The sequence below is a fragment of the Curtobacterium sp. MCBA15_016 genome (genome assembly GCF_001865105.1).
Taxonomy (GTDB): domain Bacteria; phylum Actinomycetota; class Actinomycetes; order Actinomycetales; family Microbacteriaceae; genus Curtobacterium.
The window spans coordinates 28,846-83,872 of the sequence record NZ_MJGR01000001.1 but is presented as its reverse complement, the minus strand read 5'-3'; the positions used below and the strand labels follow the sequence as shown (position 1 = coordinate 83,872).

Here is a 55,027-nt window from a genome sequence, read left to right as displayed (position 1 = left end):
GCGGTGATCACGGTCTCCCACTGCGCCTGGACGTTCAGCTCGACGGTGGCCGGGGTCGCGATCTTCACCCCGGTCGGACTCGTGAGGGAGAGGGTCAGGTTGACCTTGCCGTTCGCGACCGACTGGACCGGCACCGTCGTGCGGGTGGAGGAGTCCGGCTGGATCTTCACCTCGATGTCGTTCCGCACCACCCGCAGCGCGGAGTTGGACGGCTGCACGGACAACAGCACCGTGACCGGGAAGTCGGAGCGGTTCCGGATCGAGATCGGCAGCGAGGAGCGGTCGCCGAGCAGGGTGAGGCTGCTCGAGTCGGGGATGCTGATCTGCGAGGTCTTGCCCGCCCAGTTCGCGACCTGGGCGTCGACGGCGGTCGCGAGGCCGTCCGTGTCGATGCGCCAGGCGTTCGAGGCCAGGGCAAGCAGCCGGAGTCGGGCGGGCGCGGTCAGGTCGGTCGGGGTGTCCAGCGCGGACGCGAACCCGGCGAGGTCCTGTTCGCCGTCCACCAGTCGCTGCAGCTGGTCGATGCGAGCGTCGCCGTTCGTCCCGGCGGACAGCGTGAGGGAGCCGGCCGTCGCGGAGGCCGCGGTGGAGAGGTCCGCCGGGGCGACCCAGGCGGTGTCCTCGAGTGCGTCGAGGGCCTGGCTCAGCCGCGCGGAGTTCGTCGGCCAGTCGCGACCGAGGGTGAGCAGGATCGGTGCCTCGGCCGTGCCCGCCCGGGCGGAGGTCGCGAGCGTCGCGGTGAGCTCGGACATGGCCGTCGACCACTCCTGCTGGCTCGACGCGGTCGCCGCGGTGCGGAGCAGGGCGGACATCGACTGGTCGGACACGAGGACGTGTTGCCCGGCGATCTGCTCGGACGCGGCGATCGTCGTGTCCGCGTCGGCCGACGTGTTGCCGCTCGACACGATCGTCGTCTTCGAGCCGGCCTTCGCGAGCGCCGGCAGGTCCGCCGCGGTGACGGTGCCGTCGGACGGCCAGGCGATCCCGTCCATCGAGTAGGGGAAGTCGAGCAGGGAATCGGTGGTGGGCAGCGTCGCGGGTGCCTCGTCGTCCGTCCCTGGGTCCGCGGTGGCGTCGTCGGTCGGTGACGTCGAGGCGGAGGGGTCGGCCGTCGGGCTCTGCGGATCCGACGTCGGGGTCGGGGTCGGGGTGGACGCGCCGGGGAAGTTCTGCTGCTTGATCTCCTGGTCGAGGGAGATCGGCGAGAGGACCCCGTCGGCTCCCGCCTGCCGGAGGCCGGTGACGTCGGCGTCGGCGTACGGGAGCGCGAAGGTCTCGTTGCGGAGTGACTCGAGCCGGTCCAGCCACGCGGTCGCCGACGACGGAGCGTTCTCACCGAGGATCCGGATGGACGCGATGATCCGCGGGTCGATCGCGACGGCGACGTTGTGGTCCTCGGCGGCGTCGAGCTGCTGGGTGAGCGTGCCGTCGACGGCGGTCGCTGAGGCCAGGACGCCGGCCGTCAGGACGCCCTGGTTCGTCGCCGGGACGGTGATGGGCATCGCGACCGAGACGCTCACCGGCGTCTGGTCCGTCTCGGGGTACCAGGTGATCGCGGACCGCGCCACGGCGTAGGTGTCACCGGCCGTGTACTCGGCGGCGATGCGTCGCGCGCCGAACGACGAGTACCCGCCGAGGGCGACGTTGCCCGAGACGATCTTCACCGAGCCGAGCGTGACGGATCGGTGTGCAGGGACCGCCGGGACGTCCACGGAGTCCATCGGGGCGCCGAGGTAACCGGTCGTGCTGGTGTCGGCGAGCCAGTCGGAGAGGACGTCGCGCGTGCTCACGGAGCGGAAGATGTCGAGCTCCGCGGTGCCGGCGGGGACGTCCGCGTCGGTGTCGTTCGTGACCGTGACGGAGAGCTCGAGGTCCTCGTCGCGCTGGACGATCCCGCGGTTCGCCGGCGCGATCGTGATCGTCGTCCGGCCCTGCTCGGCAGCCGCCGGGTGTGCGGCGTGCGTCGTGGTCGTGGAGGCCGTCGTGGCGAGTGCACCGTCGGCCGCAGCGGGCGCGACGACGAGGCCGAGCGCGACGAGGGCCGACGCGGCGGCGGCGAGCGTGGTGCGGAAGATCTGCATGCGGGAGGGGCCACGGGGTCGGTTCGGGCCGTCCACGAGTGTATGAGGCCCGACCATGAACGCTCCCGTGCGCGCGCACGTTGTGGAGAACTCAGGCCTGCGATCTGGGAGGATGAGGACCGTCATGCAGTCCGTTGCCCAGGCCGTCGAGCGACTCGACGCACTCGCCGCCACCGAGCCCGTCGCCATCCTCGCTCGGGCCTTCGCCGACGCCGGACACGAACTGGCCCTCGTCGGTGGGCCCGTCCGCGACGCCTTCCTCGGGCGTGCGGTCACCGACCTCGACTTCACCACCGACGCCCGTCCGGACGACATCCTGCGGATCGTCGGACCGATCGCGAGCAACACCTGGGACGTCGGTCGGCAGTTCGGCACCATCGCCGCGCGGGTGGCCGGCGAGCAGGTCGAGATCACCACGTACCGCAGCGACGTCTACGACGGCGAGACCCGCAAGCCCGAGGTCGCGTTCGGCGACACCATCGAGGACGACCTGCTCCGCCGCGACTTCACCGTCAACGCGATGGCGCTCCGTCTGCCCGCGCGGGAGCTCGTCGACGTGCACGGCGGCGTCGAGGACCTCCTCGCCGAGCGCCTGCACACGCCTCAGGCCGCCCGGGTCTCCTTCCGCGACGACCCCCTGCGGATGATGCGCGCCGCCCGGTTCACCGCGCAGCTCGGCTTCACGGTCTCGGACGAGGTGCGCGAGGCCATGACGGACCTGGTCGACTCGATCGACATCGTCTCCGCCGAGCGGGTCCGCGACGAACTGGTCAAGCTCCTGAACACGGACGAACCGGTGGACGGCGTGCGACTGCTCGTCGACACCGGGCTCGCCGAGCGCTTCCTCCCCGAACTGCCGGCGATGCGGCTCGAGATCGACGAGCACCACCACCACAAGGACGTCTACGAGCACTCCCTCACGGTCCTGACGCAGGCGATCGGCTACGAGGCCGAGCGGCACCCCGGCGAGGCCCCCGACACGGTGCTCCGACTCGCCGCGCTCCTGCACGACATCGGGAAGCCGGCGACCCGCAAGCTCGAGCCCGGCGGCGCCGTGAGCTTCCACCACCACGACCTCGTCGGCTCGAAGCTCGCGAAGAAGCGGCTCCGTGCCCTGCGCTTCGACAACGACACCATCGCCGCCGTCAGCCGCCTGATCGAGCTGCACCTCCGCTTCTTCGGCTACACGGACGGCGCGTGGACCGACTCCGCCGTCCGTCGCTACGTCCGGGACGCCGGCGACCAGCTCGAACGCCTGCACGAGCTCACCCGCTCCGACGTCACCACCCGGAACCGCCGCAAGGCCGACCGGCTCGCCTTCGCGTACGACGACCTCGAGGACCGGATCCGGGAACTCTCCGAGCAGGAGAAGCTCGACTCGATCCGTCCCGACCTCTCCGGCGACGACATCATGCGCATCCTCGACATCCCGCCGGGGCGTGCCGTGGGCGAGGCCTACCGCTTCCTCCTCGAGGTGCGGATGGACGAGGGCCCCCTCGGGTCCGACGATGCCGAAGCGCGCCTGCGGGACTGGTGGGCCGCCCGCGACGCGACCGCCTGACGGACGCGATCGGTTCTGCACCGCCGGTGGCGCGCCTCCAGGCCGTCCGCTAAGCTTGCCGGGTTGTCCGCACGCACTTTGCGTGGCGGGACACATGCATCAACCCTCCTGCCCCGAGAACTGCTCGGGGCCGCTGAGACCAGAGGAGGTGGGTTCCGCATGCACCAGTACGAACTGATGGCGATCCTCGACCCCGAGATCGACGAGCGCACCGTCGCTCCCAGCCTGGACAAGTTCCTCGCTGTGATCCGCAACGACGGTGGCACCGTCGACAACGTGGACGTCTGGGGCCGTCGTCGTCTCGCCTACGAGATCGCGAAGAAGTCCGAGGGCATCTACGCCGTCGTGGACTTCACGTCCACCCCCGAGGCCGCCAAGGAGCTGGACCGTCAGCTCGGCCTCTCCGAGGCCGTGCTCCGCACGAAGGTCCTCCGCGCCGAAGAGGGCATCGCGCAGGTCGCCGCCCAGAAGCAGCGCGACGAGGCCCGCGCGGCCCGCAAGGCCGCCAACGCAACCGCGACCGCGAGCGCCGAGTAACCCGTGGCCGGCGAAACCGTCATCACGGTGGTGGGCAACCTCACCGCGGACCCGGAGCTGCGGTACACGCAGAACGGGCTCGCCGTGGCGAACTTCACCATCGCGTCGACTCCTCGCACGTTCGACCGTCAGGCGAACGAGTGGAAGGACGGCGACGCGCTGTTCCTCCGTGCGAGCGTCTGGCGCGAGTTCGCCGAGCACGTGGCGGGCTCGCTGACGAAGGGCTCGCGCGTCATCGCGCAGGGTCGTCTCCGTCAGCGCTCGTACCAGGACCGTGAGGGCCAGCAGCGCACGAGCATCGAGCTCGAGGTCGACGAGATCGGCCCGTCGCTCCGCTACGCGACCGCGCAGATCACCCGTGCTGCGGGTGGCTCCGGCGGCGGTCGTGGCCAGGTCGGTGGCGGCAACGCCCCGGCGGGCAACGGCGGCAACGGCGGCGGCTGGAACAACAACGGCGGCGGTCAGTCGGACGCGCCCTGGTCCACCCAGGGTGGCCAGCAGGGCGGCAACGCACAGTCGAACGACGTGTGGAGCACCCCGGGCGGCACGTACGACGACGAGACCCCGTTCTGATCCTCCGCGGTTCAACGGACACAACTTCCACTTCTTAAGGACAAACAATGGCTGGAAAGAGCACCGGCGATCGCCGGAAGCCTCGCGGTAAGGGCGGCAAGAACGCCGCTCCCGCGAAGTCGATCAAGGTCGGCGTCATCGACTACAAGGACGTCGCGACCCTTCGCAAGTTCATCTCGGAGCGTGGCAAGATCCGCGCCCGTCGCATCACCGGCGTCTCCGTCCAGGAGCAGCGCCTCATCGCCCGTGCCGTGAAGAACGCCCGTGAGATGGCGCTCCTCCCCTACGCCGGCTCCGGCCGCTGATCGGAGGTCGACACATGTCGAAGCTCATCCTCACCCACGAGGTCTCCGGCCTCGGTTCCGCCGGTGACGTCGTCGACGTCAAGAACGGCTACGCCCGCAACTACCTGATCCCGCAGGGCTTCGCTGTCGCGTGGTCCAAGGGCGGCGAGAAGCAGGTCGAGTCGATCCGTGCGGCACGTGCCGCTCGCGAGCTCGCCACCATCGAAGAGGCACAGGACCTCAAGATGAAGCTCGAGAACGCGACCATCAAGCTGACCGTCAAGGCCGGCAAGGACGGTCGTCTGTTCGGCTCCGTCCGTCCGGGCGACGTCGCTGACGCCGTCCAGGCGCAGGGCGTCGGCTCGCTCGACAAGCGCAAGGTCGAGGTCCCCGCGACCATCAAGACCGTCGGTGACCACGAGGCCACCGTGCGTCTGCGCGAGGACATCACTGCCGTGATCTCGCTCCAGGTCGTCGCCGCCAAGTAACACTGGCTGCGGTCTTCCGCTCACGACGGGCGGGTCTCCTCCGGGAGGCCCGCCCGTCGTCGCGTTCCGGGGTCGTCGGTGGCGGTTCCGACCCAGGAGGCGCGGCTCGTCCCGCGCTGACCGGTTACTTCTCAGACAGGGTCGCGCTTGCTGGGAACGGCTTGGGAAAGTTGTCCTCAGGTTTCTGTTTGTCAACTGTTTTTACACAGGCGAAACGGGCGGATCGGCAACCTTCAATGCGTACTTGAACCCCACTTCTCCACACATGGTGTGGAACATGAAACCCCAGGTCAAGCGGTCGAAATTGTGTTCCCCAGGCCACTTGTCCACACCCCTGTCCACAGTTGTCCACACAGCATCCCGGCGTGTTCCGCAGGCTCTCCACAGAGTTATCCACAGGGCCGTTTGCTGGGGATAACTCTGTCCCCGTAGCTTGGCCCAGCGACTCGGCGATGTCGGTCGCCCGGGGTAGAACAGGGACGGTCGGTTCGTGACGGCCGCCGTCGGGCGGACCCGTCGCAGCCACTGGACGAGCCGCCACTGAACAAAGAGGAGCAAGTGTGTCGATCGCGCATCTCGAACCCGCGCCGCAGGACTACGCGGATCGTGGTGGCGCGGAACGCACTCCCCCGCACGACATGCTCGCCGAGCAGTCGACGATCGGCGGCATGCTCCTGTCGAAGGACGCCGTGGCCGACGTCATCGAGACCGCACGTGGCGTGGACTTCTACATCCCCAAGCACGAGGTCATCTTCGACGCGATCCTGTCCCTCTACTCGCACGGTGAGCCGACCGACGTCATCGCCGTCACCGACGAGCTGACGAAGACCGGCCTGCTGTCCCGCGCCGGCGGCGCCGAGTACCTGCACAGCGTGACGAGCATGGTGCCCACCGCAGCGAACGCCGGGTACTACGCGGCGATCGTGGCGGAGAAGGCCGTGCTGCGCCGCCTGGTCGACGCGGGCACCCGCATCGTGCAGATGGGCTACGCGTCCGAGGGTGAGGTCACCGACCTTGTCAACAGCGCCCAGGCCGAGGTCTACAACGTCGCCGGTGGTGTCCAGACCGAGGACTACGTCCCCCTCACCGACGCCATCTCCGCCGCCCTCGACGAGATCGAGGCTGCGAAGGGGCGCGACGGGCAAATGACCGGCGTCCCGACCGGCTTCGCCCAGCTCGACGGCCTCACGAACGGTTTCCACCCCGGGCAGCTCATCATCATCGCCGCCCGACCGGCCCTCGGGAAGTCGACGCTCGCGCTCGACCTCTGCCGTGCGGCCGCCATCAAGCACAACGAGACCGCCGCCTTCTTCTCGCTCGAGATGGGTCGCGCCGAGATCGCGATGCGTCTGCTCTCCGCCGAGTCCAGCGTGCCGCTGCAGAACATGCGCAAGGGCACCGTCGACTCCCGCGACTGGACGACCATCGCGCAGACCCGTGGGCGGATCAACGACGCGCCGTTCTTCATCGACGACTCCCCCAACATGACGCTCGTCGAGATCCGGGCGAAGTGCCGGCGCCTCAAGCAGCAGCACAACCTCCGCATGGTCGTCATCGACTACCTGCAGCTCATGACCTCCGGCAAGAAGGTCGAGTCCCGCCAGCAAGAGGTCTCCGAGTTCTCGCGTGCACTGAAGCTCATGGCGAAGGAGCTCCAGGTCCCCGTCGTCGCACTGTCGCAGCTGAACCGTGGTCCCGAGCAGCGTGCCGACAAGAAGCCCCAGATCTCCGACCTGCGTGAGTCCGGCTCGATCGAGCAGGACGCCGACATGGTCATCCTGCTGCACCGTGAGTCGGCGTACGAGAAGGACAACCCGCGGCAGGGCGAGGCGGACCTCATCGTGGCGAAGCACCGCAACGGGCCGACGGACACGATCACGGTGGCGTTCCACGGGATGTTCTCGAGGTTCGTGGACATGCCGCAGTAACGCGTTTGTTGTCGTCTGCTGTGAAGTGAAGGACAAGTTGTCGTTTCGAAACACAAGTTGTCGCCGACGGGGACCAAGTTGTCGCGCCAATGGCGTCGAACCTGCCCTTCATGGGCGGGCTGGTCTGGAAGGGAATGCGCAGGTGCAGACGCTCCATGGTCATCGGTGGCTCCCTGACGATCCGGACCCCCGGCCGCGAACCCGGACGATCTCGAACCGTGGCGAGGTCATTCTCCGGTCGCGAGAGCACCGACGTAGAGACACACAGGCCCTCGATTGGAGAGACCGTCCGTGACGATCTGTAGTGGGGAAGTGCTCGATGAGATTCGCGCGGAAGCCTCACGGGTCGAGGAGAACGCCACCTTTGGCCAGCAGGGCAACCTGGAGGCTTCAAAGGGGTGGAGTGTCCTCGGTTGGGTCCTCGGTAGTGTCATCGCCGCCGGCAGTGCGGTCGGTGGCGTGATGACCTTCGCTTCCGGTGACCTGCAGTACGTAGGTGCGGTGCTTGCGCTCGTGGCAGCCGCGACGACGGGCGTTCACGGAACACTGCGTCCGGCCCGGCGGTCAGAGCGCGCGAGGGTCGCGGCCGTCCAGTTCGGTTCCGTCCGTGATCGAGCGCGTCGGCTACGAACGGTCGACGTAGTCAGCGGTGATGACGTCGGTGCCCTTCGGCAACGCTTGGACGTGGTGGGTGAGGAGCTCACGGCAGCGAGCCGCGCGGCGGACCCCACACCACGGTGGGCGTACTTACGGGCGAAGCGCAACATCGAGGTCGAGCACGGCCAGACCCACCGGATCGACCGATGACATCGCCAAGCGTCTACTTAGATGAGCAGATCCGCACAATGACGCCATCGGGACTGCTGCAGGTTTGGTTGACTCCTGAGAGGTAGGGGCATGGGCTCCTGCTGGAAGGATGTGCGCCATGGTGAAGGCGTATCCGGAAGAGTTCCGCCGCGATGTGATCGCGGTCGCCCGGAAGGGTGAGACGTCGGTGCGGCAGGTCGCGAAGGACTTCGGTGTGTCCGAGTCCTGCCTGGCCCGCTGGTTGCGTCTCGCGGACCGCGATGACGGCGTCCCTGCTGCTGCGTCGCCATCCGTGAAGGCGATTGAGCAGGCCGAGCTGCGGGACGCGCAGAAACGGATCCGGCTGCTCGAGCAGGAGAACGAGATCCTCCGCCGGGCAGCGGCGTACTTCGCCCAGTCGCAACTCCCAAAATGATTTACCCGCTGGTCCTCGAACTCGCCGCCGATGGTGTCCCCGTCGCGGTGACCTGCCGGGTGCTGGGTTTCTCGAAACAGGCCTTCTATCGGTGGCGCGCCGACCCGGTTTCTCAGCGGGACTGGGAGGACGCGCACCTGACCAACGCAGCGATCGATGCGCACAGGGACGATCCGACGTTCGGGTACCGGTTCATCGCCGATGACCTTCATGCTGCCGGCCATCGGGTGTCCGAGCGGCAGGTGTGGCGGTTGTGCTCGCAGCAGCGGCTGTGGTCGTTGCATGCGAAGAAGCGTGGCCTGAATCGGAAGGCCGGGCCGCCGGTGCACGACGACCGGGTCCGCCGTTCGTTCACGGCGCCAGATATCGACAAGCTCTGGCTGACCGATATCACCGAGCACAACACGGCAGAGGGCAAGCTGTACCTCTGCGCGGTCAAGGACGCCTGCTCGCGGCGCATCGTCGGCTACTCGATCAGTGACCGGATGCGGTCCTCGCTCGCCGTCGCGGCCCTGCGGATGGCGGTGCACCGCCGGAACCCGGCCAAGACGGTTGTGCACTCGGATCGGGGCAGCCAGGCCGTATTCAACCGGTCGTCGCAACAGTGGGTTGTTGGCTCGAGCGTAGTTGGTCGGCGAAGACCTCAGCAGGAGTGCGCCAGCCAAGGATGCCCCGTGGTCGGTTGTTGATCGCATCGGCAATGGCGGCGATTTCCGCAGCGCTCCAGCGAGACAGGTCGGTGCCTTTCGGGAAGTACTGCCGCAGCAGACCGTTGAGGTGCTCGTTGCTGCCGCGCTGCCAGGGGCTCTTCGCGTCGGCGAAGTAGACCGGCATCCCGATCTGTGCGGTCAGGAGTGTGTGCGCGGACATCTCTTTCCCGCGGTCCCAGGTCAACGAGCGACGCAATGATGCGGGCAGTGCGTCGAAAGTGGCGACGAGCGCGTTCTTCATGGTCACAGCCCCGTAGCCAGCCAAGGCCGGCCCGTTCTTCCGCGGCGGTATGAGCCCGTAGCCGACCTGCCTCGGCAGGTGCACCAGCATCGCGAACCGTGTGCTCCGATCGATCAGCGTTCCGATCGCGGATCGCTTGAGCCCGATGATGAGGTCCCCTTCCCAGTGCCCAGCGACGTCACGGCCGTCCGCTTCCGCGGGCCGCTGCTTCAGCGTCGTGCTGGCCGTGACGTGCGCCCACGCCTGCATCCGGGTCCGTGCTCGAGGTTTGCGCTTCGTCCGCCCGCGCCGCAGATGCCACGACTGCTCCCTCGTCAGGCCGCCTCGATCAGGGATGTAGAGGGCTTGGTAGATCGCTTCGTGCGAGATCCGCATGGACGGGTCGTGCGGGAACTCGACCGGGAGTCGTCTCGCGATCTGCTGCGGGCTCCACGCAGCAACCCACTCTCGGTCCTCGCGGTGTGGCTTGCTCTTCCCGTCCCACGCCGGTCCTTCCGGACCGATCCGGTTCCCAGCACTGTCGTGGAGGCGGCCGCTGAGCTTATCGGCGACATAGTCGCGAAGCCGCTGGTTCGTGCGTAGCTTCGCCACCTTCGGTCGGCGCGCTCGACGTTCCGCGTGCCACTGCGCCGTCGAGGCCTTGTAGTTCAGCCGGTAGGTGCGTGTTGATGCGTTTCGTCGCAGCTCGCGGGAGATCGTCGACGGCGCACGGCCAAGGCTGGCCGCGATCTCGCGCACGCCGTCACCGCGCGCCCGCATCAACGCGATGTCCTCACGCTCGTGCGACGACAGATACCTTCCTGACAGCGTCGGAGCGAGGTTGGGGTTCACGCCGCCAGCGTGCCGGAACCATCGATGCGCGACGGGCTCGGACACGCCCGCGGCGACACCGGCCTCTCGCGTCTTCACACCCGCCGCGATCGCAGCCCAGAACGCGACCCGATCCTCCCGCCACGCCACCGTCGGTCTGCCCGGCGACGGAATCTGCCCCCGATACGCCTGGACTTGTCGCTGACGATCTCGAACCCGCATCGAACACCTCCGGTATAAGGTGTTGCGACGACCGGTTGAATACGGCCAGTTCCGTTCGAAGAAGCTCGTCCGGGCGCTATCGGACGCCGGGCTGCTCGGATCGATGGGCCGAGTCGGCGCGTGCGCGGACAACGCTGCAATGGAATCGTTCTTCGCGCTCCTGCAGAAGAACGTCCTGAACCGGAAACGTTGGGCGACCAGGGAAGAGCTCCGGCTCGCGATCATCACCTGGATCGAAGCGACCTATCACCGGAAACGACGGCAACGAGGTCTGGGGAAGTTGACCCCGATCGAGTACGAGACGATCATCAACCCACAGGTCGCACTCGCGGCCTAAACGAACGAGTCAACCAATCCTGCAGCAGTCCCCTTCTTCTGGGTCGCGATGATGCTCGCTGCCGAAGGAGCGGGGGCGCCGTTCCTGGTCATCCTGGCCCCGCTCGGACTGGGAGTGCTTGTGTTCGGCCTCTCCCTGTTCGTCCAGACGAGTGCCGCCCGGTAGGTGATCGGCTCCACAGACGGATGGTTCCTGCGTTGCGGCCCAGCGATACGGGAGCGGCCTCCCCAGTGATGCAGGGGCGCGTCGCGGCGTCAGCCCTGGACGGTCCAGGCAGCGGAGATGCTCCGGTCGACGACACGGCGCCACCCGTCCGGAGCGGCAGGGTCGTGGCTGGCCATCCCAGCCATCCACAGGACGGTCATCAGGTCATCGGGCGTGAAATCCGCGGCGAGAACGCCGGCGGTGTGTGCGTTGGCGACGAGTTCCGCTCCGAGCGCCATGGATCGTTCGCATGCGTTGATGAGGAGGACGGCGTCGGGGTAGCGCCGGAGCATCGCGTCGTTCATCGCCGGGTCGCTTCGCTGCAGGTCGATCATCTCAGCGATGAAGGTCTCCAACTGCGCGCGCGGAGTGTCCTGGGACAGTGTCCGTTCCCGCAGGGTGCGGAGCTTCGCGCCCGCGATGTCGGGCACGACGGCGTCGATGAGGTCTTCGCGCGATCCGATGCGGTTGTAGAGCGTCCCGATGCTCACCCCGGCCTCGCGCGCGATGTCCTCCAGTGGCGCAGAGAGCCCTCGCTTTGAGAAGACGGCGATCGCGGCAGCGCGGAGCTTCTCGACGTTCGCCTGCGCGTCTCGGCGCAGGCGGGGTGCGGTGCTCACAGCGACTCCGGAGGAAATTGAGGTCAGCCTCAACATAGGCTGCAGAGGTTTGAGGACGACCTCAACTTACCGCACCAGCTCGCACGGCCCGGCGGTGGGCCACGGAAGGACGCATCATGCCCCTCATCACCATCATCGGCGCAGGCCCTGGTCTGGGTCTCGAGATCGCGCGGGCCTTCGGGCAGAAGGGCTTCGACGTCGCGCTCGTGGCCCGCAGCCAGGCGAACGTGGACTCCCTGGCGGGTGAGCTCGTCGCGGAGGGCATCCAGGCTCGTGGTTTCACCGCCGACGTCAGCGAGCCCGACACGATCCGGAGTGCCCTCCGATCGATCCGGGAAGCGCTCGGGCCGATCGACGTCCTCGAGTTCTCCCCGGCTGACCGGACCCTGGAGTCGGTCGACGCGGTGGACGTGACGATGGAGAACCTGCAGCCACAGCTCGACTTCTACCTCGGCGGCGCGATCGCGGCCGTCGGGGAGGTCCTCCCGGGCATGATCGCGGCGGGCGCCGGCACGGTCCTCGTGACCACCGGTGGCGGTGCGCTCGCCCAGACGCCGGTCCGCGGGAACGTCAACATCGCAGCGGCGGGGCTCCGGAACTGGACGCTCAACCTCAATGCCGCTCTCGCTGACAAGGGTGTCTACGTCGGGTTCGTCGCCATCACCGCACTGATCGGCGGTGGGCGACCGGACGCTGAACCGGCGGTCATCGCGCAGTCCTACGTGAAGCTCCACGACGAGCGGCGGGATGCCGAGCTGCACTACGTCGCGTACGACGGCTGACGCGCCTCCCGCCCGGGCTGCTGGCCTGGGCGGGATCCGCCGGGCTGCTGGGACCCGGGTCCGCGCGGTTCAGTCGGCGCCAGCCGCTGCAGCCGCCGCGGCGAAGGTCCGGAGTGTCGCCACCTGCTCGGCCGTGCTCGGTGGCGCGTCGGCCATCTGCCACGTCGACACGAGCGCGATCATGCCGCCGATCGTGAAGGTCCGGGCGTCCCCGGTCAGAGCGATCTCCGGTCGATGGTGATCGGGATCGTGATCCGACTCCGACAGCCAGGTCGTCATCGCGGCTGCGAGCACCTCGGCGACGCGCTCGCCACGTGGAACGGCGCGGAGCTTGTCGAAGAAGCCGCGATCCGCACGACCCGCGGCGAGCAGCGGTTCGATCCCGCGCTCCCGAACGGCGTCGGTGAGGGCCTGTGGGAGGTTCGCAGCGGCCTCGTCGAGGGGGAGCCAGTCCTCGAGGAGGCGGCTGATCCAGAGGTCCGTCGCGAGGTCGCCGACGTTGCTGTAGTGGTTGTGGAGGGCCTGCCTGCTCAACCCGGCACGCTGTGCCACGGCGCTCATCGAGATCGTCTCGCCCTTCGGTGTCTCGGACACCAGGGCGGCCAACGCCCGGATCAGGGCAGCGCGGGTGCGGGTGACGCGCGGGTCCACCCGTTGGCTCGCGAGCGGCACCGTGCCTGTTCCGTCCGTCATGAGTCCATCTTGCCAGAGCGGGGACACTGATGTACGTTCGTCATCTACTGGACAACTGTAAAGAATATCATGACGCACGTGACCGAGCCCGCCAATGGCCGCGGAGACGGCCCGCAGCACCCCGAGTTCGAAGCGGCGGTCGCGGGCGGCGCGCTGGACTCCGAAGGGCCGGGATCAGCGCATCGCTACCGGAACCTGGTCCTCGGTGCGATCGCGATCCTGCTCCTGGCGATGGCGATGTTGACGACCTACTCGAGCGCGTTCGGCAACCCGACGCCGAACAACGTCCATCTCGCGGTCACCGGCGACGCTGACGCGATCGTCGCGCTCGAGCAGCAGGGGTCGCTGGATCTCACCGTCGTGGCTTCTGAGCAGCAGGCACGATCCGCCGTGCTCGACCGCGACGTCGACGGCGCCGTCATCCTGCCGGCGCCGGGCAAGGGCGCCGGCGTCACCACCTACACCGCCAGCGGCGGTGGCCGCGGGCTGGGCCAGGCGGTCTCCGGTATCGGCGACTCGATCGCGGCGAAGCTGCAGACCACCAACACGGCCACCGACCTCGCACCCCTGCCGAAGCAGGACCCGGTCGGGTCGATCGAGTTCTACGCGATCCTCTTCGCCGGCCTGGGGGCTGCCCTCGGTGCAACGGTGTTCGGACGCATCCTCGGCACGGTCGACACGGCCGCGAAGTTCGTCGAGCGCAGCATCGTCCTCGTGCTCTACGCCGGTCTCCTCGCCGGACTGATCACCCTGTGGATCGACTCCGCACTCGGGGCGGTGACCGTCGGTCCCTGGGCCGTGTTCGGGATCCTCTGGCTGACTGGAGTCGCCATCGGGGGAGGGGTCACGGGCGTCGCCGCACTGGGTGGGACCATCGCGGCTCTGGTGATGACGCTCGCCCTGGTGATCCTCGGGAACACGTCATCCGGTGGCCCGCTCGGGATCCACGTCCTCAACGACTTCTTCCAGACGCTCTACTACGTCTTCCCGCAGGGCGACGCGCTCGACCTGCTGCGGTCCGTCCAGTACTTCGACGGCGCTGCGGTCGCCGCCCCGATCATCCGGCTGAGCATCTGGGCAGTGGCAGGGATCCTGCTCACCCTGACGGCGATGCTCATCCGGAACCGACGCGAAGCCGCTGCTCGACCGAAGGGCGGACTCCGTCACGAGCAAGGTCCCCGCTCGGCAGCCGGCCCATCGGGCTCCCACCTCGAGTCCGCCGCAGGCACGCCGAACGCGGCCTTGCTGCCGTTGACCCCGACGCCCTGAACACCACAGGCCTGCTCGACGCCCGCAATCGGTCGAACCACTCCCGGTCCGACCGGCGGGAACCATCACGACAACCACTTCTGCACACAACCAGCCCTCATTGCTGAGGACGATCGGAGGACCGCACCATGCCAGGCAAGATCGATGTCCACCAGCACCTGCTCCCGCCCCGCTACTTCGAGGCAATGGCAGCGGCAGGATCGAAAGCGATGGGGGCCGGCGGCCCGGGGGATGCGCCGGCTGCGACCGGAGGGTCCGCGCAGTGGGACCCGTGGGGTGAGAGCGGCGGGACCGCACCGCGACGAGGGCCCCGGGCCATCGGCGGCTGGTTGATGCCGGAGTGGAGCCCCGAAGCGGCGATCGCGATGATGGACGAAGTGGGGATCGAGACCGGGATGCTCTCGATCAGCGCACCGGGCGTGCACTTCGGTGACGACGCCGCGGCGCGCCAACTCGCCCGCGAACTGAACGACTACCAGGCCAAGCTGGTCCGAGAGCGGCCCGACCGGTTCGGGCACTTCGCGGTGCTGCCGCTGCCGGACTTCGACGGCGCGGTCGCCGAAGCCGTGCGAGCACTCGACGAGCTCCACGCCGACGGTGTGCTCCTGCTGTCGAACGCGCAGGGACGGTACCTCGGCGACCCCGCGTACGAGCCGCTGTGGGCAGAACTGGCCGCCCGCTCAGCCGTGGTCTTCGTGCACCCCACCGCACCACCGATCACGCAGTTGCCGGGACTGCCCACCGCACTGCTGGACTTCCCGTTCGACACCACCCGCACCGCCGTGGATCTCGTCGCGCACGGCGTGTTCGACCGCTACCCGGAGCTGCGCGTGATCCTGTCCCACGCCGGCGGGTTCGTGCCCTACGCCGCTAGCCGGTTCAGCGCTGCCGCGATGTTCAACCCGGGCACCACGCCGGAGCGCATCCAAGCAGGCCTGCGCAAGTTCTACTTCGACACCGCCCTGTCCGCATCCCCCACGTCGCTGCCGTCACTGCTGGCGTTCGCGGAGCCCGGCCACATCCTCTACGGCAGTGACTTCCCCTACGCGCATCCCGACTGGACCGCGCGCTTCGACCATGACCTCAACGCCTACGACGGCCCTGGCGCAGAACGACTGCGTGACGTGCACCGGACAGCCGCCGAACAGCTCTTCCCCCGCTTGGCGAGCGAGAGCGTTCCGAGGCGTCAATGACCGTGGGGACTGTCGGGAGGATGAGCGCGTCGTGGTCGGCACACGACCTCGCGCGCCTCATCGGAGCATCCTTCTCCGACGACATCGCGGTGCCGCAGGCGCTACCGCTCATCGTTGCCACCGGTGGGCCGCGGCGTCCGATGAGCCGTGGTCGGCCTGACAGGGCATTCGCACGCACCGCCCTGCGCAGGCTCTGCGACGAGATCACGGCGCGGACGTCATCGCCGTTCACCAACACGCGGGGGCGTTCACGGTCGGCAAGAGCGAGCCGGCGGGGCTGACGGGCGACCCGGCACTCGCCTACGGTGCAGCGCTCGCGAGTGCCGGAGCGCGGGTGATCCTGCCGGACCTCGTCGGGTTCGAGGAGCGACGACGCGACTGGACCGACGACCCCGCCGCGGACGAACGGCTCGACGCATTGTTCCGGGTGTCGAACGGCAGCAGTCTGCAGGCGAAGCACACGCGCGACATCGCAACGGTGACGAGCTGGATGCAGGCCACGGGTGCGGTCGGTACCGACCTCGAGATCATCGGGCACTCGCTCGGCGGTCAGGTCGCGCTGTTCTGCCTCGCTGTCGACCCCCGCCTGACGCGGGGCGTCGTGAGCTGCGGCATCGGGACGCTGGCCTCGTTCGAGTCGGAACGCATTCGCCATAATCCCGCGTGGTTCGTCCCGGGGCTCACCGCGGCCGGCGACGTTCGGCTCGTCGCCTCCGCCGTCGATCAGCCCGTCTTCGTCGCCGCCGGACGTGACGACTGCCTCTTCCCGCTCCAGGGCGTGCGGCAGGTCCTCGAAGCGTTCCGCCCAGGCATCCTGACCACCGAGGTGTTCAACGGCGGACACGCGATGCCGGCGCACGTCCTGGACGCAGCCGTCCGGCATCTGCTCCGAGCGCGGAACGCAGACTGACCTCCTCGCCCGTCCGGTCGTCGATCGACCGGCCCTCCGTCACGCCCCCATCTGCACGACCCCGATCGCGGACAGCACGAACGCCACGATCGCCGCGCTCGACCGGACCACGTCGATCCGCTCCCACCGCACCACGACCCGCTTCCAGTCCGCCGGCGGGTCGAGCGGATCCCAGTCGTTGACCCCGATGTTGATCGGGACCGTACCGAGGAACGACGCGAGGACGAACACCCCGAGCGCCACTGCGGCTGCCACTCGCCACCTGAGACTGTCGCCCGCGCCGGCGACGACCAGGACGGCGAGGGTGGCGAGCACTGCCGGCACCATCAGCATCGGCACGACGACCTTGAGCGACTTGACGAGCGCGATCCGCGTGCGGAGGTGGGCATCGTCCGGCAGGGAGGCCATCGCGGGTTGGACGCCCCACCGCACGATGAACTCCTCACCGGCGAGGAGACCGACGAGGACGAGCTGCACGACCAGGACCACGTTCACGGACCACAGCCTCGTCCGAGCCACTCACACCACGCTGACGTGGCGCTCACACAGGTTCGACAGAGCCGTCATCGGTGCCTGGGAGCCGCGACGGCGCGCATTCGACCACGAAACGGAACAGGAGCGGCCCCGCTGCCTGCGGGGTCGCTCCTGTTGACCGTGGCTCTTACGACTGCGCGACGCAGACCTGCTTGACGCTCGTGACGTGGCCCGTCGAAGCGCCGATCTGGAACGTGTACGTGTGGTACCCGGAGTTGTAGCTGTACGAACCGCTCTTCGTGACCACGCGGATCAGGTTCGTTCCGGCCGAATTGCGGTCTGGTGAACCGAAGATGTGGACTTCACCCGTGCTCGTCCAGTTCAACTGGGCGGTCTTGTTCCCGCACCCGATGGTCAGGAGTGACCCGATCTTCTCGGCGTGTGCCGGACCTCCGGTGAACAGGGTGGCGGTGACGAAGGCCACGGCGACCAGCAGGAGAGCGCCGAATCGCTTTCGACCGGTAAAGGTCGACGTCGTTTCTCGGGAGATTTGGCTGGTGATGTTCATGTTGCCTCATTCACTTCCGCTCGGGGATTCCCCGAAATGCCTTCGGGATCCCGTTCGGACGCTAACACCGGCGAGATGCGGTCAACAGTCCGCTGTTCTGTGGACTGCAATTCCCGGAGCATTGCGTATAGGGTCTCCGCCACAGCCGCAGCAGTGTTCCTCGGGCACGCTGGAGCGGCACCGCTGACGATCGGGGGACCGTGCAACAACGCTGTGACCAGTGCCGACTGCCCATCCAAGGCGAACCGGTCCGGACGGCCACACGGACGCTGTGCGACGCGTGCGGGACGACCTTCCTCGGGCTAGCTGCCGGAACGATGGCCGGCAACGGCGACGTCGGGCAGTCGATCGCGACGGCCGGCTGGTTCGAGCGACTGCGCCGACGCAAGCTGGACTGAGCACCGCGACCGAGGTCACCGGACCGCTGCGAGCACCGCCGCCTCGTCGGCCGCCCCGAGCCCCGCCCGCCGCGGCCGCTCCAGCCCGCGATCCCGCTCGTCGTCGAGCACCCCAGCGAGGGTCTCCGTCAGCGGACGACTCCGACCCCCGGCATCGCGGAACTCCCGCGCAGACCGGTGCATCAGCGCCGCATCGGAGTGCGGAAGCCACAGCGGCAACGACCTCGGCCCCGCCCAGTACTGCACGTCGTGGGTGAGCAGCACGTCGTCCTCGACCTCGACGAGCTCGCCGTCGAACCCCGTGGCGTCGACGACCAGGCGGAAGAAGTCCCGCATCGGCACGACCTCGCCCACGGCGTTGACGACCCCGGTCTGGCCCGTCCGCCAAGCACGTCCGACCCACGCGGCCAGGTCCGCGACGTCGATGACCTGCACGGAGCGCCCTTCCGACGTGGGGACCAGCACCGGCCCGGGTCGGCTGAGTCGGGCGGGCCAGTACCCGAACCGGTCGCTCGGGTCGCCCGGGCCGACGATGAGGCCGGGTCGGGCGACGAGGAGCCGCGATCCGAGTCGGTCGGCGCTGCTCCGCTCGGCGGCGACCTTGGCGTCCGCGTACTGCGTCAGGTCGACGGGTTCGACGACCTCGGCGGTCTCGTCCGCGCCCGGTTCGTCGTTCCGGGCGTAGACGGAAACGGTGGACACGAGCGTCCAGTGCGCGGCGGAGTCCGCGAGCGCGTCGAGCGCGGGACGGACGAGGTCCGGATCGGACGAGAGTTCGACCACCTCGTCCCACGCGCCACGCACGGGTTCGTAGGCACCGTCCGCACGACGATCGGTGCGGACGAGTCGGGCGCCGTCCGGGACGTCACCCGTCGCACCGCGTGCGAGGCAGGTGACCTCGACGCCGTCCTCGAGGAGGTCCCGGACGATCGCACGTCCGAGCCACCCGGTCCCACCCAGCACCAGTGCCCGCATGGACCCATTCAACCGTGGTCGACCCCGAGCGTCCGGCTCGTCCACCCCGCCAGTGCGGCGGTCGCCGTCCTCGAGATCGTGGCGTCGGGGAGCATGCTCGTGAAGCCGTGGAAGGCTCCTGGCCACACGTGCAGCTCGGCGTCGACGCCCGCCGCCCAGAGTCCACTCGCGAAGGCCACGGTCTCGTCGCGGAAGACCTCGGCGCTGCCGCAGTCGATGTAGGTGCGCGGGAGTCCGGCGAGGTCCGTCGCCCGCGCGGGAGCGGCGTACACGGACACGTCGTCGGTGGCGCGCCGGCTGCCGAGGTAGGCGTCCCAGCCGAACCTGGTCAGCTGGCGGTCGGCGACGCCGACACCGTCGATCTGCACGGTGGAGACGGTCTCGTCGCGGTCGTCGAGCATCGGCGACACAAGGATCTGGGCCAGCAGCGACGGCCCGCGTCGGTCGCGGGCGAGCAGGGCCGTGCCCGCTGCGAGGCCGCCGCCGGCGCTCTGTCCGGCGATGACGATGCGGTCCGGGTCGATGCCGAGCTCCTCGGCGTGCTCGGACACCCACACGAGCCCGGCGTAGCAGTCCTCGACCGGGAACGGGTCCGGGTACTCGGGCGCGAGCCGGTAGTCCACGCTGACGAGCACGACGTCGTGGACCAGCAGCCAGTCGTCGTAGGAGTCGAGGTTCCCGAGGTGGTGGCCGAACACCATGCCGCCCCCGTGGATCGTGTACACCCCCGTGGTCGCTCCGGTGCGACCGATGCGCTGGATCACCGCGAGGTCGATCGGGTCGCCGCGGTGACCGGGGACTGTGATGCGTCGACGCTCGTACCCGCGTGCGTGCAGCCGTGCGTCGAGTTCGGCCTCGGTGACGTCGAGCTGCCGCATCTGCGGCAACACCTCGGGCGTGATGGTGACGGGACCGCGCGCTGCGAGGGCGTCGAGGAACGGCACGAGTTCGGGGTCGAACGGCGGGCGGGTGATGACTTCGGACACGGGTGCACTCCTTCGATGAAGAAGTGGCGACCCCCGTGAGCCGCGTGTGAGTACCCGGCAGCCGATGGGGCGCGGGCCTTTTCCCTCTGCGCCCGACGATAGCGCATCCCCGACGGGTGCCCACCCACGCCGATCAGGTCGGTCGGTGCTGCTCCGCGTACCGACGCGCACGACCGATCCGCCGTATCGAGAGCGGGATCGCCCAGGCGAGCACGACGACCATCGCGACCAGGAAGACCACGGGCAGCAGCCCCAGGTCGCCGCGGACCGCGGACGAGACGAACTGGAACGCGATGGCGATGTACAGCAGGCCCGTGAACACCAGCTGGAACTGCAGGGCGAGCGGGACGATCCGGGCGTACCGGACCGCTCCCGCGCGGTCGGCCTCGTCGAGGGGGAGCTCCTTGCCCCGCAGCACCACCTTCGCGTACCGCTGCAGGCGGCCGAGGTCCCGCCCACCGCTGTCGCGGAGCGCGCGGTTCAGCGGGAGCGCCACGACGATCGCGGCCATCGCCGTCGCGGTGAAGGTCAACTGGCCCCCGAGCAGGACGACCTGGAGGAGCGCGCCGCCCCGGTCCGAGAAGGCCGCAAGGAGCGTCACCCCGATCGTGCAGACCACCGCGGCGATGACGAAGGTCGTCGCGATCGAGCGGATCGCGCGTCGGACCAGCCCGACGCCGGGGACGTCGTCGCTCAGGTCGCTGATGGGCGCCTCGGTGCCGCGGAACAGCGCACCGAGCGGGCGGGCGACGGCGAGGAGCACCCCGGCCCCGACGACGAGCAGCACCGGCACCCAGAGGGGCGCCTGCGCCGACAGAGCCGCCAGCACGAAGACCACGGCGGCCACGACGTCGACGGCCGCGACGACCGCCGAGACCCGGAACAGGGAGCGCTGGCTCTCGGGGGACGAGCGGTGGTCGTAGTAGCCGGCCAAGGCCCCGACGAGGACCGGTCCCATGACGACGAGCGGCGTGCAGACGGCCGCGGCGACGAGCCAGCCGTGCGCCGCGCTCCCGAGCTCGAGCGCCACGAGCAGCCCGCCGCCGAGGGACAGCGCCGTCGCGACGACGATCGTGGCGATGTACAGCAGGACCCGGATCACACCGTCGCCTCGGTCCCCCGGATCCGCCCGACGACGACGTCGACGATCCCCGCGAGCAACGCCGCCGCGACGAACCCGAGCGCCACGCCCAGTCCGAGCGGCAACCCCTGCGCGTAGTCGCCCTTCGAGCTCGCGAGCGCCGAGTAGAACACGCTGCCGACGGCGGCGATCCCGATCGCGGACCCGACGCGCGCACCGACCTGGATGAGCCCACCGGCCGAGCCGCCCTGCTCCACCGGCACCTCGGACAGCGTGAGCGTCTGGTTCGGCGAGATCGTCAGTCCGGAGCCGACACCGGCGACGAGGAGCGGCACGACGAGCCACCACCCGAGGTCGGACCGGTAGTGGTTCGCGACGACCCAGATGACCCCACCGAGGCCGATCAGGACCAGCACGGTCCCGACGACGATGAGCTGCCGGCCGAACCGCGAGACGACGCGACCGCCGATCGTCGACGCGACCCCGGACCCGATCGCGAACGGCACGGACGACAGGCCGGCGAGCAGCGCGGAGTAGCCGAGGCCCGACTGCAGGGCCAGCGTCAGGACGAAGAACAGCGGCGTGAACCCGGCGAAGTACAGCGTCGCGAGTCCGACACCGAGCGAGAACGACCGGCGGCGGAAGAGCCCGAGGTCGATGACGGGCTCCTTCGACCGCGCGTACCGCCGCTCCCACAGGACGAACAGCGCGCCGAGCACGACGGCGGCGACCACGAGCCACCACTTCGCCGTGCCCTTCCACTCCTGCGACTGCACGAACGGCAGCAGCAGGGCGACCACCGCGGCGCCGAGCAGGACGATTCCGACCGGGTCGAAGTCGTGCTTCCGGCCGCGTTCCACCCGGCTCGCCGCCGGCAGGTAGCGGAAGGCCAGGAGGATCGTGACGAGTCCCACGGGCAGGTTCACGAAGAAGACGAACCGCCAGCCGTTCTCGGTGCCGAAGGCCGTGATGAGCAGACCACCGACGAGGGGGCCGATCGCCGTGGCGATGCCGACCGTGGCGCCGAACAGCCCGAAGGCGGTGCCGCGCTCCTTCCCGCGGAACAGCTGCTGGATGAGCGCCGTCACCTGGGGTGTGAGCAGACCACCGGCGAGGCCCTGCACCAGCCGCGCGACGACCAGCACGATCCCGTTCGGGGCGAAGCCGCAGAGCGCGCTCGCCAGGGTGAAAAGGCCGACCCCGATGACGAACATGCGCCGGCGGCCGGAGGCGTCGCCCAGTCGACCTCCGGGGACGAGCAGGAGTCCGAACGACAGTGCGTAGCCGGACAGGATCCACTGCACGGCCTCCGGGGTGGCCCCGGGGAGTCCGGACGAGATCGACTGCAGCGCGACGTTGACGATCGACACGTCGAGCAGGACGATGCCGCCGCCGAGCAGGCAGATGACGAGGGCCTTCCACCGGTTCGGGTCCGGCTGGTCGCCGGATCCGGCGTCGGAGTGCTCGGATCGCTCGGGGGGCGCGGCGGTGGCCGCGTGGTGCGCATCGTGGTGCGCGACGGTGGGAGCCGCGTCGGGCTCGGCGGGGAGTCGGTGTTCGGGTGCCATGACGCTCTCACGCTAGGCCGCAGCGGAGGCGCTGGTCCGGCGAGCACGGATCTTGTCCACACCTTCAGGAGGCGCGGTGCGGGTCCGGTACGCCGGCTGGCAGCATGGCCTGGTGACGACCGATCCGGACCCCGCCCTCGTCCCCGAGCTCCTCGTCGCCGACGTGGACGCGAGCATCGCCTTCTGGTCCGGCCTGTGCGGGTTCACCGTGGCCTACGCGCGTCCCGAGGAACGGTTCGCCTACCTGACCCTCGGGTCGGCGCACGTCATGCTCGAGCAGGCCGGAGTCGGTCGGAACTGGCTCACCGGGCCGCTCGATCGACCACTCGGTCGCGGGATCAACCTGCAGATCGGTGTCCCGGACGCGGACGTCGTCGCGGCGTCGCTCCGTGCCGGCGGTGTGGAGCTCTTCATGCCGCCGGAGACGCGCTGGTACCGCGTGGGCGACGAGGAAGCCGGGGTGCGGCAGTTCCTGGTCACCGATCCCGACGGCTACCTGCTGCGCTTCCAGTCGTCCACGGGGCGTCGACCGGTCGCGCCGTAGCGCGACTCACGCGTCGTCGCGCAGCGACCGCACCATGCTCCGCAGTGCTCGGAGCGCCGCGCCCTGCTCGTCGGCCGACATCCCGCCGAGCATCCGGACCTCGACCCCGCGGACGGCTGCCGAGGCCTCGGCGAGACGCTCCCGCCCGAGCGGGGTGAGCTGGACCGGCAGCGCCTTGCCCACCGGTGCCTCCGACGCGCGCGACACCGAGCCGTCCCGTTCGAGCGCCTGCAGCAGGACGTTCATCGACTGTCGTGTCACGAACGCCCCGCGAGCGAGGTCGGAGTTCGACGACCCAGGGCGCTGAGCGAGCAGCTCGAGGCACGAGTAGTGCGTGACGGTCATGCCGAGCGGGCGCAGGACCGACTCCATCGCGGTGCGGAGCGCGCTCGCGGCCTCCTTGAGCAGGTACCCGAGGGACGTGTCCAGGTCGATGCCGTGTCCGTCTTGACGCATGTCAGTAGTCTGACATAGGTTCTTTCGTGTCAGATAACTGACACCAACGAAGGAGACCCCATGCCCGTCACCGGCCCCGACTTCATCTCGCTGCAGACCCGCGATCTCGATGCATCCCAGGCGTTCTACGAGCAGTACCTCGGCCTCGTCCGGTCGCAGGCGGGTCCGCCGCACGCGGTGGTCTTCGAGACCACGCCGATCGCGTTCGCCCTGCGCGACCTCGTGCCCGGCACCGACCTCGACGCCGTGGCACAGCCGGGCATCGGCGCGGCGATCTGGCTGCACGCGACCGACGTCCAGGCGATCCACGACGCGTTGGTCGCCGACGGCCACCGGATCGTCTCGGCGCCGATCGACGGGCCGTTCGGTCGGACGTTCACCTTCGCCGACCCGGACGGGTACCAGGTGACGCTGCACGACCGCGCCTGACGCCCTGGCACGGGCGGACCGGACGGTCTACGGTGTCGCCATGAGCGACGACGCCGGGGACGAGCAGCTGTGGCGATCGATCGTCGGGCGGCCGGCGCTCTGGATGGCCGTGGCGTGGACCGCCCTGGGTGTGGTGTGGCTCGTGTTCGCCGCGGTCGAGGGCGGCGACGACGCGTGGCGGTGGATCATCGGTGCGGTCTGGATCGCGCTCGGTGTCGGCCGGATCGCCGTCGCGGTCTGGGACCGGCGGCACCGCCGTGGGCGGTACGCCGGGCGCTGACCCGGCGGCGCGGGCGGTACGCCGGGCGCTGACCCGGCGGCGCGGCTCGTGTCAGTCGTCGTCGGGGGCGGTCCGGCGACGGGCGACCAGCAGGACGGCGACGAGCGCGGCGGCGACCACGGCCGCTATCCCGCCGAGGACCCACGGCGTCGCCCCGGGCCCGGACGATCCGGCCGTGGCGCCGGTCGCACCGGGACCGGCACCGGCACCGGCTGTGGCGCTCGGCGTCGGGGTGCCCGCGCTCGGGCTCTGCGTCGGTCCCGTCGCCGTCGGGGTCGGGGTCGGGGTCGGGGTCGGCGCTCCGGTCGACGTGAACCGGTAGCTCCCCGAGATCGGGTGTCCGTCCACCGAGACGCTCCGCCAGGTCACCGTGTACGAGCCGGCAGCCGTGAGGTCGGCGGCCGTGCGCAGCGTGCTGCCGTCGACGTCGACACTCCCCGCGCCGACCTCGGCGCCGTCCGGGCCGGTCACGCTGACGACGATCCCGGACTCGAGCCCGGCCAGCGGCGGCTCGGAGAACGTGAGGGCGACCTGGTCGAGGTCACCTCCGACCGTCGCGTCCGCAGCGGGTGCGGTCGAGGCGAGGACGTCGTGGGCGGACGCGGGGGCCGCCGTGACGAGGACGAACGCCAGGGCGACGGCCGACGCGGCGGTGGCGAGGAGGGCACGGAAGGGCACGGTCCATTGTCGCCGATCCTGACCGGACGCACAGGACGTCGGCCCGGACGACGGACCCCGTGACGGCTCAGTCCATCGCGTCGTCGTAGACCCCGATCAGCCGGTCGAGGAAGGTCTGCACCGTCGCACGCTCCGCGGGGTCCAGGTCGTCGACGATGCCTTCGATGCCCTCGATGAGCGGCAGCACGAGGTCGTACGCACGGTCCGAAGACTGCTCCGCCGCCGTGACGACGAGCTTGCGTCCGTCGCTCGGGTGCCGTTCCCGTCGGACGTGCCCGGCGCCCTCGAGCCGGTTCAGGACGAGCGTCATCGCGGCCGTCGAGATCTCGAGCCGACGGGCGAGCTCGGTCGGGGTGGCCGGCCCGGTCGCGATGAGGTGGTCCATCGCCTCGAGTCCCGCCGCGTCGACCGACAGTGCCGCGGCGAGGTGCCGCTCGAAGCGCTGCTGCCGGACACTGACCTGCTGCACGCGGGACCGGATGTCGTCGTCGGGGAGTGATCGCCCGTCGCGTCGCGCCGTCGCCCGGTCGTGGCGGTCCTGCCGGTCGTCGGGTCGGTCGGTCGCTGGGTGCTGGTCGTCGTTCGGCACGTCCACCATGGTAGTCGTGTACATTGCCAATCTCATTGGTAATCAACGACGTGAGGGACCATGACCGATCACACCCGCGGACGCGTGCTCATCTCCGGCGCGAGCATCGCCGGCCCGGCGCTCGCCCACTGGCTCCACCGCTTCTCGTTCGAGACGGTCGTCGTCGAGCGGGCGCCGTCCCTCCGCACCGGCGGGCAGAACGTCGACGTGCGCGGAGCCGGGCGTGAGGTCGCGCGCCGGATGGGCATCGAGGACGACATCCGCGCTGCCACGACGGGCGAGGTCGGCACCCGGTTCATCGGTCCGAGCGGCCGGACGATCGCGGCGTTCCCGGCGGGGACCTCGGACTCCGGCGGGGCCACCGCCGAGCTCGAGGTCCTGCGCGGTGACCTCGCGCGGCTCCTCGTCGACGGGACGTCCGACGCCACCGAGTACCGCTACGGCGACCGGATCACCCGCATCGACCAGGACGACGACGGCGTGACCGTGGGGTTCGAGCACGGCCCGGACGACCGGTTCGACCTGGTGGTCGCGGCGGACGGCATCGGATCGAGCACCCGTCGGCTGGTGTTCGGCGACGAGCCGGAGATCCGGTCGCTCGGGCTCGAGACGACGTACGGCACGATCCCCCGGACCGCGGCGGACGACGACTGGTGGCGCTGGTACAACGCACCGGGTGGCCGGTCGATCACCCTCCGTCCCGACCAGCACGGGACCATCCGCGCGGCGATGTCGGTCGTGACGGACCGGAAGCGGGAGCGAGCCGGCTCCGAGCGCGGCGACCTCGATGCGGTGCGCCGCCGCCTGCACGCGGTGTTCGGCGACGCCGGGTGGGAGGCCGAGCGGGTCCTCGCGGGGTTCGACCACTCCGAGGACCTCTACTCCGAGGCGATCGGACAGGTCCACGCCCCGCGCTGGTCGGACGGCCGGGTGGTGCTCCTCGGGGACGCCGCGTACTGCGCCTCGCCGGTGAGCGGCATGGGCACGAGCCTCTCGCTCACCGGTGCCTACGTCCTCGCCGGGGAGCTCGCCGCCCACGTCCATCACCGCGACGCCCTGCGCGCGTACGAGCGCATCATGCGCCCGTACGTCGCGAAGGCGCAGCAGCTGCCGCCGGGCACGCCGCGGATCGCGAACCCGAGGTCCCGGCTCGGGATCGCGGCCTTCGGCACCGCCGTCCGCGTGGCGTCGCTGCCCCTCGTCGGGCGCCTCGGCGCCCGCTTCGCCACCCCACCGGCCGAGGCGATCGACCTGCCGGAGTACGCGCACCTCGAGTGAGCCGGTGGCGGACGGGAGGCGCGGTGCGGGCCCGCCACGCGCCTCCCGTCCGTCCCGTCCTCCCGTCCCGCAGCGATGTGCGCTACGGTCCGGTCATGATCGTCTGGATCAACGGGACGCACGGCGTCGGCAAGACGACCACCAGCAGGCTGGTGCAGCCGCTCCTGCCGGACGCTCGCGTGCTCGATCCGGAGAAGGTCGGCGAGACCCTCATGGACGTCCGGCCCCCGCTGCCCGACTCCGGCGACTTCCAGCACTGGGACCCCTGGCGACCGCTCGTCGTCGAGACCGCGCGGCAGGTCCTGGCCTTCGCGGGCGGCACGCTCGTGATGCCGCAGACGGTCCTCGTCGAGCGGTACTGGCGGGAGATCGCGGACGGGTTCGCGGCGCACGGGATCCCGGTCCGGCACTTCGTGCTGCACGCGCAGGAAGACACGCTGCGGGACCGGATCCAGAACGACGCCGTGATGGGGCCGTCCACGTTCCGGTACAGCCGCGTCGAGCCCTACGCCGAGGCGGCACGCACCTGGCTGCACGCCGCGGCCGAGGTCGTCGACACGACGGAGACCCCGCCCGAGCAGGTGGCACGGAACATCGCCGACGCGGTGCTGCAGGTCGCACGGTGAGCGCCTTCGTGCAGCGGTCGCAGTGGTCGGTCGTGACGTCCGAACCGGCGGACGCGGCGGAGCTCGTCACGCGCATCCCCGACGTCCGACGGGCCACGGTCGAGGGCGCGCCCTCGGGGTTCTCGTTCGAGGAGCGGCGACGTGGCTCCGAACTGCTCTCCCTCGTGTCGATGGCGAGCACCGGCGTCGTCGAGGGAACGGTCGAGGCCGAGTCGGCGATGGTCCTCTTCTGGCTGAAGTCCGGCAGCGGTGCGGTCGACGGCGACGGGGTGCCCACCGGCCGTCCGGTCCTGTTCCGCCACGACCCGCAGCAGGTCCGGTGGGACGGGTTCCAGCTCGACCTCATCCGCATCGACCGGACCACGGTGGAGCAGGTCGCTGCCGAACGCGGCGCCTGGCAGCCCGGGCCGATCGAGTTCCAGCCGCACCACATCCCCGAGGGGCCGACGCTCGCCGCCTGGTGGTTGATGGTGCGCGCGGTGGCGGCCGACGTGCTGCGCGGTCCGGAGGAGGTCACCGAGGAGCACGAGCGTGAACTGACCCGCTTCGCGGCGGGCGGCCTGCTCACCGCGGTCCCGCACTGGCCGGTCGGGCAGGACCAGCCCCGCACGGCTGCGGCGGCACGGTTCGCCCGGGCCGAGGCGTACCTGCTCGAGCACGCGACCGAGCAGATCACCGTCGAGGACGTCGCGGCGGCCGCGGGCCTGAGCATCCGCGGGCTGCAGGACGCGTTCCGGCGCCACCACGGCATCACGCCGACCACCTACCTCCGGCGCATCCGACTGCTGCTCGCCCGTGAGGGCCTGGAGTCCGGGGACGACCGGAGCGTCGGGGACGTGGCGCGGGACTCGGGCTTCGCGCACCTCGGACGGTTCGCCGGCAGCTACCGCGACGAGTTCGGGGTGCTGCCCCGCGAGACCTGGCAGGCCGCGCGCCGCCGCTGATCCGCGCGCCGCCGCTGATCCGCGCGCCGCCGCTGAACGCCGCGCCGGTCAGGCCGCCAGCGGCGGGTCCCGCAGCGCCGGGCAGTGCTCCGGTGTCGGGTGCTCGGTGATCGCGATGACCTCGTCGAGCCGGTCCCGAGCGGCCTCGAGCTCGGCGAGCTGCGCCGTGATCCGGTCCCGCTCGGCGACGAGGAGCGCGAACGACTCCGGCGTCGCCACCCCCGCGTCCACGCAGGGCAGCAGCTGCACGATGGTGCGGCTCGGCAGCCCGGCGGCGAAGAGCTGCTGGATGAGCTGGACCCGCTCGACGGCGGGCACGGCGTAGGAGCGCTGGCCGCTCGCCGTCCGTCCGGCCGGCAGCAGGCCCTGCTCCTCGTAGTACCGGAGCGACCGCACGCTCACGCCGGTCGCCGCAGCGAGGTCTCCGATGCGCACGATCTCCTCCTTGCACCTGACATCGATGTGAGGTCTTAGCGTAGCCGAGCCGCTGCGGGAGGTGCCCGCTCGGCAGGAGGAACACCATGGACATCGCTGGATCGGTCGCACTCGTCACGGGCTCGAACCGGGGCATCGGACGACGGTTCGTGCAGCAGCTGCTCGAGCGCGGCGCCGCCAAGGTCTACGCCACGGCCCGGCGCCCCGAACTGGTCGACATCGAGGGGGTCGAGGTGCTCCCGCTCGACATCACCGACCAGGAGTCCGTCGCGGCGGCAGCGGCTGCGGCGTCCGACGTGACCCTGCTCGTCAACAACGCCGGGATCACCACGCAGGGCTCGCTGCTCACGGACGACCTGACCGACGTGCGGCGGGAGATGGACACGCACTTCTGGGGCAACCTCGGGATGGTCCGGTCGTTCGCGCCGGTGATCGAACGCAACGGCGGGGGCGCGATCGTGAACGTCCTGTCGGCGCTGTCCTGGTTCGCGTACCCGGGCTCGGGCGGGTACGCCGCCGCCAAGGCCGCGGAGTGGAACATGACGAACGCCGTCCGCCTCGAGCTGACCGGCCGGGGCGTCAGCGTCCAGGGGCTGCACCTCGGAGCCGCCGACACCGACATGATGGCCGGGTACGAGGGGCCGAAGGTCGACCCGGCCGAGGTCGCGCGGCTCTCCCTCGACGGTGTGGAGCGGGGCGCGGCGGAGGTCGTCGTGGACGACTGGAGCGCCGGGGTCAAGGCGTCGCTCGCCGAGGCGCCCGAGCGGTTCTACGCGCAGTTCGCGTGATGCGGCCAGCGTGACCCGGGGGCGGACGGGAGGGACGGTGCGGGCCCGCACCGCGCCTCCCGTCCGCCGCTCCGACGTTCCGCGCGCTCGTCGCGTCCTCCGCGCTCGCCGCGTCAGGACCGCGCACGGGATCGGACCGACGGCGTCAGCGATCCGTCAGGACGCTGTCCGCACGGCCGCCCCCGCCGGATCGTGGAGTGGTGACCCTGACCGCGATCCTCCCGACGCTCCGCGCGTCCCTCCCCGACCCCGTGGACCCGACCCTCTGGCCCGCCCACACCGAACCCACGACCGGCGACGTCCTGGTCGCCGCCGTGTCGATGGTCCGGCTGGCCGAACTCGCCGGCACCCCGTGCGTGCACACCGCCGAACAGGCACCGCCCCGCTACCGACCCCGCACGTGGACGCCGGGCGAGGTGAGCGTCGCCGTGGCGTCGGTGCTGCGCGTGCGGCGCCCCCGGACCGGTGTCGTCCTCCTCGAACTCGACGCGGTGCTCCCCCGGTTCGCCGTCCTCGACCAGGTGCGGCTCATCGGCCGGGTGAGCACGGCGGCCCCGACCGGGACGTACGTCCTCACCCCGTGCGCCGGCGCGGAGGACGGTCCCTTCCACCGGCTCCCGGCCCCGTTGCCCGCGGACGTCCGCGAGGGCGACCTGCTCTGCTTCCCCTGCGTGACCGCGATCCGGCACCGCGACGTCGTGGTGCCGGTCCGCGCCGAGGTCGTCCGGTGAGCGCCGTCTCCGACCTGCGCACACGCGTGGTCGACGGCCCGCACGTGTGGGGCCGGTACTCCGTGCGCCCCGTCGACCGGACGATGTGGAGCACGAGGACCCTCGTCGTCTACCCGCCTGGCACGACCCGCCGCGAGCGTGCGGTGCTCCGCGCGTGGTCGGCGTGGCCGGCCGTCGGGGCCCTCCTGGCGATCGCCGTGATGGCCGCGCTCGCACCCCGCGCCGCCCTCGGGACCGTCGCCGCCGTCGGGGTGTACGCAGGCGGCTTCCTGGTGCTCGGGCGGGCCGCTCGTCGACTCCGTCCCGGCGTCCGGACGCTGATCGTGACGACCTTCCACGGCACCGGGCGACCCGAGGTGCACGGGGACGTCCGGTTGCTCGGCGCCTCGCTCGACGCGTTGACCGTGCCGGAGCGGGCGCTCCGTGCCGGTGCGATCCGACCGGTGGACTTCGAGTCGATCTGGGCCGACGTCTGGGACGACCTGCCGAGCGGCCCGCGGTCCCGGGTCAGTCGTGCAGGAACGCCTCGAGCTGCCGGGCCACGAGGTCCGGTCGGGTGATGAACGGATGGTGCCCCGTCGGGAGTTCGACCGACCGGGTGGCCCGCGCCGCGTGCTCCCGCTGGAGTGCGACGGTCGTCGAGCGGTCCTCGGCGCACACCACCGCGGTGGAGTCCACGCCGACCCACCCCTCGGCGCTCGTCGGGGTGCCGAACGCGCGGACGTCCTGCGAGGTGACCCGGTCCCACGCCGCCCGCTGCGTGGCGGCGTCGGCGTCCTGCAGGAACCGGGCGCCGAACGACCGCTCGTCGTACCCGTCGACGACGATCCGCACGTCGGCGTCCGGACGCACCGCGACGGGGTCCGGCTCGCCGGACATGATCGACCCCTGCGACGCCCCGACGGGCGGCAGGTAGCTCGACACGAGCAGCAGGTGCCGGACCGCGGGGTGCGGGCCCGCCTCGGCGATCACGGTCCCGCCGTAGGAGTGTCCGACGACGATGGCGTCGGGGACCTCGTCCAGGGCGCGGCGGAGCGCGGCGGCGTCCTCCTGCAGGCCGCCGCCGGTGTCGGTCTCCCCGCACGACGGCAGGGCCACGGCGCGGCTGACGATCCCGGTCCGTTCGCGCAGCAGGTCGCCGGTCGGAGCCCACCACCAGTCCCCGACACGGACGAGGGCGCCGTGCACGAAGAGGACCGTCGGGCTCGTCACTCCATCACCATCGCGGACATGCGCGTCATCAGGCCACGGGGGACGAAGCGGTGCGCGCTCGCCAGCATGGCGTTGCGCGCGCCGGAGACGACCGTGGGTCCGCCGGCACGGGAGAACGCCCGCAGACCGACGCGTGCGACCTCCTCCGCCGACTGCCGACCGCCCTCGAGGAACGACCCGCCGCCCGCGGCGTCGAAGAAGCCCGTCGCAGTGGGCCCGGGGCACAGGGCGAGCACCCGGACGCCCTGCCCGCGCGTCTCCTGCCAGAGGGCCTCGGTGAAGGACAGGACGAACGCCTTCGTCGCGCCGTAGAGCGCCATGTGCGGGGTGGGCTGGAACGCGGCGGTCGAGGCCACGGTCATCACGCCGCCGACGCCGCGGGCGAGCATGCCGGGCAGGAACGCCCGCGTCAGCCGGACCAGCGCGGTCTCGTTGAGCGCGATCTGCTGCACGATGCCGTCCTCGGGCTGCTCGGCGAAGGTGCCGTGCCACCCGACCCCGGCGTTCGCGATCAGGACGTCGACGCGGGTGCCGTCGAGCGCCGTGATCACCTCGTCGACGCCGGCGGCCGTCGCCAGGTCGGCCGGGAGCACCCGCACGCGCACACCGTGGCGTGCGTGGATGCCCGAGGCGACGGCGTCGAGCCTGTCGGCGGACCGGGCGACCAGGACGAGGTCGGCGCCACCCGCGGCGAGGCCCTCCGCCAGCGACTCGCCGATGCCGCCGCTCGCACCGGTCACGAGGGCCAGTCGGCCCCGGAACGGTTCGGGGTTCCGCGCCACGGCTCAGCCCGCCGTGCGGAGGAAGTCGGCGATCGGGGTGGAACCGGTGTTGAACCGGATCGTCCGGCCGATCGTCTCGTCGCCCTCGACCGCGTCGGCCACCACGTGCGCGACGTCGCCGCGCGGGACCTGCGTCGAGGAGCCGTCCCAGTCGACCGAACCCGTGGGCTCGTCGTCGGTGAGGGTGCTCGGCGCGACGACCGTCCAGCGGAGCCCCGAGTCGCGGAGGACGGCGTCGGCGATCATCTTCGACTGCGCGTACGCGAAGAAGTCGTCGTCCTGCGGCACCCCGTGGTCGAGGAGCGAGCCGGACCAGGAGACCATGACGTAGCGGTCGGCACCGGCCTTCGCGGCACCCTGCACGGACAGGATCGCCGCGTCGCGGTCGATCGCCCAGGTGCGGTCCGCCGATCCGCCGCCGGCACCGGCCGACCAGACCACGGCGTCGTGTCCGTGGATGAGCTCGGCGAAGTCGGTGAGGGTCTGCTGCTGGATGTCGGCGACGTGCGGCTGCCCGCCGTGGGCGCGGATCTCGTCGGCCTGGTCGGGGTCGCGGATGACCGAGGTGACGGTGTGGCCGCGGTCGGTGAGGATGCGGGTGGCGAGGAGTGCGACCTTGCCGTGGCCGCCGAGGACGATGACGTTGCTCATGCGTCGGACGCTACTCGCGGCGGCTCAGCGCGCGAGGTGCGCGAGGTGCGCACCAGCGGACGGGAGGCGCGGTGCGGGCCGGCACCGTCCCTCCCGTCCGGCGGTCCGTCGCGTCAGCCGACCCGCCGGCGCTGCACGAGGGTCGCGACGCCGAAGGCGGCCAGCAGGATGCCGACGCACCACGCGAGGGCCACCCACAGGTCCGCGTCGAGCGGCTGCCCGGCGAACAGGGCACGGATCGAGTCCACGATCGACGTCACCGGCTGGTGCTCCGCGAACCACCGGACCGGCCCGGGCATGGAGTCGGTCGGCACGAACGCCGAGCTGATGAAGGGCAGGAAGACGAGCGGGTACGAGAACGCACTCGCGCCGTCCACCGACGTCGCCGACAGCCCGGCGACGACCGCGATCCAGGTGAGCGCCAGCGTGAAGAGCACCAGGATCCCGAGCACCGCGAGCCACGCCCCGATGCCCGCGCTGCTGCGGAACCCCATGAGCAGGGCGACCCCGACGACCACGGTCACCGACACGGTGTTGGCGACGAGGGACGTGAGCACGTGCGCCCACAGCGACGCCGCCCGGACGATCGGCATCGACCGGAAGCGCTCGTCGATCCCCGCCTGCAGGTCGAGGAACAGCCGGTACGAGGTGTACGCCACCCCGGACGCCACCGTGATGAGGAGGATCCCCGGCAGCAGGTAGTCGATGTACGGCGTGCTCCCGGTGTCGATCGCGCCGCCGAAGACGTACACGAACAGCAGCAGGAAGGCGATCGGCATCACGGCGGTGGTGATGATCGTGTCCGGGCTCCGGAGCACGTGTCGCAGCGAGCGCCCGGTCAGGACGGCGGTGTCGTGGATCGGGTGGGCGGACATCAGGCCACCTCCTTCGTGGTGTCGGCCTTCGTGGTGTCGGCGTCGGGACGGTGTCCGATGACGGCGAGGAAGACGTCCTCGAGCGTGGGGCGCTTCTCGACGTACTCGACCGTCGCGGGCGGGAGCAGTCGCTGGAGTTCGGCGAGGGTGCCGTCGGCGATGATGCGGCCCTCGTGCAGGATGGCGATCCGGTCGGCGAGCTGCTCGGCCTCGTCCAGGTACTGCGTCGTGAGCAGGACCGTGGTACCGCCCGCGGCGAGGGCGCGGACGGCGTCCCAGACCTCGATGCGGGCCTCGGGGTCGAGGCCGGTCGTCGGCTCGTCGAGGAAGACCACCGACGGGTCGCCGATCAGGCTCATCGCGATGTCGAGCCGGCGGCGCATCCCGCCCGAGTACGTCCCCGCGCGGCGGGACCCGGCATCCGTGAGCGAGAACCGGTCGAGCAGCTCGTCGGCGATGCGCCCGGCGTGCCGGAGGTGCCGGAGCCGTGCGACGAGGACGAGGTTCTCGCGGCCGGTCAGCACCTCGTCCACGGCGGCGAACTGCCCGGTGAGGCTGATCGCCTCGCGGACCGCACCCGGATCGGCGGCCACGTCGTGCCCCGCGACCGACGCGGTGCCGGCGGTGGCCGTCGTCAGGGTCGCGAGGATGCGGATCGCGGTCGTCTTGCCCGCGCCGTTCGACCCGAGCAGGGCGACCACGGAGCCGGCCTCGACGTCGAGGTCGACCCCACGGAGGACGCGCAGGTCGCCGAAGGACTTCTCGAGCCCCCGGACCCGGATCGTCGCGGTCACGACGGCTCCCCGTCCGCATCGGCCGCCGCGATCGCGTCGACGAGGCGCTGCTGCTCCTTGCTGAGCCACGACCCGAGGCCGTAGTTCGCCTTGAAGTCCTCGGCGAAGGCGATCGGGTCGTCGCCGACCACCGCGCGGACGCTCGTTCCGTCGGCGGCGCTCTGCTCGAACAGGTCCGCGAGGTCGTCGAGCATGCGCATGAGCTGCTCGCCGTCGCTCGGGCCGGTGTACATCAGATACCGCTCGATGCCGTCGACGGCGGTGCGGTGGCTCGTCGGCAGCGCTGCCGTGCGGGCCTTGTACTGCTTCCAGCGCTTCTTGTCGCCGATGAGCTTGGTCGTGATGTCCGAGATCGAGATCCCCATGATCAGTCCTGTCCGTTCGTGCTGCTGGTGGTGTGCCGGAGGTGGTCGAGCCGCTCGGCGAGGAAGGTCCACGCCCGCCAGAAGTCGTCGAGCTGCTCCTGCCCGCGGGCGTTCAGCGTGAACACCTTGCGGGGCGGGCCCTTCTCCGACGGGACCTTCTCGACGTCGACGAGGCCGCGCTGCTCGATGCGGACGAGCAGGGCGTAGACGGTGCCCTCGGCGATGTCGGTGAACCCCTGCTCCCGGAGCGAGGCGGTGATGTCGTACCCGTGGGCCGGGCGGCCGGCGAGCACGGCGAGGACGATCCCCTCGAGGATGCCCTTGAGCATCTCGGTCTCCTGCTTGGGCATGCGTGCCTCCTGCGGTCGGTGCCGTGTGTCGTGGTGCGCTGTACTCAGTGTCGCTGACTACTGGTACATAGTAACGCTGAGTACCAGGAGCGCAAGAGTAGTTTCCGAACCGACACGACAGGAGCACCGATGAGCACGAAGAACGAGCAGCACACCCTGGTCCGCACCCTGGTCCTGGGCATCCTCAGCGGCGGCCGGAGCGCCACCCCGCTCGCCGTCATGGCACTGAACCACGACCGCTCCTCGCTGAAGGGCTCGTGGCAGGACTGGAAGGTCTTCAGCACGCCCCTCGGCCGTGGCGTCCTCGTCGCCTCGGCCGTCGGTGAGCTCATCGGCGACAAGCTGCCGGGGACGCCGAACCGGATCTCCCCCGCCGGCCTCGCCGGGCGCGTGGCGTCCGGAGCGCTCGTCGGGGCCGCGCTCGGCACGACGGGCAGGCGCGACCTGCGCATCGAGGGCGCGATCCTCGGCGGCGTCGGCGCGATCGTCGGCAGCTTCGTCGGCTGGGGTGCGCGCAAGCTCGTCGGCGCCACGACCCGCCTCCCCGACCCGGTCGTCGCGCTCGCCGAGGACGCCGCGACCATCGCCGGCTCCGTCAAGGTGATCACCACCTCGTGACGGCACCGCGTCGGGCCCTCGTCACCGGCGGCAGCATCGCCGGGCTCTCCGCCGCCTACTGGTTGGACCGGACGGGCTGGGACGTCACCGTCCTCGAGCGCTCGGCGGGCTTCCGCACCGGCGGCCAGAACGTCGACGTCCGGGGCGTCGCCCGCGAGGTCCTCGACCGCATGGGGCTGACCGAGGCGATCCGCTCGGCCAACACGGGCGAGACCGGCACGGTGATCGTCGACGAGCAGGGGGACACCATCGTCCGGCTGCCCGACGACGACTCCGGCGAGGGGGCGACGGCGGAGCTCGAGGTCCTGCGCGGCGACTTCGCGGACGCGATCCGGCAGGTCCTGCCGGACCGCGTGCGCCTGGTCTTCGACGATGCCGTGGTCGCGGTGGACGAGGACGGCTCGGACGGACGACCCGTCACCGTCCGCACCCGGAGTGGCGCGACGCTCCCGGCCGAGCTCCTCGTCGTCGCCGAGGGGGTCCGCTCGAGCACCCGCGACCTGCTCTTCACCGTCGAGCCCCGGCGGCTCGGCATCACGATGGAGTTCGGGACGATCCCACGGATCCCGTCCGACGACGACACCTGGCGCTGGTACAACGCCGTCGAGGGTCGACAGGTGCACCTGCGGCCCGACAACCACGGCTCGACGAGGGCGATGCTCGCGTACACCAACGACGACGGCGAGGTCCCCGACCGGCGCGACCGCTACGCCGGCGCCGGATGGCAGACCGGCCGGGTGCTCGACGGGTTCGAGCAGTCGGACGACGTCTACGTCGACGACCTCACGCAGATCCACGCCCCGACCTGGCACCGGGGTTCCGTCGTGCTGCTCGGCGACGCGGCCTGGTGCGTGACACCGATGGGCGGCGGCGGGAGTTCGCTGGCGCTCACCGGCGGGTACGTCCTCGCAGCGTCCCTCGCCGACGAGTCCGACACCACCGCGGCACTCGGGGCGTTCGAGGCCTGGATGCGGCCGCTCGTCGACCGGATCCAGACCATGCCGTCCGGGATCAAGCACTTCGCGTACCCGCAGACGAAGCTCGGTCTCGCGGCGCAGCGCGCCGCGCACCACGTCCTGACCTCGCGGCCGGTCGCGCCCCTCATGGCGCGACTGACGCACACGGCGGACTCGGACCAGCCGCTCCCGGCCCTGGAGCCGACCCGCTGACGGACGGGAGGCGCGGTGCGGGCCCGCACCATCCCTCCCGTCCGTACAGGGGTTCCGTCCGGGCCTGCCACGCCCAGTCGCGTGCGCCTAGCGTGACCGGCATGCGCATCGTCGTCATCGGAGCCACCGGCCACATCGGCACGTTCCTCGTCCCCCGTCTCGTCCGCGCCGGTCACGACGTCGTGACCGTCACCCGCGGCAGCAGCACCCCGTACGCCGACTCCCCCGAGTGGCAGCAGGTCGAACGGGTCGCCGCCGATCGCGAGCAGGAGGACCGCGACGGCACGTTCGGCGACCGGATCGCCGCACTCCGTGCCGACGCCGTCGTCGACCTCGTCTGCTTCACGACGTCGTCGGCCGAGGCCCTCGTCACGACCCTCCGCGGGAGCGGTGCGCACCTCGTGCACTGCGGGTCGATCTGGCGTGCCGGGGTCTCGCACGTGCTGCCCGTCACCGAGGAGAACACGACCGAGCCGTTCGGCGACTACGGCGTGCAGAAGGACGCGATCGCCCGGATGCTCAAGCGTGAAACTGCCGAAGGGGGTTTGGTCACGACCTCGTTGCACCCCGGCCACATCAGCGGTCCGGGATGGATGCCCATCGGTCCGCTCGGCAACCTCGACCCGACGGTGTGGACGAAGCTGTCCGCCGGCGAGCCCGTCGAGGTCCCCGGCCTCGGTGCCGAGACGATGGCGCACGTGCACGCCGACGACGTCGCGCAGGCCTTCCAGCTCGCGGTCGAGCACCGGGACGCCGCGGCCGGCGAGGACTTCTTCGTCACGGCCCCGACGGCGCTCACGGCACGCGGGTACGCGCACCTGGTCGCGTCGTGGTTCGGCCAGGAGGCGCGGCTCGAGCCCGTCTCGTGGGACCGGTTCCGCGAGACCACGGCTCCGGAGCACGCCGGTGCGAGCTGGGAGCACCTGTCGCGCAGCCAGGTGTTCAGCACCGAGAAGCCGCGGCGGCTGCTCGGCTACGAGCCAGCCTGGACGGCCGAGGCGACGGTCCTCGACGCGTTCCGCTGGCTGGTGGAGCACGGCGAGGTGGACGTCGCGCGCCCCCTCGTCGTCTGAGGTCAGGCGCGGGCGGTGACCACCAGCCCGCGGCGGCGGTGGACCGCCCAGACCGTCAGGGCGAACCCGACCAGGACCGCGCCGCCCACGGTGACCGCGGTCCACCCGCCGGCGTTCCAGAGCACCGAGGCGAGTGCCGAGCCGATCGCCCCGCCGATGAAGTTCGCGGTGACGAACGCGGTGTTGAGTCGGCTGCGCGCCGCCGGGTCGATCGCGAAGAGCCGGGTCTGGTTGAGGACGTTCGTCGCCTGCACACCGACGTCCAGCAGGACGACCGCGACGAGGACGACCACGATCGACCGCGCTCCGAGGCCCGCGACCACGAGTGAGACGAGCACGACGGCGATCGCCGCACCGGTCACGGGCACGGAGACCCCGCGGTCGTGCAGCCGACCGACCCGCTGCGCGGCGACCGCCCCGGCGAGCCCGGCCAGACCGACGAGCCCGATCGCGCTCGTGGAGTACCCGAACGGCTCGGCGCTGAGCAGGAACGTCAGCGCGGTCCAGAACATCGTGAAGACGGCGAACATCGCGGAGCTGATGACGAGGGTCACCCGCACGGCCCGGTGCGCGGCGACGGCACGGAACACCGAGGCGATGAGCGTCGGGTACCGCACCCGGTCGCGCCGGTCGAGCTCGGGGATCGCCCGCCGGAGCAGCACGGCGAACAGCAGGGCCGCGACGGCGGCGACGACGTAGATCGCGCGCCAACCGAACGCGTCCGCGACGAGCCCGCTGACCGTCCGCGACACGAGGATGCCGGTGAGGACCCCGGAGGCGATCGTGCCCACGACCCGCCCTCGGGACGAGGGATCGGCGAGGTCCCCGGCCAGCGGGATGAGCAGCTGCCCGGCGACGGTGGTGAGGCCGACGAGCGCGAGCGCCACCAGCAGCACGGCGAACGACGGGGCCACGGCGGCGAACAGCAGCGCGACCGCGGACGCGACGAGCACCCCGGGGATCAGGCGTCGTCGGTCGAGCACGTCGCCGAGCGGCACCACGAGCAGGATGCCCAGCGCGTACCCGACCTGGGTGAGCGTGACGAGCAGCCCGGCGACCGCGGCGGACGTCCCGAGCGAGGACGCGATGTCGTCGAGGAGCGGCTGCGCCCAGTAGAGGTTGCCGACGGCCGCGCCCCCGGCCACCGCGAACAGCAGCGTGCGCGCGGGCGTCATCCCCGCACCGGCGGTCACGGACGCCGCCGGAAGAGCTCCGCGAGGTGCCACGGCCCCGGTGCGAGTCGGACGGCCGCTTCGGCGCGGATGCGGTCCTCGCGCGCGCGGTCGCGCGTGAGTTCCTCGATCTCGCGCTCGGCACGCAGGCGGAACCGGACCCGCTCGAGGAACGTCAGCGGCTCCGCGGGGCGGGTGGTCCGGATCGAATCGGTCTCGCTCATGCGTCCTCCGTCTCCGGGACGGCGGCGACGGTGGTCGCCGCGAGGTTGGCGAGGAGCTGCAGGCGCTCCTTGGACGGCGAGCCGGGCTCCGCGCCGTAGACGATGAGCGTCAGCCCGGTGTCCGTGACGAGCTCCATCGTCTCGTACGTCAGGTCGAGGTCGCCGACCTCGGGGTGGTGCACGTGCTTGATGCCGGACCGGTGCCGCATCACGTCGTGCGCGGCCCAGCGCTGACGGAACTCCTCGCTGCGGGTGGAGAGTTCCCCGATGAGGTCCGTCAGCCCGCGGTCGTACGGGGACCGGGCCGCTTCGGCACGGAGCACGGCGACCATGTCCCCGGTCACGCTGTCCCAGTCGCGCCAGAACTCGCGACCACGGGGGTCGAGGAAGGCGAAGCGCGCGGTGTTCGGGGTACCGGACGGGTCGAGGAAGAGCGGCGCGTAGACCGCACGGGCGAGGGCGTTGCCGGCCAGGAAGTCCGACCGGCCGTTCCGCACCCACGCGGGAGCGGTCACCGAGTCGAGCACCCGCTGCACGTTCGGCCGGACCTTCGACGTCGGGGTCTTCCGACGCGTCGTCGCCGAGGCGTTCTGCGCACGGGCGAGGTCGAACAGGTGCGCGTGCTCGGCGTCGTCGAGCCGGAGCGCCCGGGACAACGATCCGAGGACGCTCTCGGACACCCCGGCGAGGTTCCCGCGCTCGAGGCGGATGTAGTAGTCGACGCTCATGCCCGCGATGAGGGCGAGTTCCTCGCGGCGAAGGCCCTTCACCCGTCGCGCGCCGCCGAAGTCGGGCAGCCCGACCTGCTGCGGCGTGACGCGCTCGCGGCGGGTGCGGAGGAAGTCGCGGACTTCGTCTCTCGTGTCCATGTCCTCCACGGTAGGTCCGATCGACGGGTCGGAGCAGGGGCTGCTGGTACCCGTCAGGCCGGTCCGGGCGGTCGTAGCGTCGTGGACATGGACACACTCACCCTCAACAACGGACTCGAGATCCCCGCGATCGGGTTCGGCGTCTTCCAGAGCGCGCCGGCCGAGACGGTCGACGCCGTGCGCACCGCGCTCGAGACCGGGTACCGCCACATCGACACCGCCGCCGCGTACGGCAACGAGCGCGAGGTCGGCGAGGGCATCCGTGCCTCGGGTGTCGACCGCGACGAGATCGTCGTCGAGACGAAGATCTGGGTCTCCGACTACGGCCTCGACGAGACCCTGCACGCGTTCGACAAGGCGACCGGCAAGCTCGGGTTCGACCACGTCGACGTCCTGATCCTGCACCAGCCCGCACCCGACCGCTTCGAGCGGACCATCGCGGCGTACCGGGCGCTCGAGCGGCTGTACGCCGAGGGCCGTGTCGGCGCGATCGGCGTGAGCAACTTCATGCCGCACCACCTCCGGTCGCTCCTGGACGCCACGGACGTGATCCCGGCGCTCAACCAGGTCGAGCTGCACCCGTACTTCACGCAGCCGGACGTGCAGCGCGCCGACGCCGAGCACGGCATCCTCGACCAGGCGTGGTCGCCGATCGGTGGCATCACCTTCTACCCGGGCTGGGGCGACGAGCGGGTCAGCGTGCTCGACGACCCGACGATCCGGACCATCGGCGAGGCGCACGGCAAGACCCCGGCGCAGGTGATGCTCCGGTGGCACGTGCAGCAGGGCCGCAACGCGATCCCGAAGTCCACGAACCCCGGGCGCATCGCCGAGAACTTCGACGTGTTCGACTTCGTGCTCTCCGACGACGAGCTCGCAGCGCTCGACGCCCTCGACACCGGTCGTCGCGGCGGGCCGGACCCGGACGGGACCGACACGAGCCGCTTCGAACGGGTGATCCCGGAGGCCTGACGCGACCCGGGTCCGTCGTTCGGGCTCAGCTCGTCGCGAGCGGCACCGACACGATCCGGTCGTCGCCGTCCGTCGGGTCGCCACGCCCATCGGTGTTGTTCGTGACGAACCACAGGGCACCCTCGGGGCCCTCGAGCACCGTGCGGATGCGGCCGAAGTCCCCCGCGAAGTACTCGGTCGACGTCGAGGGGGCGTCGGCCGGCACAGCCCTGACGACCTCGCCCTGGAGGTTCGCGATGAACACCGTGTCGTCGATCACCGCCAGGCCGCTCGGTGAGGCGTCGTCGGTGGCCCACTGCTGCACGGGGTCGACGAAGCCCTTGCTCGTGCCGCCGGTGCCCTCGACCTCGGGCCAGCCGTAGTCCCGGCCCTTCTCGATGACGTTGAGCTCGTCCCAGGTGTCCTGCCCGAACTCCGACGCGAACATCGTGCCGTCGGCCGTCCACCCCATGCCCTGCACGTTCCGGTGGCCGAGGCTCCACACCGGGGACCCGGGGAACGGGTTGCCGCCGGGGACCTGGCCGTCCGGGGTCAGCCGCAGGATCTTCCCCGCGAGCGAGTCCCGGTCCTGCGCGTCCGAGCCGGTACCGGCGTCGCCGACGCTTGCGTAGAGCATGCCGTCCGGGCCGAACGCGATCCGCCCGCCGTTGTGGAAGCTGTTCGACGGCAGTCCGTCGATCACGGTCGTGGCGTCCCCGAGCGCGTAGGACCCGGCGCTCCCGGACAGGTCGTAGCGCTGGATGCGGTTGCCGTCGTCGCCCGTCGAGTACACGAACAGGTCGCCCTCGTGCAGCGCGAGTCCGAGCAGACCGCCCTCACCGCCGTGCCGGACGCCCGCGATCGTGCCGACCTCGCGTGTCTTCCCGGCGCCGGTCAGTTCGAGCACCGTCGCCGAGTCCCGCTCGCTGATCAGGGCGTCGCCGCCGTCACCGGTGCGGACCACCGACCACGGGGCGTCCAGTCCGGTGGCGATGTCGGTCGTCTCGCCCCCGGGTTCGAGCTGTCCGGCGGCGCTCGCCGCGGGGGTCGTGGCGCTCGAGGAGGGGCTGCTCGTGGCGGTCGCCCGACCCTCGAGCGTGCGGGCGTCGTCGTCGTCGGTGCAGGCCGCGAGGACGAGGGCCGCGGCGGCGAAGGCGCCGAGGGCGGACAGGGCGCGGCGGGTGCGAGCGGTGGTGTGCACGGTGGTCCTCCCGGGTCGTGGGTCGATTGCACACGCGGCGGTCGGGAATCCCCTGGGTGGCCCTGGCATCCCCTCCCTCGGGTGCGCGGAGCGGCCTACGGTCGGGTCCACGCCCCACGGAAGGACCACCTCATGACCACCATCGCCATCGTCGGAGCCGGCAAGGGCCTCGGCCTCGCCGTCGCCGAGCGTTTCGCCCGCGAGGGCTTCTCGATCGCCCTGCTCTCCCGCAACCAGGACCGCCTGGACTCCCTCGCCGCCGGCCTCCAGGAGCACGGGTACACCGCCGCCGGCTTCGCCGCGAACGTCCGCGACGGGGACTCCCTCCGCGGTGCCCTCGAGCGGGCGACCGAGCAGCTCGGGCCGATCGAGGTGCTGCAGTACAGCCCGCTGCCCGCCAAGGAGTACATGCGCCCGGTGCTCGAGACCACGGCGGAGGACCTGGTCGGCCCGATCGAGTTCTCGGTCTACGGCTCGGTCAACGCCGTCCGCCAGGTGCTGCCCGGCATGCGCGCGATCGGGCACGGCACGATCCTGTTCGTGAACGGCGGGAGCGCGGTGCGCCCGGGTGCTCGGGTCACCGGCACGTCCGTGGCGTTCGCGGGAGAGAGCGCCTACGCGCAGCTGCTGCACGACGCCGTCCGTGACGAGGACGTCCACGTCGGCCAGCTCATCATCCCGTTCGGCATCGACGACGGGCAGCCCGAGCACTCCGGTGCGTCGATCGCGGACCGCCTCTGGGCGATCCACACCGAGCGCGGTGCGTTCCGGACCTACGCCGAGCCGCTGCCCGAGTGACCGGCTGACGGACGGGAGGGACGTGGCGCCGCCGCCCCGCCCCTCCTGTCCGACCCTGGTCGCGTCTCGATCAGCGCGCGGCGCGCGTGATCGCCGTCGCCATCACGCGCGCGACGACGACGTTCGTCGCCGCGTCGCCGTGGATGCCGTCCGCCGACGCGCCCCGGACCCAGGCCCCGTCCGCCTGCCGGAACCCGGCGAACGGGTCGACGTACGACCAGCCGTGCTCCGCCGCGTCGCGCTCCAGCGCCCGGCTGAGGACGAGCTGTCCCGCGCGGCGGTCGGCGCCCCACTGGCTCCAGGTCCAGTTCGACGGCGGGCCGGAGACGACGAGGACCTGCCGCGCACCGACCTTCCGGACGACGGCGTCCACGTTCGCGATCGTCGTCGCGGTCGGGATCGCCTGGTTCACGTCGTTCGTGCCGAGCTCGACGACGAGGACGTCCGCGTCCGGCACGGGGCCGATTTCGTGGAGGACCTCGTCGGACCGGTACCCGCTGTGCGCGTAGCCGCCGACGGCGTGGAACCGGGTGTCCGGCACGAGGTCGTGGAGCCAGGAGTCCGGCCGTGCCGTGATGGAGTCGCCCGCGTACGCGAAGGTGACCGCGCCGGACCGGTCGCCGGAGCCGAGCGCCCCGGTCACGGCGTCGTCCGGTGTGGCGGCACGGACAGCTGTTCCGCCGGCTGCGGCTCGGGTGTCCGCACGTTCGACCGGCGCGGCGGAGGCGCGACCGACGGACGGGGCGCGCTCGGCTGCGGCGGTGCTCGCCGACACGACGGCCGTGCCGACGACGAGGGATCCGCCGGCGACGAGGCAGGCGGCGGTGACGATGCTCGCGACGAGGGCGAGACGACGGGTGCGGGACACGACATCAGGTATCCCCCGGATCGGCCTGCCGTACCAGTCCCCAGACCTGGGGAACCGCGCCGCTGGCTGTGGGTCTTCGCGGCCGTTCCCAGCCGGCCGCCCCGGTCGGGTCCGGGACCCGCCGCGTCCGGTCACGGTGTGCGCCGCAGTGCCACGCGGTGGCGGCGGCCCGCGAAGACCCAGGTCCCCGCGGTGACGAGCAGCGGCAGCCCGAGCCCGAGGAGGGCGAGCACGGGCCAGTCCGCCACGAACGGCAGGTGCGTGGTGCCGGCTGGTCCCGCCGAGAAGCGGAGGGTGAGCGCCCGGATGGGCAGCAGCCCGAGCAGCGTGCCGATCACCGCGCCGACGGTCGTCAGGATCGCGGCCTGCCACGCGGACACCCGGCGACGGAGCACGGGTGCCGCACCGACCGCGTCGAGGACCTCGTCGTCGCGTCGGCCGTCCGAGCGGGCCAGCCCGATGGCGACGGCGGTCGCGCCGATCGTCACCGCCGCGGCGAGGGCGAGGACGATCGCCTTGACGATGCCCTGCGCGTCGACCGGGCCGGCCTCGTACTGGAAGTACGGGCCGCCCCACCGTTCGCGGTCCGCGCCGCCGAGGCTCTGCCACGCCGAGGTCAGCTCGTCGGACTGTGCCGGGGTCAGGTCCGCGGACTGCTCCGTGACGAGCATGCCGTCCACCGCCGGGACCCGGTACCGCTCGGCGGTCTCCCGGGTCATGAAGACGCCGACCTGGATGCGGGGGGTCTGCACGTCGAGCACCGCGGGGATCGTCGTCGTGGCGTCCGGACGGGTCTTGGTCGTGATCGCGGGGCTGTCCGACGTCTGGTCGCGGAACGCGTCGATCCGGACCTGGCCGTCGTGCGCGTACTCCGGCCACAGGGCGACGGCGCGGCCCGAGGTGAGCGCGTCGCGGACCTCGGCGGACGGACGGTGTCCGGTGAGGACGGCGTAGTCGTCCACCGTGCCGGTCCAGATGTGCGGCGCGGAGGTGTCCTGCGACTCCAGGTAGCGCGAGCACGACGTGGTGTCGTTCGCGCGGCAGTCCGTCCGCCCCCACGAGTGCAGGAGCGAGAGCGTCGACGGCTGGTCGCCGGCGACGTCGGGCGCGACGCCGAGGACACGCACCCGGTCGTGGTCGAGGACACCGGAGACGATCTTCGCCGCCTTCGCCGTGACGGAGGCGTCGTAGCCGCCGTCGCTGCCGTCCTCGTTCGAGAGCCAGACGTCGGCCGTCGCGACGCCCACGGCGGTGCGGTACTCGTAGTCGCGGACGAACTGCGCGTGCTCGGACGCACTCCACGTGATCGCCACCGAGGCCACGAACACGACGCTCATCACGCTCGCGAGCACCGGCACGGTCCGCACCGGGTTGCGCCGGGCGTCGCGGGCGGCGATGCGGGCGGAGAGCCCGAGCCGCGTCGCGGTCCTGGAGACGAGGGCGAGCAGCCACGGCGACGACATCGCGACCCCGAGCTGCATGAGGCACGGGCCGATCGCGACGCCGGCGCCGACGATCCAGGCGAGGTGGTCCTGCTGCACCGGGCGGTCGTTGAGCAGCAGCACGCCGGCACCGCACGCCAGGGTCATCACGGTGCCCGCGACGACGAGCACCGGTGCCCAGATCCGGCGACGGCGCTCGGCGCGCGGGTTCACCGCCGCGGGCCGGAGCGAGCCGCGCAGTGCGGCGAGGACGTTCACCCGCGTCGCCGCACGGGCCGCGACGAGCGCCGACACGAGCCCCGCGAGGACGGCGGCGGCACCGATCGACAGGACCAGGCCGACCGGGACGTGCAGCCCGGGCCACGAGCCCACGTTGCCGTTGTCGGCCAGGTGGAACGCGAGCACCCCGACGCCGGTGCCGAGCGCGACCCCGAGGACGGCGCCGGTGAGCCCGAGCACGAGCCCGGATCCGGCGACGATCGACCGGACGAAGCGTCGGTCCCCGCCGACGCTCGTGACGATCGCGTACGAGCGGGTGTCCGCCCGAGTGCCGACGAGGAACGCGGCACCGGCGAGCAGGGCGACCTCGAACATCGCGAAGACGCCGAGCAGCGCCATCGCCCCGAGGAACCAGCCGATCGGGCTGCTGAGCCCGGCGCCGTGCAACCGCTCGTCGGGCGCGTCGAGCACGACGGGACGCGACTGCACCGTGATCCCGTGGGCGTTGAGCGCGCGGATCTCCGACCACGTCGGGGCGTCCGAGGCCAGGTACACGGTGACGTCGAACGGCGCCGCGGCCGTGCCGGTCGTCGGCTGCGTGGTGCCCCACGGCACGAAGACGCCCTGCGCACCCGGGTCGGACGCGGCGTCGCGCATGGTGCCCGTGATCGTGAAGCGCTTCGTCACCGGGTCGGTCAGGTCGACCTTGTCGCCGATCGACGCGCCGAGTCGCTCGAGCGTCGCCGGGGTGACCATGAGCTCGTCACGGCTGGTCGGTGCGGCACCGTCGAGCACGTGCCAGTGCCCGTCGAGGACCCGCGACCAGACCGCTCCCTCGACCGCCTGGATCCCGATCGGCCCCTTCGGCCCGGTCAGCACGATCTGCGCCGAGGTGACCGGGATCGACACAGCACCGGCGGGCACGTGGTCGAGGACGTCGGCGAACCGGGCCTCGCCGTCGGACTCCGCGACCGGGCTGTCCTTCGCGGACTCGGTGTACTGCCACTGCACGGGGTCCTGCCGCATGCCCGGGAGGTCCGGGCCGACGACCTGCATCTGCGCTGCCGCGTGCCCGAGGTCGTACCGCAGGCTCTCCGCCTGGGTCGGCTGCGTCGACTGCACGACGACCGACACCGCGGCGAACCCGGCGGTCGGGATGCCGATGAGGGCGACGATCAGCGCCGCGCGGCCGGCCTTCGCGAACGCCAGCCGGCGGCCCAGCCGGAGCGCCGGTCGCAGCGCGAAGGGCGTGCGGCGGTCACGCCCCGCGCGGGCCCCGGCGTCGGCGCGTCGCCGACGCGCGTTCACGAGGCGGTCCGGTCCGTGAGCGCCATCTCGACGCCCGAGTACACGGTCTCGTCCACGACGCGGCCGTCGCGGAGGAACACGATCCGGTCCGCCCAGGCCGCGTGCCGGGCGTCGTGGGTCACGAGCAGCGCGCCCGCCCCGGAGTCGACGTGCCGGCGCAGCATGCGGAGCACGACCTCGCCGGTCTGCGAGTCGAGGGCACCGGTCGGCTCGTCGGCGAGGACCAGCCGGCGCTCGCCGACGACCCCGCGCGCGATCGCGACCCGCTGCTGCTGGCCACCGGACAGGTCGTCCGGGAAGGCGTCGGCGCGGTGCCCGAGCTCGACGTTCTCGAGCGCGAGTTCGGCTGCACGCCGGGCACGGCTCGCCTTCCAGCCGTCGAGCTCGAGCGGCAGCGCCACGTTCTCGACCGCGGTCAGCGAGGGGATGAGGTTGAAGTCCTGGAACACGAACCCGACGAGACGCCGACGCAGGGCGGCGAGGTCCTTGGCCGGCCGGTCGGACACGAAGTCGCCGTCGATGACGACCTCGCCGCTGGTCGGCGGCAGGAGCGTCCCCGCGCAGGCGAGCAGCGTCGACTTGCCCGAGCCCGAGGTGCCCATCACGGCGACCATCTCACCTCGGGCGATCCGCAGGTCGATGCCGGCGAGGGCGGTGACGGCCTTCGCGCCGGAGCCGTACTGCACGCTCACGGCGTCGAGCTCGAGGAGCGGGGCGACGGCGTTCACCGGGCGCTCCGCACGGTGGCGTCGGACGACTCGGCAGCGGCCGTCGAGTCCGGTGTCGGGGACGGTCGGTGGCGCGCGACGCTCGACTCCACGTGGTCGAGCCAGCGGACGTCGGCCTCGGCCTGGAAGAGCATCGACTCGAGCACGAGCGACCAGGCCAGGTCGTCCGCCGGGTCCGAGGAGCGCTTCAGCCGGGTCAGGTCCTGCAGGTTCCGCACGGCGGCGGCGCGCTGGACCTGCACGAGGCGCGGCACGTCGACGCCGGGCACCGTCACCGCCAGGGCGAACTTGATCGCGAGCTCGTCACGACCGCGCTTCGGCGGGACCGGCTCGCTGAACCAGCGTGCGACCTCCTCGTGACCCGCGTCGGTCGCCGTGTAGACGACGTGTCCGTCGTCGTCGGCGTCACCGCGGGCCACGAGGCCGTCGCGTTCCAGGCGGTCGAGCGTCGTGTAGACCTGGCCGATGTTCAGCGGCCAGCTGCCCCCGGTCCGGTGCTCGAACTCCCCCCGGAGCTGGTACCCGTAGCCGGGCCCGGCCACCAGCAGCGCGAGTACGCCCATCCGTACGCTCATGACGTCATCCCCCTCGTTCCGTCCGCCTTGGACATACCGAGTATGCACATACCGCGTATGTGAACGCAACCCCATGACGGACTGGAGGCGCGGTGCCAGCTGGCACCGCGCCTCCAGTCCGTCACCGTGTCGCGTCAGTGACCCAGCTTCGACAGCTCCTCGAACTCGTCGTCGGTCAGCTCGACCGTCGCGCCCGCGAGGTTGTCCTCGAGATGGGCGACGCTCGACGTGCCGGGGATCGGCAGCACCACGGGCGAGCGCTTGAGCAGCCAGGCCAGGGCGAGCTGGGCCGGGGTGGCGCCCTTGCGCTCGGCGATCTCGGTCAGCGGGGAGTCGCTGCCGGTGAGACCGCCGGTCGCGAGCGGGAACCACGGGATGAAGCCGATGCCCTGCTCGGTCGACCAGTCGAGGAGTTCCTCGGCGTCGCGCTTCTGCAGGTTGTACAGGTTCTGGACGGAGACGATCGTGGCGATCTCCTGCGCAGCCTTCACCTCGTCGACCGACACCTCGGACAGGCCGATGTGGCGGATCTTGCCCTCGTCCTGCAGCTTCTTCAGCTCGCCCACCTGGTCCTCGAGCGGGACCTTCGGGTCGATGCGGTGGAGCTGGAACAGGTCGATGCGCTCGAGGCCGAGGCGGCGGAGGCTCATCTCGGCCTCCTGGCGCAGGTACTCCGGGCGGCCGACCGGCGGCCACTCGTTCGGGCCGGTGCGGGTGAGGCCGGCCTTCGTCGCGATGACGATGTCGTCGCCGTAGGGGTGCAGCGCCTCGCGGAGCAGGTCCTCGGCGACGTAGGGGCCGTAGGAGTCGGCGGTGTCGAAGAAGTCCACGCCGAGCTCGACGGCGCGCTTGAGGACGCGGATCGCCTCGTCGTGGTCCTTCGGGGGTCCCCAGACGCCGGGGCCGGTGAGCTGCATGGTGCCGTAGCCGAGGCGGTGGACCTCGAGGTCACCACCGATGCGGAAGGTGCCGGATGCGGCGGCCGGACGGTTCGTGGTGTCGGTGCCAGTGGTCATGTGCCCGGTCTACGCCTGCTTCGTTGCAGGTCTGGTGAACCGGTGTCCCCCGGGATCTGTCAGAAGCGGTTCCTATGCTCCTCGGCGTGCCCCTCCGCTCCCGCAGACGGAGTCCCGGCCGCTCGTTCGTCATCGGTGTCGTCGGGATCGCGTTGCTCGCCGGGATCGTCGTCCTCCTCGTCCCCGCCGTCCTGGGCGTCCTCGGGAGCTCGGGGTCCGTGATCGGCTCGCTGCTGCCGTGGCTCGCGCTCCTGCTCGTCCCCGTCGCCGGTGCGGCACTCGGTACCCGGTCGAAGCGGCTCGCCGTGCTGTCCCTCGCCTTCGCCGCCGCGTGGGCCGTCGCGGTCCTGCCCGGCGTGCTCGCTCCCGGCACGTCGGGGTCGCCGCAGTTGACGGTCGTCACCGAGAACATCGAGGCCGCCAACCCCGACCCGGCCGCCACCGCGAGGTCGATCGCGGCGCGTGACCCGGACGTCATCGCGCTCGAGGAGCTCACCCAGACCTCGGGCACGGCGGTCGCGGGCGTCCTCGACGAGCGGTACCCGCACCACTACCGCGTCGGGTCGATCGGGGTGTGGAGCCGGACGACCCTGCGCGACGGCGAACCCCTGACGCTCGGCCTGGGCTGGGCCCGGGCGCTCCGGGTGACGGTGGACACCGGGGTCGGCGACGTCCGGTTGTACGTCGTGCACATGGACTCACTGCGGTTGGGCGGGGAGGACGGCCGGCCGCGGATGCTGGCGTCGCTCACCGAGGCGGTCCGGGACGACGAGTCGGAGCGGCTCGTCGTCGCGGGGGACTTCAACGGCGGGGCGGCCGACCCGGAGATGCTCCCGCTGACCCGGATGCTCGACGAGGGCGGCGGGTTCGGGGCGACCTGGCCGGCGCAGTTGCCCGTCGTGCGGATCGACCACGTGTTCACCCGGGGGCTCGGGACGACGTCGACCGAGGTCCTGCCCGCGAACGGCAGCGACCACCGGGGCGTGCTCGTCGGCCTGCGGCGCTGACGCTGCGCGCCGGCGCGGCTGCGGGCGCCGGTGCGTCGACCGTCGGTGCGTCGAACCACGTTTCCGACGTCGAACCAGCCCGCGCGCCTGGTTCGACGTCGTCTTCGTGGTTCGACGCGGCCGTCAAGGCTTGCGCGGGTACGGGGTCTCGCCCCGCTCGAGCCCGCCGACGAGCTTCGCGAGCCGGTTCGCCCGCGCCGTCGCACTCGGCGCGGTCGTGATCCGGTGGAGCACGGCGTACCGGTTCGTGGCGTCGAGCTCGGCGAACAGCGCTGCGGCCGCGGGAGCGGCGTCGAGCGCTGCCCGCAGGTCGTCCGGCACGGTGGCCGTCGCGGCACCGGCGTAGGCGCGGTCCCACCGGCCGTCGCCCTTCGCACGGTCGACCTCGGCTCGGCCCCGGTCGCGCATGCGCCCCGCAGACTCGAGGGTGGCGACGAGTCCGATGTTCCGCTGCGACCAGATCGACGCCTTGCGCCGCGGGGTGAACCGCTGGCGGAAGGTCGCGGTGTCCCGCCCGCGCTTCTGGCCGTCGATCCACCCGGAGCAGAGCGCTTCGTCGAGCGCCTGGTCGTAGGTCAGCGTCGTCGGCTCCGTGGTGCCCTTCTTCGCGAGGACGAGCCACACGCCGTCGGGGTCGTCCTCGTGCGCGTCGAGCCAGGCGCGCCAGGCAGCGGCGTCGGGGAGTACCAGGTCGTCCGCGTCCATGCGGTCATCGTAGGGCGGCCCACCGGCGTCCGGAGGGCCACCGCTCACACCCAGTTCGGCTGCGCCAGCACCCCGTCCGGGTCCACCTGCTCGGCGATCCGGTGCAGCCGCGAGGTGTTCACGTCGAAGTAGTCCGCCGGGTCCGTGATCGCCGCGTCACAGTAGTTCGCGTACGCCGCGTCACCCCACGCCGGCCGCATCGCCTTCCGGAACCCCCGGACGTAGGCGTCGAAGGGTGCCGGGTCCGATCCGTCCGCGAACACAGCGGTGTACTGCACGGTCATGAGCGCCGACCGCCACGGGAACGCGGTGTCGGTCCGTCCGACGTCGGAGACGACACCGCCGAGGGCGTCGAGCGCGACCCCGCCCTCGAGGTTCCCCGCCACGTCACCGGCCGCCTCGGCGTGGGCGACGAGCACGTCGATCTGGTCGTCGGACAGTTTCACCGATCCGATCGAGGACGTCGCCGCCTCGGACACCCGCTGTGGCTTCCCCGCCAACGCGGACATCGCGGCACCGTAGGTGAGCTGCCGCGCGGTGTGGGCGAGCGGCTTCGCTCCGGTGGCGGCGATGAAACCGTCGACGGTGGTGTCAGCGCCGGTCTTCGAACCCGTCCACACACCCGTCACAGTGACCGTCGGGGCGGTGTGTCGGCTCCCGTTCAGCAGCTTGAGGGTCGACCACAGCTCCGGGTCGGCGGTGGGCGCCCAGTCCTGCCAGGCGCGCACGACCGCCGCGGCGGCCGACCACGCGAAGGTGATCGAGAAGAGCAGGACGCCGGGCGCGGCCTGGGTCCGGTACGTCAGTGCCGTCACGACGCCGACGGTCCCACCGCCCCCGCCGCGGCAGGCCCAGAACAGGTCGGGGTCGGCGGTCGCGGAGACCTCGTGCACGGTGCCGTCCGGCGTGACGACGGTCGCACCGGTGAGCTGGTCGCACGTCAGCCCGAAGGAGCGGACGAGCACACCGACCCCGCCGCCGAGCGTCAGGCCGCCGATCCCGACCGTGGGGCAGGAGCCGGCGCCGATCGCCCGTCCGGCGGCGGCGAGCGTGGCGTAGACGTCTCCGAGCTGCGCACCGGGACCGATCGTCACGGTGCGGTCGTCGTGCAGGTCGATGCCGTCGAGGTCCTGCGTGCTGATCACCAGCGACCGCGGGACGTCGGTGCCGCTCGCGCCGCCCGCCGACCAGCCCGTGTACGAGTGCCCGCCGGAACGGAGCGCCACCGGCGTGTTCGTGTTCCGGGCGAAGGCCAGCCCGGCCTGGACGTCCGCGGTGCCGGCCGCGCGCAGGATGCCCTGCGGGTCGGCGTCGTCGTACCGGGGGTTCTCGACGAGCCGGGCGCTGTTCCAGCCGTTCGACCCCGAGCGCAGCAGCCGTCCGGAGACCGCGGCGGCGAGGGCGTCCCACGAGTCGGGGCCGCCCGGTGTCGGTGACGCGGTCGGGGTCCCCGTGGGCTCGGGCGTACTCGTGGCCGACGGGGACGGGGACGGCGCCGGTCGACTGCACGCGGCGAGCACCCCGGCGATCCCGAGTCCGACTCCCCCGGCGAGCACCGCACGCCTGGTGGCGGGACGGGTCACGGTCCGGAGACCCCGCCGCCGGCGCCGGTGACGCCCGGGTGCGCGGCCTTCGACAGCCCCTCGGTCACCGAGTGCGCGGCCTCGGCGTCCGCTCGCGCCTGTGCCCCGAGCCGCGGGTCGGCCGGTCCGAGGTGCGCGAGGCGCTTCGCTCGTCGGTGGTTCTGCACCTCGAGCACGGTGATGACGGCGGCGATCAGCACCGCGACGCCGATCACGATCCACACGATGGTCATGACGTCCCCTCTCGTCCCAGGGTCTCGGACCCCGTGCCCGCGAGCGTACCCGAGCTGCTGATCCGGGTGGCCCCGGCCCAGTCGTGCACCCACTCCGGCACCGACAGGTCCCGGTCGGTCGCGCCCGCGGCCTCGAGCAGTTCCGACGGGGACACCGTCCCGCCGGTGCGCAGCAGGAACCGTGCCTGCACCACGGCCCGTGCCACCACGGTCCCGCGGCGGACGAACGTCTGCTCCAGGTAGGCCGCGCGGTCGTCCATCCCGAGCACCCGGGTCACGAGTTCGAACCGCTGCCCGAGCGTCAACGACCGCTTGTACGTGATCGTCTGCGCCGACACGACCGGGTACCAGCCGCGCTCGGCGATCGCACCCCAGAACCCCGAGCGCAGCATGAGGTCGAGCCGCCCGAGGTCGAGCATCGACAGGTACTTCCCGTTGTTCACGTGCCGCAGCGGGTCGAGGTCGGTCAGGGTCACCCGGAACGGCGTGCGGACCTCGTCCCAGAGCGTCGGTCGTCGTCCGCCGATCGCGGGGCGGAGCCGGACGCGCAGCTGGAGCAGGAACAGCCGGAAGTACAGGTTCACGCCCCGATCACACCAGGGTCGGGCCACGAACGCGCGGAACCTTGGAGGAACCGCACGAACGGGCATTCCCGGCTGACGGGTCCGGTCAGTGCCTCCCTCCAACCGAGGGACCCGGAGTAGACCTGCACCCATGCAGACACGCAAGCTCGCAGACCTCGAGGTCGGCCCCGTCGGCCTCGGCACCATGGGCATGAGCGCCTTCTACACGGGCGCCGGCACCGACGACGACGAGTCGATCCGCACCATCCACCGTGCGATCGACCTCGGCGTCACCCTGTTCGACACCGCCGAGGCGTACGGCCCCTACACGAACGAGGACCTGCTCCGCCGGGCCCTCGGAGACCGCCGCGACGACGTCGTCATCGCGACGAAGTTCGGCCTCATCACGCACACCGCCGGCGAGGAGACGCCCGCCACGGGCCGTGGCATCAGCTCCGCACCGGAGTCCGTGCGCGAGGCGCTCGAGGGCTCGCTCCGCCGCCTCGGCACCGACCACATCGACCTGTACTACCAGCACCGCGTCGACCCGGCCGTCCCGATCGAGGACGTCATCGGGCAGCTCGCCGGCTTCGTGCAGGAGGGCAAGATCCGCCACATCGGGCTCTCCGAGGCGAGCGCCGCGACGATCCGGAAGGCCCACGCGGTGCACCCGATCACGGCGCTCCAGAGCGAGTACTCGCTGTGGACCCGGGACCCCGAGGGCGACGTGCTCGACACCCTCCGCGAGCTCGGCATCGGCCTCGTGCCGTACTCGCCGCTCGGCCGCGGGTTCCTGACGGGAGCGATCACGAAGCCGTCCGACCTGGACGCCGACGACTTCCGCCTGGCGAACCCGCGCTTCCAGGAGGAGGCCTTCGCCGAGAACATGCGCATCGTCGACGCCGTCAAGGAGATCGCGACCGAGGCCGGCGGGACCCCGGCGCAGGTGGCGCTGGCGTGGCTGCTCGCGCAGGGCGACGACGTCGTGCCGATCCCCGGCACGAAGCGGGTCTCGCGACTCGAGGAGAACGTCGGCGCAGCCGACCTCACCCTGACCGCGGACCAGATCGCGCGCCTGTCGGCGCTGCCGGTGCCGACGGGTGACCGCTACCCCGACATGTCGACCATCGGTCGGTAGACGCGACCGGATGACGGCCTGGAGGCGCGGTGCCGGCTGGCACCG

At 71.6% G+C, this 55,027-nt stretch carries 61 protein-coding genes and 2 pseudogenes (1 of these 63 cut by a window edge); 29 read left to right on the top strand and 34 right to left on the bottom strand.

Annotated elements, in window-relative coordinates:
- Positions 1–2,081: the 5' portion of a DUF6049 family protein gene (locus BIV03_RS20065; protein ID WP_254790658.1), read on the bottom strand. It extends 1,924 nt beyond the left edge of the window; the window shows 2,081 of its 4,005 coding nt (coding positions 1–2,081); its start codon is at positions 2,079–2,081; the stop codon falls past the left edge of the window.
- A 124-nt stretch (positions 2,082–2,205) separates the two neighbouring features.
- Between BIV03_RS20065 and BIV03_RS00465 the strand changes: the two genes are divergently transcribed.
- From BIV03_RS00465 to BIV03_RS20060, 8 genes and pseudogenes are all read left to right on the top strand, one after another.
- The gene (locus tag BIV03_RS00465; RefSeq protein WP_071294221.1) at positions 2,206–3,642 is read left to right on the top strand and encodes a CCA tRNA nucleotidyltransferase; all 1,437 of its coding nucleotides are present in this window, start codon (positions 2,206–2,208) and stop codon (positions 3,640–3,642) included.
- A gap of 159 nt (positions 3,643–3,801) precedes the next feature.
- Positions 3,802–4,179 carry a 30S ribosomal protein S6 gene (gene rpsF, locus BIV03_RS00460; RefSeq protein ID WP_070417479.1) on the top strand — a complete coding sequence of 126 codons (378 nt, stop codon included), beginning with the start codon at positions 3,802–3,804 and terminating at the stop codon, positions 4,177–4,179.
- A 3-nt stretch (positions 4,180–4,182) separates the two neighbouring features.
- Complete coding sequence (locus tag BIV03_RS00455) at positions 4,183–4,752, top strand: single-stranded DNA-binding protein (protein ID WP_071294220.1); 570 nt, start codon at positions 4,183–4,185, stop codon at positions 4,750–4,752.
- A gap of 47 nt (positions 4,753–4,799) precedes the next feature.
- Positions 4,800–5,057, top strand: coding sequence for a 30S ribosomal protein S18 (gene rpsR / locus BIV03_RS00450; RefSeq protein ID WP_017887834.1), 258 nt, complete (start codon positions 4,800–4,802; stop codon positions 5,055–5,057).
- Positions 5,058–5,071: 14 nt separating this feature from the next.
- Positions 5,072–5,524, top strand: coding sequence for a 50S ribosomal protein L9 (gene rplI, locus BIV03_RS00445; RefSeq protein WP_069712629.1), 453 nt, complete (start codon positions 5,072–5,074; stop codon positions 5,522–5,524).
- A gap of 560 nt (positions 5,525–6,084) precedes the next feature.
- A complete protein-coding gene (dnaB, locus tag BIV03_RS00440; protein ID WP_070417481.1) occupies positions 6,085–7,452 on the top strand; it encodes a replicative DNA helicase in 1,368 nt (455 codons plus the stop codon).
- A 312-nt stretch (positions 7,453–7,764) separates the two neighbouring features.
- Complete coding sequence (locus tag BIV03_RS00435) at positions 7,765–8,259, top strand: SLATT domain-containing protein (protein WP_071294219.1); 495 nt, start codon at positions 7,765–7,767, stop codon at positions 8,257–8,259.
- 118 nt (positions 8,260–8,377) lie between these two features.
- A pseudogene (locus tag BIV03_RS20060) lies at positions 8,378–9,252 on the top strand (IS3 family transposase); the annotation flags it as partial.
- 7 nt (positions 9,253–9,259) lie between these two features.
- On the opposite strand, the gene BIV03_RS00425 reads toward BIV03_RS20060, so the two are convergent.
- Entirely contained in the window at positions 9,260–10,657 is a 1,398-nt protein-coding gene (locus BIV03_RS00425; RefSeq protein WP_071294218.1) for an IS30 family transposase, read from the bottom strand.
- 46 nt (positions 10,658–10,703) lie between these two features.
- Here BIV03_RS00425 and BIV03_RS00420 point away from each other — a divergent pair.
- A pseudogene (locus tag BIV03_RS00420) lies at positions 10,704–10,994 on the top strand (integrase core domain-containing protein); the annotation flags it as partial.
- Between the two features lie 254 nt (positions 10,995–11,248).
- Here the strand turns inward: BIV03_RS00420 and BIV03_RS00415 are convergent.
- Entirely contained in the window at positions 11,249–11,851 is a 603-nt protein-coding gene (locus tag BIV03_RS00415; RefSeq protein WP_254790656.1) for a TetR/AcrR family transcriptional regulator, read from the bottom strand.
- Positions 11,852–11,934: 83 nt separating this feature from the next.
- Between BIV03_RS00415 and BIV03_RS00410 the strand changes: the two genes are divergently transcribed.
- Positions 11,935–12,600, top strand: a complete 666-nt coding sequence (locus tag BIV03_RS00410) for an SDR family oxidoreductase (protein ID WP_056121039.1) — start codon at positions 11,935–11,937, stop codon at positions 12,598–12,600.
- A 69-nt stretch (positions 12,601–12,669) separates the two neighbouring features.
- Here BIV03_RS00410 and BIV03_RS00405 read toward each other — a convergent pair whose 3' ends face one another.
- Positions 12,670–13,293, bottom strand: a complete 624-nt coding sequence (locus BIV03_RS00405; RefSeq protein ID WP_139201803.1) for a hypothetical protein — start codon at positions 13,291–13,293, stop codon at positions 12,670–12,672.
- 78 nt (positions 13,294–13,371) lie between these two features.
- On the opposite strand from BIV03_RS00405, the gene BIV03_RS00400 reads away from it, so the two are divergent.
- The 3 genes from BIV03_RS00400 (at position 13,372) to BIV03_RS00390 (ending at position 16,665) form a co-directional block, all read left to right on the top strand.
- Complete coding sequence (locus tag BIV03_RS00400) at positions 13,372–14,562, top strand: ABC transporter permease (protein ID WP_139201802.1); 1,191 nt, start codon at positions 13,372–13,374, stop codon at positions 14,560–14,562.
- Positions 14,563–14,690: 128 nt separating this feature from the next.
- The gene (locus BIV03_RS00395; protein ID WP_083403099.1) at positions 14,691–15,755 is read left to right on the top strand and encodes an amidohydrolase family protein; all 1,065 of its coding nucleotides are present in this window, start codon (positions 14,691–14,693) and stop codon (positions 15,753–15,755) included.
- A 166-nt stretch (positions 15,756–15,921) separates the two neighbouring features.
- Positions 15,922–16,665 (top strand): alpha/beta hydrolase family protein, encoded by a 744-nt coding sequence (locus BIV03_RS00390; protein WP_368086568.1) that lies wholly within the window; start codon positions 15,922–15,924, stop codon positions 16,663–16,665.
- A gap of 39 nt (positions 16,666–16,704) precedes the next feature.
- Here BIV03_RS00390 and BIV03_RS00385 read toward each other — a convergent pair whose 3' ends face one another.
- From BIV03_RS00385 to BIV03_RS00360, 6 genes are all read right to left on the bottom strand, one after another.
- The gene (locus tag BIV03_RS00385) at positions 16,705–17,160 is read right to left on the bottom strand and encodes an anthrone oxygenase family protein (RefSeq protein WP_071294211.1); all 456 of its coding nucleotides are present in this window, start codon (positions 17,158–17,160) and stop codon (positions 16,705–16,707) included.
- Positions 17,161–17,326: 166 nt separating this feature from the next.
- Complete coding sequence (locus BIV03_RS00380) at positions 17,327–17,623, bottom strand: hypothetical protein (RefSeq protein WP_071294210.1); 297 nt, start codon at positions 17,621–17,623, stop codon at positions 17,327–17,329.
- 497 nt (positions 17,624–18,120) lie between these two features.
- Positions 18,121–19,080, bottom strand: a complete 960-nt coding sequence (locus BIV03_RS00375; RefSeq protein ID WP_071294209.1) for an NAD-dependent epimerase/dehydratase family protein — start codon at positions 19,078–19,080, stop codon at positions 18,121–18,123.
- 8 nt (positions 19,081–19,088) lie between these two features.
- Positions 19,089–20,066 carry an alpha/beta hydrolase gene (locus BIV03_RS00370; protein WP_071294208.1) on the bottom strand — a complete coding sequence of 326 codons (978 nt, stop codon included), beginning with the start codon at positions 20,064–20,066 and terminating at the stop codon, positions 19,089–19,091.
- Positions 20,067–20,199: 133 nt separating this feature from the next.
- On the bottom strand, positions 20,200–21,168 hold the full coding sequence (locus tag BIV03_RS00365; RefSeq protein ID WP_071294207.1) for a hypothetical protein: 969 nt from the start codon (positions 21,166–21,168) through the stop codon (positions 20,200–20,202).
- Positions 21,165–22,715: an MFS transporter gene (locus BIV03_RS00360; protein ID WP_139201801.1), complete on the bottom strand. Its 1,551-nt coding sequence runs from the start codon at positions 22,713–22,715 to the stop codon at positions 21,165–21,167. The genes BIV03_RS00365 and BIV03_RS00360 overlap by 4 nt, the downstream gene beginning before the upstream one ends.
- Before the next feature lie 112 nt (positions 22,716–22,827).
- Between BIV03_RS00360 and BIV03_RS00355 the strand changes: the two genes are divergently transcribed.
- Positions 22,828–23,259, top strand: a complete 432-nt coding sequence (locus BIV03_RS00355) for a VOC family protein (protein ID WP_071294346.1) — start codon at positions 22,828–22,830, stop codon at positions 23,257–23,259.
- Between the two features lie 6 nt (positions 23,260–23,265).
- Here the strand turns inward: BIV03_RS00355 and BIV03_RS00350 are convergent, their stop codons facing one another.
- Positions 23,266–23,715, bottom strand: coding sequence for a MarR family winged helix-turn-helix transcriptional regulator (locus BIV03_RS00350; protein ID WP_071294206.1), 450 nt, complete (start codon positions 23,713–23,715; stop codon positions 23,266–23,268).
- 60 nt (positions 23,716–23,775) lie between these two features.
- On the opposite strand from BIV03_RS00350, the gene BIV03_RS00345 reads away from it, so the two are divergent.
- Complete coding sequence (locus BIV03_RS00345) at positions 23,776–24,144, top strand: VOC family protein (RefSeq protein ID WP_070417517.1); 369 nt, start codon at positions 23,776–23,778, stop codon at positions 24,142–24,144.
- A gap of 40 nt (positions 24,145–24,184) precedes the next feature.
- Positions 24,185–24,424: a hypothetical protein gene (locus BIV03_RS00340; protein ID WP_071294205.1), complete on the top strand. Its 240-nt coding sequence runs from the start codon at positions 24,185–24,187 to the stop codon at positions 24,422–24,424.
- 51 nt (positions 24,425–24,475) lie between these two features.
- Here the strand turns inward: BIV03_RS00340 and BIV03_RS00335 are convergent, their stop codons facing one another.
- The gene (locus tag BIV03_RS00335; protein WP_071294204.1) at positions 24,476–25,102 is read right to left on the bottom strand and encodes a copper resistance CopC family protein; all 627 of its coding nucleotides are present in this window, start codon (positions 25,100–25,102) and stop codon (positions 24,476–24,478) included.
- Between the two features lie 67 nt (positions 25,103–25,169).
- Entirely contained in the window at positions 25,170–25,691 is a 522-nt protein-coding gene (locus tag BIV03_RS00330; RefSeq protein ID WP_229084766.1) for a MarR family winged helix-turn-helix transcriptional regulator, read from the bottom strand.
- Between the two features lie 60 nt (positions 25,692–25,751).
- Here BIV03_RS00330 and BIV03_RS00325 point away from each other — a divergent pair, with 60 nt between their 5' ends.
- The 3 genes from BIV03_RS00325 (at position 25,752) to BIV03_RS00315 (ending at position 28,539) form a co-directional block, all read left to right on the top strand.
- Positions 25,752–26,969 carry an FAD-dependent monooxygenase gene (locus tag BIV03_RS00325; RefSeq protein WP_071294203.1) on the top strand — a complete coding sequence of 406 codons (1,218 nt, stop codon included), beginning with the start codon at positions 25,752–25,754 and terminating at the stop codon, positions 26,967–26,969.
- A 95-nt stretch (positions 26,970–27,064) separates the two neighbouring features.
- A complete protein-coding gene (locus BIV03_RS00320) occupies positions 27,065–27,595 on the top strand; it encodes an AAA family ATPase (RefSeq protein ID WP_071294345.1) in 531 nt (176 codons plus the stop codon).
- Positions 27,592–28,539, top strand: a complete 948-nt coding sequence (locus BIV03_RS00315; RefSeq protein ID WP_070417521.1) for a helix-turn-helix domain-containing protein — start codon at positions 27,592–27,594, stop codon at positions 28,537–28,539. Before BIV03_RS00320 ends, BIV03_RS00315 begins: the two co-directional genes overlap by 4 nt.
- A 48-nt stretch (positions 28,540–28,587) precedes the next feature.
- On the opposite strand, the gene BIV03_RS00310 is transcribed toward BIV03_RS00315, so the two are convergent.
- Positions 28,588–28,974: a MerR family transcriptional regulator gene (locus BIV03_RS00310; RefSeq protein WP_071294202.1), complete on the bottom strand. Its 387-nt coding sequence runs from the start codon at positions 28,972–28,974 to the stop codon at positions 28,588–28,590.
- Between the two features lie 86 nt (positions 28,975–29,060).
- Here BIV03_RS00310 and BIV03_RS00305 point away from each other — a divergent pair, with 86 nt between their 5' ends.
- The 3 genes from BIV03_RS00305 (at position 29,061) to BIV03_RS00295 (ending at position 31,053) form a co-directional block, all read left to right on the top strand.
- Positions 29,061–29,762, top strand: a complete 702-nt coding sequence (locus BIV03_RS00305) for an SDR family oxidoreductase (protein ID WP_071294201.1) — start codon at positions 29,061–29,063, stop codon at positions 29,760–29,762.
- Between the two features lie 200 nt (positions 29,763–29,962).
- On the top strand, positions 29,963–30,493 hold the full coding sequence (locus BIV03_RS00300; protein ID WP_071294344.1) for a hypothetical protein: 531 nt from the start codon (positions 29,963–29,965) through the stop codon (positions 30,491–30,493).
- On the top strand, positions 30,490–31,053 hold the full coding sequence (locus BIV03_RS00295; protein WP_071294200.1) for a DUF6611 family protein: 564 nt from the start codon (positions 30,490–30,492) through the stop codon (positions 31,051–31,053). Before BIV03_RS00300 ends, BIV03_RS00295 begins: the two co-directional genes overlap by 4 nt.
- Here BIV03_RS00295 and BIV03_RS00290 read toward each other — a convergent pair.
- The 7 genes from BIV03_RS00290 to BIV03_RS00260 form a co-directional block, all read right to left on the bottom strand.
- A complete protein-coding gene (locus BIV03_RS00290; protein ID WP_071294199.1) occupies positions 31,001–31,705 on the bottom strand; it encodes an alpha/beta fold hydrolase in 705 nt (234 codons plus the stop codon). The two genes, BIV03_RS00295 and BIV03_RS00290, sit on opposite strands and share 53 nt — an antisense overlap.
- Positions 31,702–32,487, bottom strand: coding sequence for an SDR family oxidoreductase (locus BIV03_RS00285; RefSeq protein WP_071294198.1), 786 nt, complete (start codon positions 32,485–32,487; stop codon positions 31,702–31,704). The genes BIV03_RS00290 and BIV03_RS00285 overlap by 4 nt, the downstream gene beginning before the upstream one ends.
- A 3-nt stretch (positions 32,488–32,490) precedes the next feature.
- The gene (locus BIV03_RS00280) at positions 32,491–33,138 is read right to left on the bottom strand and encodes an SDR family oxidoreductase (RefSeq protein ID WP_071294197.1); all 648 of its coding nucleotides are present in this window, start codon (positions 33,136–33,138) and stop codon (positions 32,491–32,493) included.
- A gap of 113 nt (positions 33,139–33,251) precedes the next feature.
- Positions 33,252–34,013: an ABC transporter permease gene (locus tag BIV03_RS00275; protein ID WP_071294196.1), complete on the bottom strand. Its 762-nt coding sequence runs from the start codon at positions 34,011–34,013 to the stop codon at positions 33,252–33,254.
- The gene (locus BIV03_RS00270; protein WP_071294195.1) at positions 34,013–34,807 is read right to left on the bottom strand and encodes an ABC transporter ATP-binding protein; all 795 of its coding nucleotides are present in this window, start codon (positions 34,805–34,807) and stop codon (positions 34,013–34,015) included. Before BIV03_RS00270 ends, BIV03_RS00275 begins: the two co-directional genes overlap by 1 nt.
- Positions 34,804–35,172, bottom strand: coding sequence for a DUF1048 domain-containing protein (locus BIV03_RS00265; protein ID WP_071294194.1), 369 nt, complete (start codon positions 35,170–35,172; stop codon positions 34,804–34,806). Before BIV03_RS00265 ends, BIV03_RS00270 begins: the two co-directional genes overlap by 4 nt.
- Before the next feature lie 2 nt (positions 35,173–35,174).
- Positions 35,175–35,522 (bottom strand): PadR family transcriptional regulator, encoded by a 348-nt coding sequence (locus BIV03_RS00260; RefSeq protein WP_070417530.1) that lies wholly within the window; start codon positions 35,520–35,522, stop codon positions 35,175–35,177.
- Positions 35,523–35,651: 129 nt separating this feature from the next.
- On the opposite strand from BIV03_RS00260, the gene BIV03_RS00255 reads away from it, so the two are divergent.
- The 3 genes from BIV03_RS00255 to BIV03_RS00245 all read left to right on the top strand — a co-directional run bounded on the left by BIV03_RS00255 (position 35,652) and on the right by BIV03_RS00245 (position 38,382).
- A complete protein-coding gene (locus BIV03_RS00255) occupies positions 35,652–36,140 on the top strand; it encodes a DUF4126 family protein (RefSeq protein ID WP_070417531.1) in 489 nt (162 codons plus the stop codon).
- Positions 36,137–37,309, top strand: coding sequence for an FAD-dependent monooxygenase (locus BIV03_RS00250; protein WP_071294193.1), 1,173 nt, complete (start codon positions 36,137–36,139; stop codon positions 37,307–37,309). Before BIV03_RS00255 ends, BIV03_RS00250 begins: the two co-directional genes overlap by 4 nt.
- Before the next feature lie 101 nt (positions 37,310–37,410).
- A complete protein-coding gene (locus tag BIV03_RS00245; RefSeq protein WP_071294343.1) occupies positions 37,411–38,382 on the top strand; it encodes an NAD(P)-dependent oxidoreductase in 972 nt (323 codons plus the stop codon).
- Between the two features lie 2 nt (positions 38,383–38,384).
- Here BIV03_RS00245 and BIV03_RS00240 read toward each other — a convergent pair whose 3' ends face one another.
- The 3 genes from BIV03_RS00240 to BIV03_RS00230 are packed head-to-tail and all read right to left on the bottom strand — an operon-like array spanning position 38,385 to position 40,647.
- Positions 38,385–39,575, bottom strand: coding sequence for an MFS transporter (locus BIV03_RS00240; protein ID WP_254790653.1), 1,191 nt, complete (start codon positions 39,573–39,575; stop codon positions 38,385–38,387).
- Positions 39,572–39,778 carry a hypothetical protein gene (locus BIV03_RS00235; protein WP_071294192.1) on the bottom strand — a complete coding sequence of 69 codons (207 nt, stop codon included), beginning with the start codon at positions 39,776–39,778 and terminating at the stop codon, positions 39,572–39,574. Before BIV03_RS00235 ends, BIV03_RS00240 begins: the two co-directional genes overlap by 4 nt.
- Positions 39,775–40,647, bottom strand: a complete 873-nt coding sequence (locus BIV03_RS00230; protein WP_071294341.1) for a helix-turn-helix domain-containing protein — start codon at positions 40,645–40,647, stop codon at positions 39,775–39,777. Before BIV03_RS00230 ends, BIV03_RS00235 begins: the two co-directional genes overlap by 4 nt.
- An 87-nt stretch (positions 40,648–40,734) precedes the next feature.
- On the opposite strand from BIV03_RS00230, the gene BIV03_RS00225 reads away from it, so the two are divergent.
- Positions 40,735–41,619, top strand: a complete 885-nt coding sequence (locus tag BIV03_RS00225; RefSeq protein ID WP_071294191.1) for an aldo/keto reductase — start codon at positions 40,735–40,737, stop codon at positions 41,617–41,619.
- 25 nt (positions 41,620–41,644) lie between these two features.
- Here the strand turns inward: BIV03_RS00225 and BIV03_RS00220 are convergent, their stop codons facing one another.
- Complete coding sequence (locus tag BIV03_RS00220) at positions 41,645–42,799, bottom strand: sorbosone dehydrogenase family protein (protein ID WP_071294190.1); 1,155 nt, start codon at positions 42,797–42,799, stop codon at positions 41,645–41,647.
- 132 nt (positions 42,800–42,931) lie between these two features.
- On the opposite strand from BIV03_RS00220, the gene BIV03_RS00215 reads away from it, so the two are divergent.
- Positions 42,932–43,597, top strand: coding sequence for an SDR family oxidoreductase (locus BIV03_RS00215; RefSeq protein WP_071294189.1), 666 nt, complete (start codon positions 42,932–42,934; stop codon positions 43,595–43,597).
- Positions 43,598–43,667: 70 nt separating this feature from the next.
- Here the strand turns inward: BIV03_RS00215 and BIV03_RS00210 are convergent, their stop codons facing one another.
- From BIV03_RS00210 to BIV03_RS00190, 5 genes are all read right to left on the bottom strand, one after another.
- Positions 43,668–44,465: an SGNH/GDSL hydrolase family protein gene (locus BIV03_RS00210; RefSeq protein ID WP_071294188.1), complete on the bottom strand. Its 798-nt coding sequence runs from the start codon at positions 44,463–44,465 to the stop codon at positions 43,668–43,670.
- Positions 44,466–44,596: 131 nt separating this feature from the next.
- Complete coding sequence (locus BIV03_RS00205) at positions 44,597–47,434, bottom strand: FtsX-like permease family protein (RefSeq protein ID WP_071294187.1); 2,838 nt, start codon at positions 47,432–47,434, stop codon at positions 44,597–44,599.
- Positions 47,431–48,162: an ABC transporter ATP-binding protein gene (locus tag BIV03_RS00200; protein ID WP_071294186.1), complete on the bottom strand. Its 732-nt coding sequence runs from the start codon at positions 48,160–48,162 to the stop codon at positions 47,431–47,433. The genes BIV03_RS00205 and BIV03_RS00200 overlap by 4 nt, the downstream gene beginning before the upstream one ends.
- Positions 48,159–48,737 carry a PadR family transcriptional regulator gene (locus BIV03_RS00195; protein WP_071294185.1) on the bottom strand — a complete coding sequence of 193 codons (579 nt, stop codon included), beginning with the start codon at positions 48,735–48,737 and terminating at the stop codon, positions 48,159–48,161. The genes BIV03_RS00200 and BIV03_RS00195 overlap by 4 nt, the downstream gene beginning before the upstream one ends.
- Positions 48,738–48,871: 134 nt before the next feature.
- Complete coding sequence (locus BIV03_RS00190; RefSeq protein ID WP_070417544.1) at positions 48,872–49,753, bottom strand: aldo/keto reductase; 882 nt, start codon at positions 49,751–49,753, stop codon at positions 48,872–48,874.
- An 86-nt stretch (positions 49,754–49,839) separates the two neighbouring features.
- On the opposite strand from BIV03_RS00190, the gene BIV03_RS00185 reads away from it, so the two are divergent.
- Positions 49,840–50,760 (top strand): endonuclease/exonuclease/phosphatase family protein, encoded by a 921-nt coding sequence (locus BIV03_RS00185; protein WP_175475650.1) that lies wholly within the window; start codon positions 49,840–49,842, stop codon positions 50,758–50,760.
- 123 nt (positions 50,761–50,883) lie between these two features.
- Here BIV03_RS00185 and BIV03_RS00180 read toward each other — a convergent pair whose 3' ends face one another.
- Genes BIV03_RS00180 through BIV03_RS00165 form a run of 4 tightly spaced genes read right to left on the bottom strand, consistent with a single transcriptional unit; the run spans position 50,884 to position 53,865 of the window.
- Positions 50,884–51,465 carry a YdeI family protein gene (locus BIV03_RS00180; RefSeq protein WP_071294183.1) on the bottom strand — a complete coding sequence of 194 codons (582 nt, stop codon included), beginning with the start codon at positions 51,463–51,465 and terminating at the stop codon, positions 50,884–50,886.
- A gap of 44 nt (positions 51,466–51,509) precedes the next feature.
- Positions 51,510–53,048: an FAD-binding oxidoreductase gene (locus BIV03_RS00175; RefSeq protein ID WP_083403094.1), complete on the bottom strand. Its 1,539-nt coding sequence runs from the start codon at positions 53,046–53,048 to the stop codon at positions 51,510–51,512.
- Complete coding sequence (locus BIV03_RS19360; RefSeq protein ID WP_070417548.1) at positions 53,045–53,281, bottom strand: hypothetical protein; 237 nt, start codon at positions 53,279–53,281, stop codon at positions 53,045–53,047. Before BIV03_RS19360 ends, BIV03_RS00175 begins: the two co-directional genes overlap by 4 nt.
- On the bottom strand, positions 53,278–53,865 hold the full coding sequence (locus BIV03_RS00165; protein WP_071294181.1) for a thioesterase family protein: 588 nt from the start codon (positions 53,863–53,865) through the stop codon (positions 53,278–53,280). The genes BIV03_RS19360 and BIV03_RS00165 overlap by 4 nt, the downstream gene beginning before the upstream one ends.
- Positions 53,866–53,995: 130 nt before the next feature.
- Here BIV03_RS00165 and BIV03_RS00160 point away from each other — a divergent pair, with 130 nt between their 5' ends.
- Positions 53,996–54,982: an aldo/keto reductase gene (locus BIV03_RS00160; RefSeq protein WP_071294180.1), complete on the top strand. Its 987-nt coding sequence runs from the start codon at positions 53,996–53,998 to the stop codon at positions 54,980–54,982.
- Positions 54,983–55,027: the final 45 nt, after the last annotated feature.

Excerpts from the sequence above, each read along its gene's own strand:
- rpsF (WP_070417479.1), top strand. The coding sequence starts at position 3,802 with ATGCACCAGTACGAACTGATGGCGATCCTCGACCCCGAGATCGACGAG.
- BIV03_RS00320 (WP_071294345.1), top strand. The coding sequence starts at position 27,065 with ATGATCGTCTGGATCAACGGGACGCACGGCGTCGGCAAGACGACCACC.
- BIV03_RS00325 (WP_071294203.1), top strand. The coding sequence starts at position 25,752 with ATGACCGATCACACCCGCGGACGCGTGCTCATCTCCGGCGCGAGCATC.
- BIV03_RS00395 (WP_083403099.1), top strand. The coding sequence starts at position 14,691 with ATGCCAGGCAAGATCGATGTCCACCAGCACCTGCTCCCGCCCCGCTAC.
- BIV03_RS00350 (WP_071294206.1), bottom strand. The coding sequence starts at position 23,715 with ATGCGTCAAGACGGACACGGCATCGACCTGGACACGTCCCTCGGGTAC.
- BIV03_RS00375 (WP_071294209.1), bottom strand. The coding sequence starts at position 19,080 with ATGCGGGCACTGGTGCTGGGTGGGACCGGGTGGCTCGGACGTGCGATC.
- BIV03_RS00465 (WP_071294221.1), top strand. The coding sequence starts at position 2,206 with ATGCAGTCCGTTGCCCAGGCCGTCGAGCGACTCGACGCACTCGCCGCC.
- BIV03_RS19360 (WP_070417548.1), bottom strand. The coding sequence starts at position 53,281 with ATGACCATCGTGTGGATCGTGATCGGCGTCGCGGTGCTGATCGCCGCC.
- BIV03_RS00215 (WP_071294189.1), top strand. The coding sequence starts at position 42,932 with ATGACCACCATCGCCATCGTCGGAGCCGGCAAGGGCCTCGGCCTCGCC.
- BIV03_RS00245 (WP_071294343.1), top strand. The coding sequence starts at position 37,411 with ATGCGCATCGTCGTCATCGGAGCCACCGGCCACATCGGCACGTTCCTC.
- BIV03_RS00180 (WP_071294183.1), bottom strand. The coding sequence starts at position 51,465 with ATGGACGCGGACGACCTGGTACTCCCCGACGCCGCTGCCTGGCGCGCC.
- BIV03_RS00410 (WP_056121039.1), top strand. The coding sequence starts at position 11,935 with ATGCCCCTCATCACCATCATCGGCGCAGGCCCTGGTCTGGGTCTCGAG.
- rplI (WP_069712629.1), top strand. The coding sequence starts at position 5,072 with ATGTCGAAGCTCATCCTCACCCACGAGGTCTCCGGCCTCGGTTCCGCC.
- rpsR (WP_017887834.1), top strand. The coding sequence starts at position 4,800 with ATGGCTGGAAAGAGCACCGGCGATCGCCGGAAGCCTCGCGGTAAGGGC.
- BIV03_RS00345 (WP_070417517.1), top strand. The coding sequence starts at position 23,776 with ATGCCCGTCACCGGCCCCGACTTCATCTCGCTGCAGACCCGCGATCTC.
- BIV03_RS00340 (WP_071294205.1), top strand. The coding sequence starts at position 24,185 with ATGAGCGACGACGCCGGGGACGAGCAGCTGTGGCGATCGATCGTCGGG.
- BIV03_RS00280 (WP_071294197.1), bottom strand. The coding sequence starts at position 33,138 with ATGAGCAACGTCATCGTCCTCGGCGGCCACGGCAAGGTCGCACTCCTC.
- BIV03_RS00230 (WP_071294341.1), bottom strand. The coding sequence starts at position 40,647 with ATGGACACGAGAGACGAAGTCCGCGACTTCCTCCGCACCCGCCGCGAG.
- BIV03_RS00425 (WP_071294218.1), bottom strand. The coding sequence starts at position 10,657 with ATGCGGGTTCGAGATCGTCAGCGACAAGTCCAGGCGTATCGGGGGCAG.
- BIV03_RS00360 (WP_139201801.1), bottom strand. The coding sequence starts at position 22,715 with ATGGCACCCGAACACCGACTCCCCGCCGAGCCCGACGCGGCTCCCACC.
- BIV03_RS00305 (WP_071294201.1), top strand. The coding sequence starts at position 29,061 with ATGGACATCGCTGGATCGGTCGCACTCGTCACGGGCTCGAACCGGGGC.
- BIV03_RS00235 (WP_071294192.1), bottom strand. The coding sequence starts at position 39,778 with ATGAGCGAGACCGATTCGATCCGGACCACCCGCCCCGCGGAGCCGCTG.
- BIV03_RS00160 (WP_071294180.1), top strand. The coding sequence starts at position 53,996 with ATGCAGACACGCAAGCTCGCAGACCTCGAGGTCGGCCCCGTCGGCCTC.
- BIV03_RS00255 (WP_070417531.1), top strand. The coding sequence starts at position 35,652 with ATGAGCACGAAGAACGAGCAGCACACCCTGGTCCGCACCCTGGTCCTG.
- BIV03_RS00260 (WP_070417530.1), bottom strand. The coding sequence starts at position 35,522 with ATGCCCAAGCAGGAGACCGAGATGCTCAAGGGCATCCTCGAGGGGATC.
- BIV03_RS00195 (WP_071294185.1), bottom strand. The coding sequence starts at position 48,737 with ATGAGCGTACGGATGGGCGTACTCGCGCTGCTGGTGGCCGGGCCCGGC.
- BIV03_RS00275 (WP_071294196.1), bottom strand. The coding sequence starts at position 34,013 with ATGTCCGCCCACCCGATCCACGACACCGCCGTCCTGACCGGGCGCTCG.
- BIV03_RS00265 (WP_071294194.1), bottom strand. The coding sequence starts at position 35,172 with ATGGGGATCTCGATCTCGGACATCACGACCAAGCTCATCGGCGACAAG.
- BIV03_RS00405 (WP_139201803.1), bottom strand. The coding sequence starts at position 13,293 with ATGACGGACGGAACAGGCACGGTGCCGCTCGCGAGCCAACGGGTGGAC.
- BIV03_RS00225 (WP_071294191.1), top strand. The coding sequence starts at position 40,735 with ATGGACACACTCACCCTCAACAACGGACTCGAGATCCCCGCGATCGGG.
- BIV03_RS00190 (WP_070417544.1), bottom strand. The coding sequence starts at position 49,753 with ATGACCACTGGCACCGACACCACGAACCGTCCGGCCGCCGCATCCGGC.